The sequence below is a fragment of the Halomonas sp. 1513 genome, assembly GCA_001971685.1.
Classification (GTDB): Bacteria; Pseudomonadota; Gammaproteobacteria; order Pseudomonadales; family Halomonadaceae; genus Franzmannia.
The window spans coordinates 3,490,302-3,545,619 of the sequence record CP019326.1; the positions used below are offsets into that span (position 1 = coordinate 3,490,302).

Consider the following 55,318-nt stretch of genomic DNA (forward strand, 5'->3'; position numbering starts at 1 on the left):
TCCGGGTGCCATGATACGGTCAAGGAAACCCTTGAGCAGCGCGGGTACCGACCCCCACCAGGTGGGGTAGACGAATACCAGATGCTCTGCCCAAGCGACGAGATCGCGCGCATGTGAGAGGTCGGCTTCGAGGGGTTGGTCGTTGGGCGACTGCGTGTGCACGTGCGGATCGAACGCAAGTGTCGCGAGATCCAGGCGGTGCAGCTGCGTGCCCGCCGCCCGTGCGCCCTCGCAGTAGGCGTCCGCCAGGGCACCGCAAAGACTATCGCTGCGCGGGTGCCCCAGGATGACAAGCACTTTGATAGGCGACCGAGCCGGTTCTCCTTCGCCGGCCGCTGCGGCGTGCTTCCTGAACGTTGTCATACCCTATTTGTCACCGCATTGACTGTCAGAGGGGCGAGAGGACCATGCCTGTCATCGAACACGACGCTGAAATCGCCGCCAGCCCGGAGGAGGTGTTTGCGCTAGTCGCCAGAGTGGAAGCGTTTGCCGATTACAGCGACGCCATTGACACCATAGTTCGCCTGGATGAGCGCCGCTACCGCTGGCAGGTCCGTGTAGCCGGCCTGCCGCTGAGCTTCGACGTGGAGATCACGGAGTTCACGCCCCCCGAAGGCTTCGCCTGGCGCTCCGTGAGCGGTGTGCCCAACCACGGCGGCTTCCACTTGACCCCCATCGAGGGTGGCACCCGCATCCACCTCACTCTGGAATACCGCTTACCCTTTCCCCCGCTCGAGAAGGCTGTCAATCTCGCCGCCCAACCCATGCTGCGCGTGCTGAGTCGAGACATCATCGGCAAGGTGGAGGCACAGCTACAATCGAAACACGACGAACGAAAGCCGGGTGGCTGAAGAGCATGGAGGGATGAAGTGGCGCCCATCGCATCGGGAACACGGCAAGCTCGGAATGGACAGCGTCGATAAGGCCCGCGAGATGGCCCCGGGTTCTTCGCAAGCAAGGTCGGGCGCAGAACACCATCAACAACTACTTCCAGGTGGTTAAACGCGTGCTGAACCTTGTCTGCCGGGGATGGGGGGACTGGACTTCCCCCCTTGGGGGACAATATCCGCAAAAAATGGCGAAGAACGAACGGCACGTGTAGCTGACCATCGAGCAGGTGAGCCAGCCGCTGTTCGCACATGTGCGATGCGGGCCTGGACGATATCGGCTCCCGCCTGCCGAGCTTGAGCGGGGCCTTCTGCGACCAAACTGCGACCACGCACTAGAAAGAGGGAGGGTAGAAACACAAACAGCCGCTCGTAAGCGACTGTTTTCTAACTGGTACCGGCGGTCGGACTCGAACCGACAAGGGCTTGCACCCGGCGGATTTTGAATCCGAAACATATCTTTTTAAATCAAAAAGTTATGACAACACCCTTCCTTAAACCCAATACCCGCCCCAATACTTAAGCTGCACTTGGGCGATAATGGGTGATCCGGCATGATGCACCGTGTCCATACTGCGGTTTACCTTCTGCGGATTTTGCGGATTTGCGGATAAGGCGTAGCGACGGGGTTACCCAGCTGCGGATCATTTGCGGATGATTGCGGATAAAATAGCCACGGTAGGGGTGGGATGGAACGTCCCATCGGCACGGTACCCGTTGCAGGTTTGAGTAGGACGATATGGCACAGAACAAATGGGTTCTTCGGAACAAGCTGTCGGAGCTCTATGGCTACTCGCTCTCAGCGATCGACCATAAGCGTAAGGACGGCACATGGCCTGAGGGGCGCATCTGGCGGAAGGCCCCCGATGGCAGGATTTTCTACAACGTCGAGGCCTTGGACCGCTGGGTGGAGTCGGGACCAGGTCCCCGCTGAGCACATCGAAAACCAACACCAGCCACTTCCGTTCATAGCCGAGGCGAGGAGCGCCTGGAGCACCTACACAAAGGGCGGCACAGGCAGCTCGCCGGCAAGCCGACCCAATACCGGGAAATGACCAAGGCATTGCTACAGATCCAGAAAGCTCAAGTTGATAGTAGCCTCCTGTGGCACCGGGTCTACGCTACGCCCTCCCAGAGCCCTCAAAGCTGCCTCACGGAGTACGACCGGCCAACCGTCAGCGTTAACCCGATACGGAATGCCCATGGCTCTCAGATGATCGATCTGCTTGCGGCGCTGGGAGGCACCCGTGAGTTCTTTTAGCTCAGTCCGGCTCAACACAATCATGGCATGGCTCTCTCAACTGAATCGATATACTCAGGCGCGGGATAAAAGCGCCTCTGCCTCTTGATGCCCGTCCGGCCTTGGATCCCTTCTCTCAGGCCTCCAGCCTTCATACTCTCACCCCCCCCAGCACCATCTTGAGTAATACCGCCGGCACGCGCTGCAAGGCCATCCCGGCGGGAGATGGAAATGTTACTTCTCGTATTCAAGTTCGCTTGATTCTTTGTGGGCTCATCCCTATCCTTCAGCCACACGTAGCGTGAAACCATTGAACGACACGGCTGCGAAGCACGGAGAGAGATATGACGACAGCGCGAGACATTGCTAACTATCTGTTAGTTAAGGCGAATCAGGCTGAGGGTGAGGCAGCTGAGATCTCGAATCTGAAGCTGCAGAAGCTGCTCTACTATGTTCAGGGCTTTCATACCGTGCTTTTTGATCGCCCTGCATTCGATGACCGCATGGAAGCGTGGTTGCATGGCCCAGTACTCCCGTCTATCTACCGTGAGTTCCGCCAATACGGCAATGGGAACATCCCGGCGCCGCCTCCTGAGGTAGTCGACCAGATCGACGAAGATACTGCCGAGCTGGTTGATGAGGTATTTAATGTATATGCCAAGCACTCAGCGTGGCACCTGCGCAACCTGACCCACGAAGAGGATCCGTGGCTTAACAACTACGACGCTGAGACTGGCTCGCAGGAGATCACCACTGAGGATCTGGCAGAGTTTTTCCCCAGCTTGCTTGAGTGATGCAGCATGGCTAATAGTGGGAAGAAGCGCCGCATCAAGGACCGTAAGGCAAGAACCAAACAGGACTTGGCGCAGCGTCGCCCGGAGAGAAAGTCTACCAATCGAGAAACCCCTTGGTTCTGTTTCAACCAGTTGCAACGGGGTCATTGCATACAGGACTGTGAGCGTGAGCAGCAGGCAGCAGTAGCGGATACCTTGCGCCGACTGAGCCAACTCACCTGGGGTGAAATTTCCCAAGCGCACCGGCATGGGCTTGGCTACGAAAAGATTTCGCGTGATTCCTTAAAGGTGCCGATACCACCGCAAGTTACTGAAGATGCCCAACTGCTGTCATTCCGGTGTCATGCACATGCCCCAATGGTGGGTTATCGAGTTGACCGAGTGTTCCATGTTGTCTGGGTAGATCGAGCGTTCGACGTATACAACCATGGTTCCTGAACCCCGACGTCGCGGGGTTTTTCAGTCGTTCAGCGCTGAAGTGTCGAATTCTCGAGACCACCCGGCTAGCCAGTCAGCCAACTCCTCGGCGGTGTATTCGTGTGTTGCTACACCCTCGTAGATCGTAACCACCTCATGGCCCGGCGCGGTCAATTCCCATCCATTCAGCAAAAGAAACACATACACGCACTCCGCAGCTGTGCGCTTGTTGGCGTTTAAAAAGCAATGATTCTGAACAAGTCCCTCGCCAAGCACTGCAGCCAACGTGAATATGTCGTCGGTCTGTTCGTAATATCGGTGGGTACAGGGCCGTTGTTGAGCGCTTTCCAAAGCCCCTTGGTCAATGATGCCAAAGGGCTCCTCGGGAGTTAGCTCGAGCATGCGCCTGTTCGTGGTGACAATATCCGCCACCGGGAGGTAGCGAATGCCATCCGTATGGCTGTCACCGCAGGACGACAATCCGAATTAGACCTTGGCTAGGTCGCGGTAGGCTTCTTTGTAGCGAGCCAGGGAGCGCTCACGCGCTTTCTCCAACTGGGCTTGGTGATCGCCAAGGCACGGGCGGGCGCTGGCCACTTCACCCTCACGACGCGCGGGGATGACGAGACGCTCTTGCTGCCTAAGTGCTTGATTCATGGTGATCCCTCCTCTCTACGTTTCTGACGAAAACGCCCTTAGCCGCAAATGCGTTGCTAAGGACGTCGTCAGAAATCAATGAATAAAGCGTACGCGAGACCATGCGTGAATGCAATATGAGTACAGCTTCCGAAATGGTGCTACCGCAATTGCGCTGAAATCCGTTACGCAATTGGTACGTGGAACCTACAACAAAATTTGTAGGGCTTCACCTGGTGGGGCCTCCCTTCCAGCCGCGTCCGGTGTCGGCGGATGATAGCATCCGGATCGGTGCCAGTGCGGCGGGCAGGGTTGGTCACGATGGCTCTGCGCGGGCGGGTGACAATCACGAGGCACCTCCTTCCTTACGGTTCTGCCGGTCATAGATCTTGGCGTAGTCGATGCCAGTGCTCCCCGGGGTTCTCGCGACCGGCTTGCCGTTGGCCTTGGCGTATACCGACAGCGGGTTGAGTGCAGCGCTGACGCGCTGCTGGCGGGCGCGAGCTTCGGCCTCCTCGCGTAGACGTGCCGTCTTGGCTTCGGCCTCTTGGAGCGCGATGCGATTAAGCGCTTGCGCCCGGTAGGCGGCGCGTGCGGCAGAGTTGGCGAAGGGGCTTCTCTGGCTCTGGTGTTTCATGGTCACTCCTCCCGGCCGTGGGCGGTGATCGTGAGCCCGTTATGGAGCTCATCAGCGCGGGGATGGTGGTGAAGATAGGGAAGCTTAATTTCGATGACCGCACGTCCATAGCTGCTCTCCGGCTCGGCCTCCTCGAGGTCGGCATAGATTCGTCCCATACCGGCCAAGTGCTCCTCGAGCGCTTCCACCTGCTCGACCAGCTTGCCTTCTAGGTCGGCCAGTTCGGCATGTCGCACACGCCCCAGCGCCTGGCGATAGGCCCGACTCAGGGTTTCCAGGCGGCTGTCGGCTTGCTCCAGCTTGCGAGCCATGCCACGGCGCGCAGCGTCCTGGCTGCGGTGTTCAGCCTGCTTCTGCTCCAGCGACTTGCTGGCCTTGTCCGCTTCGGCCTTCGCGGCTTTCACTTCCTCTGCATTGGCCTCACCCATGGCCAACAGCGCTTCCGCTTCCTCGAAGCGCTCTTGTGCGGCCCGCTCAGCTTCGCGTGCAAGCGACAGCGGGCTGTCATCGGCGGTCATGTTGTTGAGAGCGGCAACCAGGCGCTCGCGATCCTTGGTGGCGGCGTCACGCTCCTTGAGCAGCGAGGCCAGGCTGGAGGCCGAGGCCTTGGGAGCCTTGGCCTCGAGATCTTCAAGGCGCTGATCTACCTCACCGCGGATCTGTTCCAGCCTGGCGACATCATCACGCCCTTTCTCCAGGGCAGCGAGGGCCTCGCGAAGCTTGGTCGCCAGGTCCTGTATGAAGGCGCGGCGCTCCTGGGACTGGTTGCGCCAGTCGAGGCTGTGCGTGGCGCGGCTTAGCAGTCCCAGCAGATGGGTGGCTGCGGCACCAGGATCGCCGTTCTCGCCCCGCAACACGGCGCGAACGTTCTGAGCGGACTCATCGCCGCGCATGGCTGCACGGTCCAGATCAGCTGGCATGAGGCTGCTATTCCAGGCCTGGCCACACAGGTAATTGATACGGCGCTGAGCGCCTTCCAGTCGCTGGTTGGCGTCTGCCATGCCGGTGATCTCGGCGCGCTCCTCCTGGAGATGGTCGAGTTGATCCAGCCAGGCGCTCCAGCTGTCTGCCGTGGCCGCCGCTTTACCTTTGATTGCTGCCATCATGTTGTGTTGCTCCTCTTCGATTGCCGGCGGCGCCGGCTGTGTGCCGTCACGCGTCGGCAGCGGCGTCTTCGTCGTCATCGACGATTGCTTGATACATCTGCTCGCGTAAGGCGTCGGTTACGAGCTGCACCATCTCGATGGCCTCAGGCGGTAGCCCGGCATCACGCTCGAGCATGTCAGCCAAGGAATCGAGACCACTCGCCACGGCCTTGGCCAGAGCAGCCATTTCCCGCTGAACCTCGCTGTCCGGTACCAGGCTGCGTAACTCGCGCTCGAGCTTTACCCGCTCGTTCTCGCTCTGGAACCAGGCCTTGCGGTCCTGGGGCAATAGGTCGTTGATGTCGAGCCCGTCGCCGGTGATGGCTCGGCGATCGGCTGTAAGCGCATCGACAACATCGGCGAGCCGGTATATCGGGTTACCACGCCGGGAACCTGCCGGCGGAATCGCCGCATCTTTGATCAACGTGGCCACCGTGCGCCTGTCGCGACCGATCGCTTCAGCGAGTCGGCTGATCGACCAGTGGTAGGCCTGCTCCCGTCCAATCACCTCGCCCATCGTCTGCTCAGCCGCACCCGCGGCGCTCCTCCATCACCTGTACATCAACGCGGCCGATCCTGGTGCCGCTATGCTCAGCTTGCACAGCTCGCATCTCCCACCGTTGCTGGGCTCGGGGCCACCTGCGGTGGAGCACCCAGGGAGCCCAAAAATTTGTCGAAATCCAGGGCTCAGCGTCCCCGTGGCCGGGGGGTGGGCGCCAGGAAGGACCCGCGATTTCTCAGCGGGAGCGTCGCCAGCAACTGAAGCCCATGGGGCGCGCGATCCATTCCGGGTCATTTCTTTATCAGCCGTTCGGCTTCATGCGCCATCCTTTGTATCAATCGATTTCCGGATGGAACCTGAAGGTCATCTTTCACGTCGGTGTATACTTGGCTCACGCTGGGCCCGTGGAGAATTTGCAAGCCGCCACTCCGGCCGAGGCCAGGCCCGTGCTTGGTGCGAATCGCGATCGCCTGCACGCCATTGGCGAAGGTGATGTAGAACGCCCCTGGCATACGCTTCTTTCCACCTGAGGGTTTAACCTGAACACCAATCCCGCCTCGCGCATACTTGCGGTTATCGTAGCGGGTCAGCAGCACCCCCCGGGAAGGAGTTTCGAGGCGCCCCATGGGGTTAGAAACGGTTGCCTTCCTGATGTTTAGTCGCTCTCTGACATAGCCGGCTTTCAGCTTCACCTGCTTGCGTATTTCCACTCCTGCTTCAGTCTTTGTAACGCTCAACGTGTGATTGATGGCACGGCTCATGGCGGTGCTAGAACCGTTTCTGATATGCGATAGCGCTCTCTCGACTTCTCGGATGGCGTTTACATCCATCTTTACTTTCATGCCCGTGTTCCTCTACCTGGTATCCAGAAAGTGGTGCTGGCCGGGGGGGGAATCCGGCACCAGCCGGCGGCCGCTGGTCATCATTCAGTTGGCCCCCCCTGGTCCGGGGTTATGGCCACCCTCTGACTCGGCCAGGGCCGATGCCAGCAAATGGTTAAACATCTGGAGCTCACGCTGGGCCGTGGCTTCTCTCATTACGTGGTGTTCCAGGTCGCGCGTATAGTCCATGGCCTGGTTTGCTAAGCGCGTCACCGCCTCCCCCCGGGTGTCTTCAGGTAGAGTGCGGGCGTGGTCGAGAATGGCGTCAGCGAAGGCCATGAACGGCGCCTGCAACTCGCTACGGGTAGCTTTTGAAAGCGCAGCGCCAGCTGCTCGAACCGTTCTGCAGCCCACACCTGGGCAGCGAGCGCCGAGGGCCCTCAGGTTGGCCAGGGCCAGGTTGAATTGGCGATGGTGATAGTCCCGCCGCTGGCGGGCAGCGGCGGATCTCTCGTCAAGCTCGCGGAACAGAATCGGCGTCATCAATGAATACCTCCCCCCTGGTTACGCTCAAGGGCTCGCTGGGCGTTCGCCTCCTTGGTCAAGGTGTCGAGGCGCAGCAGAGCGCCTAGCTCGTCCCTGCGGGCCTTCTGTGCCTTCGCCATAAGCTCGGTACACTGCTCGACGATGCGCATCATGCGGTCGCGTTCCGCCGCCCCTGGTGGGTGCTTTCGCGCCAGGTGAATCAGTGCATCAGTGAATTCATCGAACAGGGCACGCCGTTGATCGGCCTGTGCGGTGGCCAAGGCGTAGCCCGAGGCAGTTATCGCCGGATCGCCAAGTGAGCTGGCTTGATGTGCCATCTGGCCGAGCGCCTCGCGCACTTGCTCCAGCGACGCTCGGGCCTGGTTCAAGGCCACCCTGTTAATCGCTACCTTTACCGCCAGGGCTTGCAGGACAGGCGACAGCGTCGGATCGAGGCCGGGGATTACCCCCTTGCTGGCTGCTCTTTGCACCATATCAGGCACCCCCACCATTCAGCCCCAGCAGGAACTCCGCCCCTTCGGCGCTGGCCCTGAGCTGAACCTTCTCGATGATCTGCCACATCACCATTTCCAAGGCCGGCTCCAGGCCATCGCTGCTGATGTTGATAAGGCCGCCGCCGTTACGGATCGCATCAGTGCGAACTCGCATCTGCTCGATCTGCTCTCGAGTCAACTCGGCTTCGAGGCGCATGGCCTCATCACGCCGGGCACTCTCGCGCTGAATCTCACGCTCCAGCCCCAGCTCCTGCAGTCGCGAAATGTCGCCGGATCCCAGCACGCCATATAGCCCCTGGAGAACGTCACCCGTGTTATCGATGGTCGCGCTGATACTGTTGAACGCCGCCTCTACTCGAGCGGTGTCTGCTTCCAGTTGGGCGGTCTGCAGGCCGGCGGAGATCTCGAAGTTTTTAATGCGCTCGTTGCTCGCCAGTTCCTCCAATGAGAGCTCGTAATCCAACACCGCCTGCCGCGCCTTCAGAATGGCCTCCTGACCCTCGAGCACCTCGTTGGCCAGGTCCTGCTGCGCCTTGGCGCCGGTGTCGGCGCCGTTGCGCATGCTCTCGTAGTACGACGTCAGTTCATCGAACTGCGTCTGACTGATCAGGCCCTTGTCGAACGCGGCGCGCACCTCGGCATAGGCCGACTCAAGCTCGCCGATATTCGTGACCTGCTGGAACACGCCATCGTTGACCTGGCGCCAGGCGTTTTCCATCGGGCCAATTTCTTCGAGCACGCCGCGCAGGCCGTTGGCGGTACGCTCCTGCTCGTCGGCGAACGCGGCGCTGTTCTTGAAGGCCTCCTCCACCACGGCGTCGAAGTCGGTGTAGCGGGCCTCGACCTCCTGCATCGCCCGCGCCTCGCGCTCGCGCTCGCGCGCCTCGGCCTGCCGGTCGATCCCGAGGATGACGTCACTGGCCTCGCGGTTCATCCGCGCCATGCGTGTCGCCAGGTCCTCCTGGGCCTCGCCGGCGGCGACCCAGTCGCTGACAGCGAAATCCCACACCAAACGGCCATCGGCGATGGCGCGATTCTGCTCGCGCAGCTCGCGCGTCGCCTCGTCAACGTTGGCACCAAAGCCCATGATGTCGCGGCCGGCGGTGTATACCGCCGCACCGGTGATCGCTACGCCAGCGGCCAGACCAACCGGGCCGGTGAGCACGCCCACCAGGCCGGATACCAGCGGCGCGGCCTTGGCAATCACTCCGCTGCTACCCAGCACCGGCCGCACGATTCCGTTGAACGTGATCACGGCGCTGGCCAGGGTGTTTAGCGCCAGCGAGGCGCCGCCGATCGTACCCACAACCACCGCCCAGGCTGGGTCGAGCTCCAGGGCGAACTGCACCAGGTTGGCCATCTGCTCGAGGAACGGCCCCAGCGCGGTGATCGCGCCGGCCGTGTAACCGCTGAGCGTCTCGAATGCCAGGCCGATGGTCTCGATCACGCTGGCCAGGCCCTCAGCGCTGGAGAGGTTGGCACCGCCGAACAGCTCCGAGATGGCCTCGCGCACCATGTCGATGCCGTTGAAGAAGCTGGAGAAATCCGCACTCTCCAGCGCCTCGGGCAGGTTGCGGGCCACATCGCTGAGCGTCTGCTCGATGCCGCCCATCATGCTCTCGAGCTGATTGACGAAGCCCTCGAGCTGGCCATCGGTGATTGACGCGCCCACTGCATTGAAGATCTCGGCGATGGCAGCCTGAATCCCGGTGAACTCGTCCAGCAGCGGGTCGCCCACCGCGATCAGCGCGCCGGTCATGGCGTTCTGGATGCGCTGCGTGCCTTGCTCCACCGTGCCCGCCATGCGGGTGTAGGCCTCTTGCGCGGCGCCGGTGCGGTTTTCCTGGTTTTCCAGGGCCACGGCGAACTTGTCGGATGCCTCGCCGGTCAGCGTTAGCACGCCCTGGAGCGCCTGCACACTGCCGAACAGCGTCGCCATTTGCTCGGTGTTGCCGCCGGTGGCCTCCGCCACAATATCCATCATCCCGGCCAGTCCCTCGGACTCCAGGGCCGTGGCACCGAATTCGATATTCAATTCAGCGGCGAGATCCCGTGCCTGCTTCGCGGGGTTGATCATGTTGGAAATGGCGGATACAACCTGCGTTACCGCCTGCGACGTCGGCGTGCCGGTGGCCGTAATGGCAGACACTGCCGCCAGCAGTTCGCCAAACTCAATCCCAGCGTTGGCCGCCAGGCTGGTGGCCTGGGACATCGATGCCGACAGTTCAGGCAGGGTCGTGATGCCGTCGCGCACCGCTTGGAACAGGGCGTCGGCATAGTCGCCGGCTTCCTCGGCGCCAGCGCCATAGGCGTTCAGCGGACCCTCCAACGCTATCAGCGCGCTCTTGAGGTCCGACTTGCCGCCGATGGCGAGCATCTCGGCCTTGCGTACTACGTCCAGCGAGTCGGCATAATCCACGCCGGCAGAGATCGCCGAGTAGACCGCGCTGTTGATGTCGCCCAGCGACTGAGCACTCTCCCGGCCGTACTCGAGAATTTCCTGGCGGAAGCCGGCCAGGCTATCGGTCGGCTCGTCGATAAGCGTCGAGATCTCGCGGAACTGGCTATCGAAGTCGCCGGCCAGCTTGATCGCAAAGCCGGTCACCGCCACACCGGTGGCCAGCAGCGCCGTCTGGAACGCCAGTACGTTCTTGGTCAGATCCGCCATCGGCTCGGTGGCTTTCTGCACCGACCCCGCAACGCCGTCGATCTGGCGGGTGGCGCTGTCCACCCCCGCCCCCATCTGGTCGACGCCCTCGAAGATGATAGCGACGCTTTTTTCTAGATCGGCCATGTCGTAACTCTCTGTTCGTGTCTCGCCGCGGACGCACACAAAAGGCGCCTACTATGGGCGCCTCATTGCTGAGCCGAAGAACTCAATGCCTTGCGCTGTTCGATCAGCAGCAAGAGCCACCCGGCGGCTTCCACGTCGCCGCTATCTGCGCGGCGATCCAGCATCTGATAGAGCTCACGCTGGCGGCGGGCTGAAGGGATGATGTTGCGTGTACGAGGCTTTCGGCTGTTCGGTGTCATGATGGCACTGTCATTTTATCCAGTACCACATATGGTAGTCATATCCATATAAATGTCCATATATTGTTATAAATCTTGCGCGGGGTTGCCTTAGGCAGCCCCGCACCGATCTATGTCTTACCGGATCAGCGCCAGCAGACTGCGATTGGCTGCACAGCGCCCTCGGTTGGTCTTGCAGTGATCCTTGGGCTCTGCCTCGGCGGCCTCCTGCCAGGTAGCCACGTAGCGTCGGGCGGCACGTTCACGCGCTTTAGGGGGCAATGTTCGAAGCCTGACGCAGATGAAACGGCGGTCCTCGGGCACTAATGGGCATCGATCGGCTATCCAGTCGATCCAGTCAACACGGCCAGCCAGGCTGCCGCGTCGGGGTTGTTTGGGGATCCATACGCCCAGCAGCTTGGCCACCTCCTGTTGAGCCTCCTTGGCGTCTTTGGCCGTTTCGAAAGCGTCATCAATGGCAGCAGCCAGGATGGCGCGGGCATGCCGATCCATCGGCGCCAGCACGTCTCGCAGACGATTGGCCAAGGGCATACCAAGGTCACGACCGGCACCACTCACCAGAGCGGTAATGATCGCTTCAGTCTCGTAGGATGGCGCTGGCTCAGTAGGCTGCGGATTTTGCGGATTTGCGGATAAGCCCCCCGGCTGGGGATCGACACCTGCGGATGAACTGCGGATACCTGCGGATTCCGTCGGCGCTACCTGGCCAACTCCAGTTACCGCTGAGGCGTCGCTATCAGGTAAAAGCAGGTCTGTCGCCTGTCGTGCCTGGGTGGGTGGCTGCGCTGGGACCAGCGGGTCGTCGCCATCCCACAGGCGACGGCCAATTTCCATCAGATCGATCATGGCTCATGCCTCCCCTACCAAGCGCCAGCTCGCCGGCTGTCCGCGGGGACTACTGGTGGCGATCTGGAGATGACCGGTGTCGACCAGGAAGCCCAGCAGTGGCCTGGCTTTCTTGGCGCTGCGGTACTCACTTGGCAGGCGCTTGAAGTCCTGGGCATGTAGCACGCCACCGTGCTCCTTGATCCACTCCAACAGCTCTCGAGCCTGCAGCTCCTCAGTGTCCTGCCGTGCCTCTGCACTCCGGATCGCCATTGACTCCAGGTAATAGGCCACCAGCCTGCCAGCGCGCTCAATATGCGCCACGCAGGGGGCCTCATGGCCTTCCACCAGCGCCAGCACAGTAGCGATTCGCGCCGCGTTGTCGGCGGCCTTGCTGGCAAATGCCTGCACATCACGAAAGCGACCATCGGGCTGAACCTGCAGCTCGATAGCGTCGTGCAGACGCGCCCATGCTTCGTAAGCCTCGCCCTCAATACGCACGAGCCTGGGGGACAGTGAGCCGCTATCGTCGACCTCCAGTGGGGTGCGGATCAGGTCGGTGAGCACGGACCAGTAGCGGGCGATTGCTGGGTCATGGTGCGGCCCCTTATTGGGGTCGCGGCCTTTCAGCAGTCGCTGTCCCACTAGGCTTGGCTCTTGCACGATCAGGAAGCGTGCGAGGAAGCCCTGTCCTTGCAGCAGCGGGTCACCCAACACTTTGGCGGCGACCACCGGCTGCAGCATCAGGTGGGCAGAAAGGCGGCGGCCGGCCAAGACCCCAGACTCGCCCGCCGTGCCTCGAGTGCGAGTGATCGGGGCGCCATCCCACAGCTTGGAGACCATCGCCACGGTGCGTCCGCGTCCTTCTTCGCTCATCCCGTGACCACCGAAGAAGCCGACACCTTCATCGGAGAACAGCCCGGCGCTCGGGTGGTTGTTCTGCAGATGGCGATAGATGCCCTCGGCGGTAGGCTCGCCAAACGTCATGCTCGGCATGGTGGGCGCTTGCGGCTCCTCAGCATCTATGGCAGTCAACGTCTCTTGCAGATAAGCCGCCTCGCCCTCGCTCATCGCCTGCTTGCCCTTGGGCTTAGCGGCATTGACCAGGGAATCACGGCGCATTTCCCACACCTCACGCGCTGCTTTGTGGGCGGCCAGTTCCTCAGGGTGGTGCTGGCGCTTCTCGGCCTCCAGCTCGCGGATCGGTGACAGCGCCAGCGCATCCAGGCTCGACTTCCTCTCGCCGCTGCCGGCTACCGTCATGCAAAACAGCGATACCGGCCCCCGACCGATCTGGCCTCGAGCCACGTCTACTTGCCCCTGAATGGCCAAGGCGGCTGCAGCCAACACGGATTGGCCGGCCATGCCAGGCGGGGTCTGCACGTAGTAGGCCAAGCGCTCGGCCGCTTCACCTAATACCGGTCCCAGCGCATCAATCGGGTACTCTGGCGGCGCCTCGCGTTCAGCTAATGGTAGGGGCGCCAGCTCGATGCGGCTCCCTCGCTCGGGCGGTTGCTCGCTTTGGTGCTTCACAGCTGCCATCGTCATGCGGCACCCTCCTCGAGCTGTTGGCACCGCGCCAGGTCATTGAAGTCAGTACAGGTACAGCCAACGCACGGGAAGCGAGGCCATGTCAGATCAGCGCGGATCGACTGGGCGGCGGCGCGGCCGGCCGTCATGCCTGGATTGCCTTCGGTTCGGTGGTCGTTATCAGCGGCCACGGTGATGGCCACCTCGGTCGGTAAGCGCTGGCGCAATGCGTGACCTACCGTCGCAAGGTTGTTGGCGGTCATGGCCGCCACCACAGGACTTCCGGTCGCCTCTTGCAGTGTGGCGGCGGTTGCCCAGCCTTCGCATAGGTAGACGCGCTCAGCGCCAGCCAGACGGCCCAGCAGGGAAGCGGCACCTTTGAGCCGGGCGCGTGGCAGGAATCGCTTTCCGCCATCGGGGTGGATGCGCTGCAGATTGACCAGCGCGCCAGCGCAGAACAGCGGCACCAACAGCACGTCGCCTTGCTGGCGCAAGCCATGGTGCCGAACGCGCTTGCACTGCAGGTAGGGGTGGTTTGGGCTCGCCGGCTGAGCGGAGGACCAAAGGCGGCGGGCGCGATCGGCGGCTTCGGCGTGATCTCGCTGGCGCAGGGCCTCTCGTTCTCGCCGCGCGCGCTCGGCGGCTTTCCGGGCCCCCTCTGCGGCGGCGGAGTCATGCTCGCCGGCCAGAGTAACGGTCTGCTGTTCCCCCGTGTGCCAGTAGCCGAACACTGCCACTTCAGGTGTGGGGCAGACATACCAGCCGGCCAGGTTGCCGCGGCGCTTGTCGGGGGCATCGAAGCGGTGGACTTCACCATCAGCACAGATCGACAAACCCGTGACGCCACGAGCGGCCAGGGCCTCGACCAGCGCGGTGGTGATGCTGTGGTGATGGGTCGCCTCTGGCTGGCCTTTGTGACGATAGTCGGCTGCATGAGTCGTCATGGTTTCCCCCCTTTGCCAGCGCGGGCGGGATGCCCGGGGGACGCCTCGAGCATTTCCAGAATGACGCCATCCAGGTAATCGGCAGCCAGCCCAACGCAGCAGGCCAAGCCGTACTCGGTTACGTCGTCCATGCGCTCCTCATCGCGGCGATGGGCGTTGTCTTCCAGCAGTCCAGCGACTGCCCGTAAGGCAGCAGCGGCCTTGTCCACGTCAGGGATGAACGCCGCGGGGGCGGCCAACGGATCCTGGTGCTCTACAGGGGTGGTTTTCGCCTTTTGGTTCATGCCGAGCCCTCCAGAACAGCCAGCCGCCGCTCGAGCAGTTGGGTAAGGAAGCTGCGCAGCTTCTCTTGCTCCTGGTCAGTCAGCACCAACAGGCCGTAGTTGGTGGTTACCTGGCCGGCGCTCGCTGCCTGCTTACTCAGTGCGTAACGGGTGTGGTCGATAGCATCCCCCAGGTCGCGGGCGGCTAACTCCATCACGATCTCGCTGCAAGTCATGACGTGACCTCCCGGCTCTCACCTTGGGCGTCAGGCGTATTCACAAGCTCCTCATCTTCAACGATCGACTCAGCTAGCAAGGTCGCTTGGTTGGCCAGATGGCTCATGGCAGCAAGCATGGCGCCCTGTTCGTACTCACCGAGCACGGCTTTTTCACCCTCATTTGCTCGGCGCACCAGGTCGGCTTCAAGGATCCCTGTCATTCCATATATGGCGCCAACGATGTCCTTGATGCTCTCGGCGCGAGTGTTGGGGCGGGTCATTGGGCAACCTCCTGGCCAGCGCCAGCTAAGGGAGGCCCCTCTCTTTTGTCGTATGCCTCGGCGAGCCAGCGACGTTGGTTGCCAGTAACCTCATGGCGCTGCCGGGACCGCCTATCGGCGAGGTGTGCTTCGATCTCTTGCAGGCTCCAGCCATCAGCACTGAGAACCAGGGCTGCATAGGTGTCGGAGGTGACGTCCAGTGGACGTGCCGGAAGATTACGAGGATCGATCTGCTGCAGACGTGAGTTCATGACGCCACCTCCTGCTCGCTTCCGCGGGCTTCCAGGCGGCGGGCTTTCTCGATGTGGTGGTTGTAACGCTTTAGGCGGGTGCTGGCGCTGGTATCGCTGAACAGGGCAGCTCTGGCCATTGCCCGGTGAGCAGCGGCGCGCGCAGATGGGTTGCGAGTAGGGAACAGGCGGAATGACGCCATGGGTCTGACTCCTATGTGATCGGAGTCGTCCCCGGCTGCGGCCAAGCAGCTGATGGGGGCGACTGTACGCAGGTTGGCCGACCGGTCACATAGGAAACCGGCACACCCGGAGGTGTCCCGCGCACAGCCGCCATAGCACATGGCAGGCACAAAAAAAGCGCCCGACATGGTGGTGGCGCTTGTGCGCCTATGTAATTCCGACCGGCCAAGGTCGGCTGACGAATTTGCGCCAGCAGAAAGAGCATAGTCGGGCACAAGGGCAGCGGTCAACATCAGGCCACCTCCCCACGTCCGGCTTCCCAAGCCAGGAGATCAGCCAAGCGCCAGCGAGTGCAGTTGTCACCCAGCTTCACGGGCTGGGGGAATTTACCTTCGCGAGCCCAACGCCAAATGGTAGGCACGCTCACGCTTTCCCGCTTCGCCACTTGGGTAGCAGTCATGAAAACGGGAGCATCAGTGGGATGATCTGCCATAACACTTCACCTTGTCTTATGCGGTTGCAAGGTGGAGGTTGGCGGAATGGGAGGGCGGGGTATTGCTAGAATTTAGTGCGAAAATTGGAATGTTGTTTATTCTTCGTCGTCGACGCAGCCAATACGCTTCCCGGTGATCTCTTCGACAATCTCATGAGCTCTGCGACTACGCTTAGCCGAATCGCTATAGTAAGCTGCTTTCAGGGTACCTGGCTTGATTCCTAGCCTTTCACCGACTTCTTCAAATAGGCCGTCATCTATCGGCTTCCCCAAATCCCTACTAGCGAAGTAGACTTGCATCGCCGCCATAAGTTTGGAATGCCTGTGCTTATCCAGATACCCATCGATCACCAGTGGCGGTTTTGCTAACTCACCATCTTTGGCTTTTCTAGCCCGCACCAATGGCATCCCCTGCCCTTGGCCAAACCACTTTGCGCTGCCCTCCATGAAGTCATAGGCAGCACTACCCAACGTCGAAAGATGGTAACTATCAGGGACAGTGTCTGGGTCAGAAAGTGCAGCGATTGCTGACACCAGGTGACCCACATCTTCACCGTAGGCTGCCACAAACTCATCCTCTTGCTTGGCATTATCGGCTCTACTCAGCCTGAAGAGAGTGATAACGCCATCCAGCCCCATGGGGGTGTGCGCCGTGCCGCTCGCGCCTGCATAACTGAAAATTACGCCAGCGGCATCTTCTCTGGTCGCCCCATCCCACTCCACAACGCGCGTGCTCAGCTTGTCGCTACCCATATACTCAGCCAGCCGATCTAGCACGCTATCTAGATCGGACTGGATTGCTTTCAGCTCGTCGTCCATATCCTTCACCTCAGCAATAGGGCTATAGGCCAGGGATTATCCGCAGCTACCCGCAGCGCTTCCGCAAGTGGCCAGGTCAGCTCTGATGCACTTTTCCGCAAATCCGCAATATCCGCAGGCGGGCACTTCCAGAATCTTCACAGTTCATCCATCGCTTGCCGCCTCGCTGGCGCTTGCCCCTCGAATGGGGGCCACCTTACCGGTACCGATCGGCGAGGCCAGGAAAACGGCCCACTGCTTCATCAGCCTGGCACGCTTGGCCAGTAGATCGCCGCGGCGGTAGGCAGCCTCAGCTTGGTTACCAATGATGTGGGCAAGGGCCATCTCCGCCACGTCATGAGGGGTGGCGGTGCGCTCTGCCATCCAATCGCGAAATGTGGATCTCATACCGTGAACCGTGGCCCGTTCCTTCTCACCCATGGCAGCCAGCAGGTCAGTCATTGCCCTGTCGGCAAGCTTGCGCTCTTTACCTCGGGTGAAGACCATCCCTTCCTTTGCCTGGGGCAGCGAGCGCAACAGCTTCACGGCCGCTGGCGCCAGCGGCACACGATGCTCACGGCGGCCCTTCATTCGCTCTCCTGGAATGATCCAGACCTGATTTACCAGGTCGATCTCTTCCCAGCGGGCGCCCAGCACCTCGCCCGATCGGCAACCAGTCAGGATGGTGAAGGCAAGCGCCTTGGCCGGCATGTCGTCCCGATCTCGCAGCCTTGCCCAAAACTCCGGCATAGCGTCGATGGGCATGGCCCGGTGGTGAACCTTCTTCTTGATCTTGGCTGGCGCTGGCAGCACAGCATCCAGGTTGCCTTTCCAGGCGGCCGGGTTGGGGCCGGAACGGTGACCGTGGGCCGTTGCCCATCCCAGAACGGACTCGATGCGCTGACGCACGCGGGCGGCGGTGGTGGGCTTGCTCTCCCAGATGGGCTCGAGGCTTTGCTTAACGTGGACCAGCTCAATATCGGCCACGGACATGGAGCCAAGGATGGGCAAAGCATAGCTCTCCAGGCTCTGCCGCCACTGGTGGGCATGCTTGGGGTTACTAGCCTCGGCCTGCTTCACCTTGATCACAGCTTCTGCAGCTTGGGCAAACGTCAGGCGGCGTAGCTCAGCAGCCAGGAGCGCTTGTTTGGCTTCGCGGCGCTCTACCAGGGGATCAACGCCCCGGGCCAGCTTGGCGCGGAATGCATGACCCTTCTCACGAGCTATAGCCAATGTGGTATTGGGATAGCTACCAAGGCCAACATCACGATAGACGGCAAACGGCTTGCCATTAGCGGATTGGCGCTTCTCTCCGGTCGGATAGCGAAGAATCCATGACCGGCTGCCGGTCTGAGTCACACGCAAGAACAAGCCATCGACTCCACCCACGGCGTACCGGCCGGGGGTAGTCAGGCGCTTCACTTCAAGGGGAGAGAGTTCACGAGCTTTTCGTGGCATATCGGCTTGTCCCAATACCCGTCCCAATAAGGAACTGCACTTGGAAGATATGCCTTGATATTAGATGATGCAAGGGGCAACACCTAACCTATTGATTTATTGGTACCGGCGGTCGGACTCGAACCGACAAGGGCTTGCACCCGGCGGATTTTGAATCCGCTGCGTCTACCAATTCCGCCACGCCGGCAACGCGCGATGCATTATACGTGGGCCGCTTGGCAGGTCAATCGGGCGGCCTGACTTTGCGCGGTGAAACGGGTATCCTGTGCCGCTTGTCCAGGCGGTCGAGTCGGCGGCTGTGGGCAAGGTATCGATGCCACTATCACTGCGAGTCATGGCCTTCATGCTGCGTGCCGATTTCCATTACGACCTCCCCGAGGAGCTGATCGCTCGCTACCCCTCCGAGCAGCGCAGCGACTGTCGTCTGCTGTGCGTCGACGGTGCCAGCGGGGCGCTCAGCCACCGCCGCTTTCCCGACCTGCTCGAGCTGCTCGAGCCCGGCGACCTGCTGGTATTCAACGACACCCGGGTGATTCCGGCGCGCCTGCACGGCCACAAGGCCAGCGGCGGCAAGGTGGAGATGCTGCTGGAGCGCCCGCTGGACGCTCACCGCGGCCTGGCGCATATCCGCGCCAGCAAGTCGCCCAAGCCGGGCACCGAGCTGATCTTCGAGGGCGACGTGCGCGCGGTGGTCGAGGGCCGCCGCGAGGCGCTGTTCGAGCTGCGCTTCCTGGGCGAGACGCCAATGATCACGCTGCTCGAGCGCCACGGCCATATGCCGCTGCCGCCTTATATCACCCGCGAGGACGAGCTCGCCGACCGCGAACGCTACCAGACCGTCTATGCGCGCCGCGATGGCGCGGTGGCGGCGCCCACCGCGGGGCTGCACTTCGATGAGCCGCTGCTCGAAGCGCTGGCCGACAAGGGCGTGGAGAGCGCCTTCGTGACCCTGCACGTCGGCGCCGGCACCTTCCAGCCGGTGCGCGCCGACGATATCCGCGACCACCATATGCACAGCGAGTGGATCGAGGTCGACGAAGCCGCCTGCGCCAAGGTGCAGGCGGCCCGCGCCGCCGGCCGGCGGGTGATAGCGGTGGGCACCACCAGCGTGCGCTGCCTGGAGTCGGCGTGCCAGAAGAGCGGCAGCGGCGAGATCGCCCCCTATCGCGGCGAGACCGATATCTTCATCTACCCCGGCTATGAGTGGCTGTGCGTCGACGCCTTAATCACCAACTTCCACCTGCCGGAGTCGACGCTGCTGATGCTGGTATCGTCCTTTACCGGCTATGACACCATGATGGCCGCCTACCGCGAGGCGGTGGCCGAGCGCTACGCCTTCTTCAGCTACGGCGATGCCATGCTGTTGACGCGCCAGGCGCGTTGAGTCGCCGAGCCGCTCAGTGAGAAAACGAGATTTCCATGCGTAACCAATGCTTCATGAGCTTCGAGCAGCTGGCCAGTGACGGGCGCGCCCGCCGCGGCCGCCTGACCTTCCCGCGTGGCACGGTGGAGACGCCGGCCTTCATGCCGGTAGGCACCTACGGCACCGTCAAGGGCATGACCCCGGCCTCGGTGGAGGAGATCGGCGCCGAGATCATCCTCGGCAACACCTTCCACCTGTGGCTGCGCCCCGGCACCGAGGTGATCGAGGGCCACGGCGACCTGCACGACTTCTCCCAGTGGCACAAGCCGATCCTCACCGACTCCGGCGGTTTTCAGGTCTTCTCGCTGGGCGAGATGCGCAAGATCACCGAACAGGGCGTGCACTTCCGCTCGCCGGTGGACGGCGCGAAGGTGTTCATGGGCCCCGAAGAGTCGATGGCGGTGCAGCGTTCGCTGGGCTCAGACGTGGTGATGATCTTCGACGAGTGCACCCCCTATCCGGCCACCGAGCAGGAGGCCGAGGTCTCCATGCAGCGCTCGCTGCGCTGGGCGCAGCGCTCCCGCGACGCCCACGGCGATTCGCCCTCGGCGCTGTTCGGCATCATCCAGGGCGGCATGTACCCGGCGCTGCGCGAGGCCTCGCTCAAGGGCCTGCTCGAGATCGGCTTCGACGGCCTGGCCATCGGCGGCCTGTCGGTGGGCGAGCCCAAGGAGGAGATGATCAAGGTACTCGACTACCTGCCGACCTGGATGCCCGACGACACGCCGCGCTACCTGATGGGCGTGGGCAAGCCCGAGGACCTGGTCGAGGGGGTACGCCGCGGCGTGGACATGTTCGACTGCGTGATGCCGACCCGCAACGCCCGCAACGGCCACCTGTTCACCGCCGAGGGCACGGTCAAGATTCGCAACGCCAAGCATCGCCACGACACCCGCCCGCTAGAGGCCGACTGCGACTGCTATACCTGCCAGCACTTCTCGCGCGGCTACCTGCACCATCTCGACCGCTGCGGCGAGATGCTCGGCTCGATGCTCAATACCATCCACAACCTGCGCCACTACCAGCGACTGATGGCCGGTTTGCGCGGGGCTATCGAAGCGGGTACATTGGCGAACTTCGTGGAAATGTTCTATGCGCGACGCGGCCTGCCCGTGCCTCCGGCCCCCGAGCAGTGACGCGGCGCGCTAACCCTTGTCGTAACCTTTCGTTTCTCAGGAGATAACGTCTCATGCTGGACTTCTTCATCTCGCCGGCCTATGCCGAAGGCGGCGCCGCCGGTGGCGGTATGGCCCAGATCATCATGCTGGTCGGTTTCGTGGCCATCTTCTACTTCCTGCTGTGGCGCCCGCAGGCCAAGCGTGCCAAGCAGCACAAGCAGCTGGTCTCGAGCCTCTCCAAGGGCGATGAAGTGGTGATCGGCGGCGGCGTGCTCGGCCGCATCACCAAGGTCAGCGACGACAGCGAGTTCTTCACCATGGAAGTCGCCGAAGGCACCGAGATCAACGTTCAGAAGAACGCCGTGGCTGCCGTGCTGCCCAAGGGCACCCTCAAGTCCATCTGATTTGCGGGGCAGTGACTGCACGCCGCGTCCGAGCGAACCCTCGGGCGCGGCGTCTGTCGAAGCGCCGAACCCTTCTGGTATACGCCACGTCACTGCGTCAGCGTCGCCGTTAGTCAGCTACAAGGCAGGGCCTGCATGCTCAACCGATATCCCCTGTGGAAGTATCTGCTCATACTTCTCGTGCTCGTCGTGGGCCTGATCTATTCGCTGCCCAATCTGTTCCAGGCGGACCCCGCCGTACAGATCAGCAGCGCCCGCAGCGAAGCCCCGCTCAGCGAGCAACAGCTGGAACAGATCCAGTCCGCACTCGATGACGCCGGTATCCGCGTCAGCGCCACCGACGTTGCTGACGACGGCGTGCTGTTTCGCCTCGCCGACGCCGATGATCAGCTCGCCGCCCGCGATCTGATCGGCGATATGCTCGATGGCGATGACTACGTGATCGCCATCAATCTCGCCGAATCCACCCCCCAGTGGTTGCAGAGCCTGGCCGCCTCGCCGATGACCCTCGGCCTCGACCTGCGCGGCGGGGTGCACTTCCTGCTCGAGGTCGACATGGACGCCGCCGTGGAGCAGCGCCTCGAGGTCAACGCCAGCGCCATGCGCGAGATGCTGCGCGGCGAGCGGATTCGCTACCGCAATACCGAGATCGACGGCCGCGACCTGACGCTGACCTTCATCAACGATGAAGACCGCGACCGCGCGCGCACCCTGATCAGCCGCGAGTTCCCCGACTTCGACTACAGCAACCAGGGTGACGGCCGCGGCGCCAGCCTGGTGATGACCATGACCGACCAGGCGGTCAATGAGCTGCAGGACTACGCGGTCAACCAGAACCTGACCACCCTGCGCAACCGCGTCGACGAACTCGGCGTGGCCGAGCCGATGGTGCAGCGCCAGGGGCCGGATCGCATCGTGGTCGAGCTGCCCGGCGTGCAGGACACCGCCGCCGCCAAGCGCGTGGTGGGTGCCACCGCCAACCTCGAGTTCCGCCTCGAGGCGCGTTCCGACACGCCGGACAACGAGATCGAGACGTTCAGCTTCCGCAACGACGAGTCACGCACCGCCGACCTGATGCGCGACGTGATCATCACCGGCGACAGCGTCTCCAATGCCAACCGCAGCTTCGACGAGAACGGCCGCCCGCAGGTCAACATCAACCTCGACGGCACCGGCGGCACGCTGATGAACCGCGCCACGCGCACCAATATCGGCCGCAACATGGCGGTGCTGTTCATCGAGCACAACACCCGTACCACCACGGTGATCGAAGACGGCGAAGAGGTGGAGGTGCGCGAGCCCTACACCGAGCGCGGCCTGATCAGCCTGGCCACCATCCAGAGCGCGCTGGGCAACAGCTTCCGCATCACCGGGCTCGACTCGCCCACCGAGGCCGCCGACCTGGCCCTGCTGCTGCGCTCCGGCTCGCTGGCCGCGCCGATCTACTTCGTGCAGGAGCGCACCATCGGGCCGAGCCTTGGCCAGGACAACATCGACCGCGGGGTGACCTCGATCATGGTCGGCCTGGCACTGGTGGTGCTGTTCATGCTGGTGCGCTACAAGGTGTTCGGGGTGATCGCCAACATCGCCCTGACCATCAACCTGACCCTGCTGGTGGCGGCGATGTCGATGCTCGGCGCCACCCTGACGCTGCCCGGCATTGCCGGCATGGTCCTCACGCTGGGCATGGCGGTCGACGCCAACGTCTTGATATTCGAGCGAATACGCGAAGAGCTGCGCGGCGGCCTGTCGGTACAGCAGGCCATCCATGCCGGCTATGAGCGCGCCTTCACCTCGATCATCGATGCCAATATCACCACCCTGCTGGTGGCGGTGATCCTGTTCTCGATCGGCACCGGGCCGGTCAAGGGCTTCGCCGTCACCCTGTCACTGGGCATCATGACCTCGATGTTCACCGCCCTGCTGGTCACCCGCGCCATGGTCAATCTGACCTACGGCGGCAAGCCGGTGAAGAAGATCTCGATATGAGGAGCCTCGCGATGCGACAGTTCGATTTCATGGGCAAGCGCCGCCTGGCCTTCATCGTCTCAGCGATCCTGCTGCTGGTGTCGATCGGCTCGCTGGTGGTGCAGCAGCTCAACCTCGGCCTCGACTTCACCGGCGGCACGCTGGTCGAGGTGCGCTATGCCACGGCCCCAGCGCTGGACACGGTGCGCCAGGCCCTGGAAGGCGAAGGCTTCCGCGACGTCTCGGTGCAGACCTTCGGGGCCTCCAACGAGATCCTGATCCGCCTGCAGCAGGACTTCGACCCCGACGTCGGCCAGCAGGTGGTCAGCCTGCTGCGCGGCGACGGCGCCGAGGTCGAGCTGATCCGCGCCGAGTTCGTCGGCGCCCAGGTCGGCGAGCAGCTGCGCGACCAGAGCGGCATGGGCATGCTGGTGGCGCTCGGTATCGTGATGCTCTACGTGGCCTTCCGCTTCCAGTACAAGTTCGCCATCGGCGCGCTGCTGGCGCTGGTCCACGACGTGATCATCGTGGTCGGGATCTTCTCGCTGTTCCAGCTCGACTTCGACCTCACCGTGCTGGCCGCGCTGCTGGCGGTGATCGGCTACTCGCTGAACGATACCATCGTGGTCTACGACCGGATCCGCGAGACGATACGCAAGTCGCGAATCGACGATATGCCGGCGATCTTCAACGAAGCGATCAACATGACCCTGTCGCGCACGCTGGCGACGTCTGGTACCACCTTGCTGGTGCTGATGGCGCTGCTGCTGCTCGGCGGCGACATGATCCACTACTTCTCCATCGCCCTGATCATCGGCGTGATCGCGGGTACCTTCTCGTCGATCTACGTGGCCGCGGCCCTGCTGCTGCTGGTCAAGCTACAGCGCCAGGACCTGATCCCGGCCAAGAAGGAAGACCCCGAGGAAGAGGGCGAAGAGCAGCTGCCCTAGTTAGCGCCAAGCGCCGCAGGATGCTAACGACACTCTCACGAGTGCCCACAAAAAACCCCCGTCGGATTCAAAATCCGACGGGGGTTTTCGTTTGGTGCTAGGCGCTGGGCGCTTATGAAAAGTGCGGTGCCAGCTGCTGCACCAGCGCCTTGTAGAGGCGCGGGCTGGCGGCCATCAGCTGGCCTTCGGTGTCGACGCTGGGGCGGCCGTCGAGGCTGCCCATCAGCGCGCCGGCTTCCTTGAGCAGCAGCGACCCGACCAGCTTGTCCTGCTCCTCGAGGCCCAGCACGAAGGCGGCATCGGCACGGCCCGAGGCCAGTTCGGCGATATCCAGCAGGCCGCTGCCGGTGGCGCGCTGCACCTCGATCTGCGGGCCGAGCTGCTGAATCAGCGTCAGGTAGGCCGGCAGATGGCGCGGACGCAGCCAGCTCTCGGGCAGGCTCATGGCAACGCGCGCGCCGCCGATCGCCGAGGTCTTGGGCACGCGGATGCGCTTGCCGTTGTACTGGGCACCACGACCGCGGCTGGCCAGGTATTCGTCATCGCTGAACGGGCAGATCACCACGGCATGTTCGGGGCGCCCCTTGACCAGGCACACCAGCGACAGGGCGAAGCCGGCGCTGGCCACGCTGAGGTTGGAATAGCCGTGGAAGGGTTCGATCACCCACTGCACGTCGCGGCCTTCCCCTTCGCCTTCGCGATAAGGGGTGTAGCGGCCTGAGATTCCGTGCTGCGGGTAGCCGCGCGTCAACTGGCGGGCAATCAGGGTCTCGGCGTTGCGAGCGGTGTCTTCCAGCAGACGCTCGAGATTGTGTTCTTCGTGGGCGTTTTCGATACGCTCACGAATGCGCAGAAACTGTTCGGCGGCGCTGCGCGCAGCGCGCAACCCGAATTGGACCATCGGATGCATGATCGGGCCTTGAGGAGTCGGTAGCTGTTAAAGAACATGTTGCACGATCGAGCCGCGGTGAGGCTAGGCTGACGGGCGACGCCGCGCATGCTAGCAGAAAGCACCGCCGCGGGCCATCGCCAACGCCTCCCGACCTGCGCAGCGCGCCGTGCCCATGCTAGACTAGTCGGCCGCTATGCAGCGCCTCACGCACTCGCTCAACCATCGCCAAGGCTCCCCATGCTCGACTCCATCCGCATCGTGCTGATCGGCACCAGTCACCCCGGCAATATCGGCGGCACCGCGCGCGCCATGAAGAACATGGGGCTCGCCGATCTGGTGCTGGTGGCTCCGCGCAGCGAGCACCGCTCGGCAGAGGCTATTTCGCGCGCCTCCGGCGCCGATACCATCCTCGCCGCGGCGCGCCGCGTCGAGTCGCTGGAGGAAGCGGTGGGCGACTGCAGCCTGGTGGTGGGCGCCAGCGCCCGCTCGCGCACCCTGCCATGGCCAATGCTGACGCCGCGCCAGCTCGGCGAGCGCCTGCCCGGCGAGCTGGCCGGCGAAGGTGCTCGGGTAGCACTGGTCTTCGGCCGCGAGGACAGCGGCCTGACCAACGCCGAACTGCAGCGCTGCCACGCCCACGTGCATATCCCCTCCAACCCCGATTTCAGCTCGCTCAATCTGGTCACCGCGGTGCAGGTGCTGGCCTACGAGTGTCGCCTGGCATGGCTCGCCGCCGAGCACGGCGAGGCGCCGGAGGTCATCGAGCAGGACCAGCCGTTCGGCGTGGCCTGGGACAACCCGCCCGCCCAGCACGCCGATCTCGAGCGCTTCTTCGAGCACCTCGAGCGGGTACTGATCGACGTCGACTTCCACGATCCGGCCAAGCCGCGCCACCTGATGGCGCGGCTACGGCGCCTGTATCTGCGCGCCCGACCCGACCAGATGGAAGTCAATATCCTGCGCGGCATGCTCAGCGCGGTGGAGAAGCGCTGTAGCGAGCCCCCGCGAGGCTAGCCCGCGCTGCCTTGCAGGGGGCCGACCCCAGCCCAATAATGAACTCAGCCGCCAACGGCCGCGCCTGCGCGACCGGCCACCGTCATTCAAGGATTGCCGCATGTTTGCCCGACTGCGTGAAGACATCAACAGCGTATTCGCCCGCGATCCCGCGGCGCGCAACTTCCTCGAGGTACTCACCAACTACCCCGGCCTGCACGCCCTGCTGCTGCACCGCTGCGGCCACTGGCTGTGGCAGAAGAACCTCAAGTGGCTGGCGCGCACCCTATCGACCTTCTCGCGCTGGCTGACCGGCATCGAGATCCACCCCGGCGCGACCATCGGCCGGCGCTTCTTCATCGACCACGGCATGGGTGTGGTGATCGGCGAGACCGCCCTGGTCGGTGACGATGTCACCCTCTACCAAGGTGTCACCCTGGGCGGCACCAGTTGGAACAAGGGCAAGCGTCACCCGACGCTGGGCGACGGCGTGATCGTCGGCGCCGGCGCCAAGATCCTCGGCCCCTTCACCGTCGGCGCCGGCGCCAAGGTGGGCTCCAACGCGGTGGTCACCAAGGAGGTCCCGGCCGGTGCCACGGTGGTCGGCATCCCCGGCAAGATCGTCAAGCGCGCCGACCCCGATGTCGAGGCCGTGCTCGACGTCGACCCGGCGCGCCGCGAGGCGATCTGCCAGAAGTTTGGCTTCGATGCCTACGGCGTCAGCCAGGACATGCCCGACCCGGTGGCGCGCTCGATGCAGGCCATGCTCGACCATATGCACGCCGTCGACGAGCGCATCGAGCAGATGTGCGGCACGCTGCGCAAGCTCGACGCCAGCTATCGCGATGGCCGCCTGCCGGAACTGCGCGACGAGGACTTCGCCGAGATACTCGACGATGTCGACAGCTGCTGCCCGCCCCGCGACGAGCAGCCGCCTCGCGAAGGCGGTGGCGATAGCCGCTGAGCCAGCCCGACGGCTAAAGTTGACCGGGGCGCTGGGTTTTTCCCATAATGGCGTTTTGCGATCCGCCATCAGGCAGCGATGACCCTATGCGCTTGACCACCAAAGGACGCTACGCCGTCACCGCCATGCTCGACCTGGCCCTCAATGCCGGGCAAGGGCCGACGTGCCTGGCCGAGATCTCCAAGCGCCAGGAGATCTCGCTGTCCTACCTAGAGCAGCTGTTCGCCCGCCTGCGCCGCGCGCAGCTGGTCAAGAGCGTGCGCGGCCCAGGCGGCGGCTACCAACTGGCTCAGCCGCCGGCCGATATCTCGGTGGCGCGGGTCATCGATGCGGTCAACGAGTCGGTGGATGCCACCCGCTGTCAGGGCCTGTCCGACTGCCAGCGCGGCGATGTCTGCCTGACCCACCACCTGTGGTGCGAGCTGTCACAGGAGATCCACGGCTTTCTCGACGGCATCACCCTCGGCACCCTGGTCGAGCGCCACGAGGTGCAGCATATCGCCGCGCGCCAGCGGCGTCGCACCGACGATGCCACCATTGCGGTGTCGCCCTCTTGAACGCCAGGTCATCGCGCCCCGCTACCGTTACCAGTGAAGTCATCGCCACATGAACACGCCGGTCTATCTCGATTACGCCGCCACCACCCCGGTCGACCCCCGCGTCGCCGAGGTCATGGCGCGCCACCTCACCCAGGACGGCACCTTCGCCAACCCCGCCTCGCGCAGCCATATGCTCGGCTGGCTGGCGGAGCAAGCGGTGGAGGGCGCGCGCCGCCAGGTCGCCGACCTGTTGAACGCCGACCCCCGCGAAATCGTCTGGACCAGCGGCGCCACCGAGGCCGACAATCTGGCGCTGATCGGCTTCATGCGCGCCAACCGCGCCCGCGGCCGCCATCTGGTGACCTCGCGCATCGAACACAAGGCAATCGTCGACACCGCCAAGGCACTCGAGGCCGAAGGCTTCGAGGTGACCTGGCTCGACCCGCAGCCCGACGGGCGCATCTCGCCCACCCAGCTGGCCGAGGCGCTGCGTGACGACACCGTGCTGGTGTCGCTGATGGCGGTCAACAACGAGCTCGGGGTGATCCACGACCTGGCAGCGCTGGCCGAGGTCATCCATGCCCGCGGCGCAGCCTTCCACGTCGACGCCGCCCAGGCCGCCGGCAAGCTGCCGCTGGACGTTGCCGCCATGGGCATCGACCTGCTGTCGCTGTCGGCGCACAAGCTCTACGGCCCCAAGGGCATCGGTGCGCTCTACGTGCGGCGCAGCCCGGATATACGCCTCGAGGCGCTGATCCACGGCGGCGGCCACGAGCGCGGCATGCGTTCGGGCACGCTGGCCACCCACCAGATCGTCGGCATGGGCGAGGCCTTCGCCCTGGCCGCCGCCGAAGGCGAGGCCGACCAGCGCCATATCACCGAGCTGCGCGACCGCTTCCTGGCCGGCCTGGCCGACCTCGACGGCGTGCATTTCAATAGCGCCGTCGAGGTGGCGGTGCCCAACATCGTCAACCTGGCCTTCGACGGCGTCGACGGCGAGTCGCTGCTGATGGCGCTCCGCCATCTGGCGATCTCCACCGGCTCGGCCTGCAACTCGGCGAGCGTCGAGCCGTCTTACGTGTTGAAGGGCATCGGCGTGCCGCGCGCCCGGGCACTGGCCTCGCTGCGCTTCAGCTTCGGCCGCTTCACCCGGCGCGAGGATGTCGACACCGCCATCGACGAGCTGCGCCACGCCATCACCGCGCTGCGCCGCTGAGCGGCGAGTCGCCGACGACTTATTACTACGCCCTTTATGCTAGAGTGGCTGCCAACGGGCAGCGTTTCTCAAGGAGGCAACATCATGGCCCATCTTTCGATCACTACCGCCGCCGCCGAGCAAATCCAGCAGGTGCTGGACGAGCGTGGTCAGGGCCTTGGCCTGCGCGTCACGGTCAAGCCCAGCGGCTGCTCGGGCTACAGCTACGTGCTCGACTTCGCCGACGAGGCCGCCGCCAACGACGTGGCCTTCGAAGAGCACGGCGCCCGCGTGTTCGTCGCCCCGGAGGCCCTGGAGATGCTCGACGGCAGCGAAGTCGACTACGTCTCGGAAGGGCTCAACCGCTTCTTTCGCTTCAACAATCCCAACGTCAAGGATCAGTGTGGCTGCGGCGAGAGCTTTACCGTATAAGGCGCCTGCGGCGCGATGATTGTTCGATGCCGCTGGAAGGCGCTATAATACGCGGCCAATCGGCACCGGCACCGCCGACTCGTGCGCCGATCCTGACTCACGTCGCGCCGCCCGAGGCCCCATGCTCGCCATGGTTGCCCGGGCGGCGCGCTGTCATCCGCGATGACCCGACTTCATTCCACGGTTTCACCCTGCCCAACGGAGACACGTCCCATGGCTACCGAACGCACCCTTTCCATCATCAAGCCCGATGCCGTCGCCAAGAACGCCATCGGCGAGATCATCGCGCGCTTCGAGAAGGCCGGCCTGAAGGTCGTTGCCGCCAAGATGCTGCAGCTCGACGAGGCCAAGGCCGGCGGTTTCTACGCCGAGCACAAGGAGCGTCCCTTCTTCGGTGACCTGGTCGGCTTCATGACCTCCGGTCCGGTGGTGGTGCAGGTGCTCGAAGGCGACGATGCCATCGCCAAGAACCGCGAACTGATGGGCGCCACCAACCCCAAGGAAGCCGCCGCCGGCACCATCCGCGCCGACTTCGCCCAGTCCATCGACGCCAATGCCGTGCACGGCTCCGACTCCGCCGCTTCGGCCGAGCGTGAAATCGCCTACTTCTTTGGTGCCGACGAGCTCTGCCCGCGCTAAGGCAAGCTGACACGCCCTCCCGCAGGGGCGCCCCGCGCCCCTGCTCAAACGACCCGCTGACCGCCCATGACTGCCACTACCGCTCCCCAACGCACCAATCTGCTGGGCCTGTCTCGTGAGCAGATGGAGGCCTTCTTTCTCTCCATCGGCGAGAAGAAGTTTCGTGCCGCCCAGGTCATGAAGTGGATTCACCACGAAGGCTGCGACGACTTCGAGGCGATGACCAACCTGTCCAAGGCGCTGCGCGCACGGCTGGCCGAGGTCGCCGAGATTCGCGGGCCGGGCGTCGTCTACGAAGGCACCTCCAGCGATGGCACCCGCAAATGGGTACTCGAGGTGGAGGACGGCAGCTACGTCGAGACCGTGCTGATCCCCGCCGACAACGGCTCGCGCCGCACCCTGTGCGTGTCGTCCCAGGTCGGCTGCTCGCTGGACTGCAGCTTTTGCTCTACCGGCAAGCAGGGCTTTCAGCGCAACCTCACCGCCGCCGAGATCATCGGCCAGGTGTGGGTCGCCAGCCGCAGCGCCGGGCCTCAGAAAGACACCGCCCAGCGCGCCGTGACCAACGTGGTGATGATGGGCATGGGCGAGCCGCTGATGAACTACGACAACGTGGTGCCGGCGATGAAGCTGATGCTCGACGACAGCGCCTACGGCCTCTCCAAGCGCCGCGTCACGCTGTCCACCTCGGGCGTGGTGCCGATGCTCGACAAGCTGGGTGACGACATCGACGTGAGCCTGGCGATCTCGCTGCATGCCGCCACCGACGAGCTGCGCAGCGAACTAGTGCCGATCAACCGCAAGTACAACATCCGCGCCCTGCTCGACGCCTGCCATCGCTACCTGGCCAAGTGCGACAGCGCCCGCGTGGTGACCATCGAATACACCCTGATCAAGGACGTCAACGACCAGCAGCAGCACGCCACCCAGCTGGCCGAACTGCTGCGCGAGCTGCCGTGCAAGATCAACCTGATCCCGTTCAACCCGTTCCCCCACTCGGGGTATGAGAAGCCGTCGCGCAACCAGGTGATGCGCTTCCAGCAGTGGCTCTACGAGCTCGGCTACAACGCGCCGGTTCGCACCACGCGCGGTGACGACATCGACGCCGCCTGCGGTCAGCTGGTGGGACGCGTCAAGGATCGCACCAAGCGCCATGCGCGCTACATTCAATCGATTCAGCTCGACGCCGACTGAGGCGGGTGGCGACCTTGACTTCAACCGGACACAGCGCTTTGATGGGTAGGTTTTTCAAGCTGTTGTTGCATCTTGCTGCGCCGGTTCAGCTGCCTGATGCCGCCTCCATCTCATGCACCGAGAGGACTCGATGATTCGTCGTCACGCCTTGTCTGGATGCCGCCCGCTACGGCCATTGCTGATTGGCCTGTTAGGCGCTGCCTGGCTGGCCGGCTGCACCAGCCAGGCGGTGCAGCCGGAGAGCGGCACCAACCCGGCCGAGGCCTATACCCAGCTGGGCATGGCGTATCTCGAACGCGACAACCTGCCGCGCGCCCAGGGCGCCTTGAACCGCGCCCTGGCAGTGGCCCCCAACGACGCCGAGACGCTCCAGGCGCTGGCCATGGTCTATCAGCGCCAGGGCGAGAGTCAGCTCGCCGACGAACACTTCCAGCGTGCCCTATCCGCCGACGCCGGCTATACCCGGGCACGCAACAACTACGCGGCCTTCCTGTATGATCAAGGCCGCTTGAGAGAGGCCTGCGCCGAGCTAGAGCAGGCCACCCAGGACACCCAATACGACAACCGCGCCCAGCTGTTTGCCAACCTGGGCCAGTGCCAGCGGGAAATGGGCGATCTCGACGCAGCGGTCGCCAGCCTCGAGCGCGCTCAAGCCATCGACTCGCGCAGTGCGCGCAGCTATTTCACGCTAGCCGACATCGAACATGCCCGGGGCAATCACGGCAGGGCCTGGGAGCAGCTGCAATCGTTCATGCGCCTGGCCGGCGCCACGCCGGCGAGTCTCGAACTGGCCCGCGACATCGCCGATGCCCGCGGCGACGTCGAGAACCGGCGTTTCTTTACCGAGCAGCTCAATGCCCTGGGCAATGCGCCCTGATCACCGAATCTTGACGAAGGATGCTCAGCCATGAGCGACATTCACGATAACGACGTAGCGGACTTTGCCACCCAATCGTCACCCGGCGACCTGCTCAAGCGCGAACGCGAACGCCAGGGCATGCCGCTCGACGAGGTAGCCACCGCCCTCAACCTGCGCCCCGCGGTGGTGCGCGGCCTGGAGGGCGACAATTACGACGAGGTACCGGTAGCCGCCTATCGCCGCGGCTACCTGCGCGCCTACTCGCGGCTGCTCGGCATCGACGACAAGCCGATCATCGCCGCCTACAACAACCGCTTCGGCAGCGCCGAGACCGAGCGCAAGGTGACCCCGGTACACGTCACCAAGCCGCCCTCCAAGCTCGGCGCCTGGCTGTTCAAGCTGGTCACCCTGCTGGTGATCCTGGCCCTGCTCGCCCTCACCCTGCTGTGGTGGCAGAGTCGCGAGGGCACCGACCTATTGGGCATGGGCGGCGGTGAACCGGTGGCCGTGGATACCCTCGACGGCACCACCATTACCGAGGGCGAAGAGGACCCCAGCGTCGACAGCGAGCCGCTGCCGCCGCTGCCAGACGACGAGAGCGATCTGGGCCTGGTCGACGACGCTCCGCTCGATGGCCCCACCGGCGTTGACCCGCTGCTCCCCGAAGAGCCGCTGCTCGACGCCCCCGCCGATGAACCGACCGCCGAGCCGTTGGTCGAAGATCCGGCACTGGCCGAGGCCCCCGGCGACATGGATGCCGCTGACGATGCCGCGAGCGACGACGAACCGGCCGTGGGCGATCTGGCCGAGGCGGCCAGCGCCGAGGTCGAGGAAGCCGATGCCGCAGACGACGCCGGCGCCGCCGACCCGGGCGTGCTGCAGCTGACCTTCAACGAGCAGTCGTGGACCGAGATCTTCGACGCCGGCAACCAGCGCGTGTTCGTCGGCCTGCAGGAGCCCGGCACCCAGGCCACCGTCGAGGGCGAACCGCCCTTCCGTCTCACCGTGGGCAATGCCACCGGGGTCGAACTGCGCTATCTCGGCGAGCAGGTCGACCTGGTCGGCTATGCCGGCAGTAACAACGTTGCCCGCTTCACTCTGGGAGAATGACCTAGTCACCATGCACGCTCAGTCTCCAATCAAACGCCGCCAGTCGCGCCAGATTCACGTCGGCGCAGTCCCGGTGGGCGGCGGCGCACCGATCTCGGTGCAGAGCATGACCAACACCGACACCCTCGACGTGGCCGCCACGGTGGCGCAGATCCGCCAGCTGGAGGCCGCCGGCGCCGATATCGTGCGCGTCTCGGTCCCCGACATGGACGCCGCCGAGGCCTTCGGCAAGATCAAACGCGAAGTAGCGGTACCGCTGGTCGCCGACATCCACTTCGACTACAAGATCGCCCTGCGCGTCGCCGAACTGGGCGTCGACTGCCTACGCATCAACCCCGGCAATATCGGCCGCGAGGAGCGGGTGCGGGCGGTGGTCTCGGCGGCCCGCGACAACGGCATCCCGATCCGCATCGGCGTCAACGCCGGCTCGCTGGAGAAGGACCTGCAGAAGAAGTACGGCGAACCGACCCCGGCGGCATTGGTCGAGTCGGCGATGCGCCATATCGACCACCTCGAGCGCCTCGACTTTCCCGACTTCAAGGTCAGCGTCAAGGCCTCCGACGTGTTCATGGCGGTGGCCGCCTACCGCGACCTCGCCGGCCGCATCGAGCAGCCGCTGCACCTCGGCATCACCGAAGCCGGCGGCCTCCGCTCGGGCACCGTCAAGTCATCGATCGGCCTGGGCATGCTGCTGATGGACGGCATCGGCGACACCATCCGCGTGTCGCTGGCCGCCGACCCGGTCGAGGAGATCAAGGTCGGCTTCGACATGCTCAAGAGCCTGCGGCTGCGCAGCAAGGGCATCAACTTCATCGCCTGCCCCAGCTGCTCGCGCCAGAACTTCGACGTGATCGGTACCATGAACGCCCTCGAGGAGCGCCTCGAAGACGTCATGACGCCGCTCGACGTGTCGGTGATCGGCTGCGTGGTCAACGGCCCCGGCGAGGCCAAGGAAGTCGATGTCGGCCTGACCGGCGGCAGCCCCGCCAACCTGGTATATATCGACGGCAAACCCGCCAGCAAGCTGCGTAACGACCACCTGGTCGACGACCTCGAGCGTCTGATCCGGGAACGCGTACGCCTCAAAGAGCAGGCCGAACAGGACGTGATCGCACGGGACCTCTGAATGCCCTGCGATGAGTAAGGAGCAAGCGTTGAGCGACAAGAAGATCCAGGCCATTCGTGGCATGAATGACCTGCTGCCTGACCAGTCGCCGTACTGGCAGTATTTCGAGGCCCAGGTGCAGACCCTGATGCAGCGCTACGGCTATGCCGAGGTGCGCATGCCGATCGTCGAGCAGACCGCACTGTTCGCACGCTCCATCGGCGAGGTCACCGACATCGTCGAGAAGGAGATGTACACTTTCGACGACCGCAACGGCGACAGCCTCACCCTGCGCCCGGAAGGCACCGCCAGCTGCGTGCGCGCCGCCATGCAGCACGGCCTGCTGCACAATCAGACCCAGCGGCTCTGGTACCAGGGCCCGATGTTTCGCCACGAGCGCCCGCAGAAGGGACGCTATCGGCAGTTTCATCAGGTCGGTGTAGAGACCTTCGGCCTCGAAGGGCCTGACATCGATGCCGAGCTGATCCTGCTCTCGGCACGGCTGTGGAAGCAGCTCGGCCTGCTCGAACATGTCACCCTGGAGCTCAATTCGCTGGGCTCGCTCGAGGCCCGCGCCGCCTATCGCGAGACCCTGGTGGCCTACTTCGAGCAGCACCTCGAGCTACTCGACAATGACTCCCTGCGGCGCCTGACCAGCAACCCGCTGCGCATCCTCGACTCGAAGAACCCCGACATGGCCGCGATGCTCGACGCCGCACCGCAGCTGATGGATCACCTCGACGCCGAGTCCCGCCAGCACTTCGCCGCGCTTACCGCGATCCTCGATGCCGCCGGCATCGGCTATGTGATCAACCCGCGGCTGGTGCGCGGCCTCGACTACTACTCGCGCACGGTGTTCGAGTGGACCACCACGGCGCTCGGCAGCCAGGGTACGGTGTGCGCCGGCGGTCGCTACGACGGGCTGGTCGAGCAGTTGGGCGGCAAGCCGACCCCGGCGGTGGGCTTTGCCATGGGCATCGAGCGGCTGATCCTGCTGCTCGAGACTCTCGATCTGGTGCCCGCCGAGGCCACCCCGGCGCTCGATCTCTACCTGCTGGGGATGGATGCCGACGCTTCGCGCCAGGCCCTGCTGCTCGGCGAGACCCTGCGCGACGCGCTGCCTGGCCTACGCATCCAGGTGCACTGCGGCGGTGGCAGCTTCAAGAGCCAGATCAAGAAGGCCGACAAGAGCGGTGCGCAACTGGCGCTGCTGCTGGGCGAGGATGAACTCGCCGAGGGCACCGTGACCGTGAAATTCCTGCGCGACGATCGCCAACAGTGCAGCCTGCCGCGCGACGGCCTGGCCGCGGCGCTGTGCGAACTGCTGAGCGTCGCTTGACCGCCCGCCGCGCACGAGCGCGGCGGCACGCATTCCGAATCAGAGGAGACCGCCCGTGGCGGAGCTGAGAAGCGAAGAAGAACAGCTTGATGCCATCAAGGCCTGGTGGAAGCAGAATGGCACCTCGCTGATTGCCGGGGTGGTGATCGCCATCTCCGGCGTACTGGGCTGGAACGCCTGGCAGAACTATCAGGAGAACCAGGCCGAGGCCGCCTCGCTGCGCTATCAGCAGCTGCTCAGCCTGGCCGCCGACCCCGAGCTCGACGAAGGCGGTCGGGCCGAGGCGCGCGGGCTGATCGACGAGATCACCGACAACCATGGCCGCACCCTCTACGCCGACTTGGCACAGCTGATCGAGGCGCGACTGGCAGTGGCCGAGGGCGACCTGGCGGCGGCGCGTGCCGCGCTCGGCGACGTCGTCGACGGCAATGCACGCGACTATATCCAGGCCCTGGCGCGGCTGCGCCTGGCACGGGTACAGATCGCCGACGGCAACCCCGAGGCGGCCCTCGATGTCCTCGGCAGCGGCATTCCCGACTCGCTGTCGGCGCAGCGCGAGGACATTCGCGGCGACGCCTTCGTGGCCCTGGAGCGCGACGACGACGCCCGCAACGCCTACCGCCAGGCCATGGCACTGGCCGTGGAACACGGCCAGTCGCTGTACGGCGTACAACTCAAGCTCGACAACCTCGGCGCGGAGGATGCCACCCTATGAAACCGACTCTCGTGATCGCCGCCGCGGCGCTGGCCCTGCTGGCCGGCTGTGCCGGCAAGGTGGAGCCGCAGTATCCGCCCAAGGACCTGACCAGCTTCGATGAGCAGGCCAACCTGAACACCGCCTGGAGCCAGCGCGTCGGCCGCGGCCTGGGCCGGGCCACCTATCCCATCGCGCCGTCCCGCGAAGACGGCGTGATCTATGCCGCCGACGAGCGTGGCCAGGTCTACGCCATGGACGCCGAGAGCGGCGACACGGTGTGGCGCACGGATCTCGACACCCCGGTCTCCAGCGGTCTCAACGCGATTGGCGGCCAGATCTACCTGGGTACCCGCAACGGCGAAGTGCTGGCGCTGAGCCAGAGCGATGGCGAGGTCGTGTGGCGCACCCGGGTCTCCAGCGAAGTGCTTGCCGCCCCCCAGGCCAACCAGCAGCTGCTCGTGGTGCAGAGCGTCGACGGCAACGTCACCGCCCTGGACCGCAGCAGCGGCAATGAAGTCTGGGTGCACTCCAGCTCCCAGCCTGCGCTGACCCTGCGCGGCACCGGCACGCCGCAGGTCATCGACCCGGTGACCTTCGTCGGCTTTGCCAACGGCCGCCTGGCGACCCTCGACAACCGCAGCGGCCAGCCGCTGATGGAGATGCGCGTCGCCGTGCCCCAGGGCCGCACCGAGGTCGACCGTCTGGTGGACCTCGACGGTCAGCCGCTGCTGACCCCCGACGGGCGTCTCTACGTGACCAGCTACAACGGCCGCCTGCTGGCCATGGAGGCCACCTCAGGCGAAATCCTGTGGGAGCGCGAGCACTCCAGCTACCTCTCGCCGCTGCTGGTAGGGGATACCCTCTACACGGTCAATGAAGCCAGCCACATCCTCGCCCTCGACGCCCTCTCCGGCCGTCTGCTGTGGCGCTCCGAAGACTTCGAGGGCCGCTGGATCACCGCCCCGGCGCTGGCCGACAACAAGCTGGTATTTGGCGATTTCGAGGGCTATGTGCACCTCCTCGACCGCAACGACGGCGACGTCGTCGGCCGTACCCGGGTCAACCGCTCGGGCATCAGCCTGCGCCCGCTCACCGACGGCCGCTGGGTCTACGCCCTGGCCAATGACGGGCGCCTAGAAGCCCTGCAGATTCGCGAGACACAATGAACCCAGTCATCGCTCTGGTCGGCCGGCCCAATGTCGGCAAGTCCACGCTGTTCAACCGCCTGACCCGCTCGCGGGACGCTCTGGTGGCCGATTTCCCGGGCCTCACCCGCGACCGCAAGTACGGTAACGGCGCGCTCGGCGACAAGACCTACACGGTCATCGACACCGGCGGCATCAGCGGCGACGAGGACGGCATCGACGCGGCCATGGCCGAGCAGTCGCTGCTGGCCATCGACGAGGCCGACATCGTGCTGTTCATGGTCGACGCCCGCGCCGGCCTGATCGCCGCCGACGAGGCGATCGCCAACCACCTGCGGGTCAACCAGAAGAAGACCTGGCTGGTGGTCAACAAGACCGACGGCCTCGAAGAGCACTCGGCGATGGCCGACTTCTGGCAGCTGGGAATCGGCGATCCGCACCCCATCGCCGCCGCCCACGGCCGCAACGTCACCACCTTGATCGACGAAGTGCTGGCGCCGTTTCCCGAGCGCGAGGCCAACGCCGCTCCGGCGGATATCAGCAACGGTGTCCGCATCGGCGTGATCGGCCGCCCCAACGTCGGCAAGTCGACCCTGGTCAATCGTCTGCTCGGCGAGGAGCGGGTGGTGGTCTTCGATGAGGCCGGCACCACCCGCGACGCCATCGAGATCCCCTTCGAGCGCCGCGGCAAGCCCTATGTGCTGGTGGATACCGCCGGCGTCAGGCGGCGCAAGAACGTCAGCCAGATCGCCGAGAAATTCTCGATCATCAAGACCCTCGAGGCGATCAAGGAGTGTCACGTCGCGATCATGGTGCTCGACGCCCGCGGCGGCCTGGTCGAACAGGACCTGCATTTGCTCGACTACGTGCTGAGCAGCGGCCGGGCGCTGGTACTGGCGGTCAACAAGTGGGACGGCCTGGAGGCCGAGGCCAAGGACAAGATGCGCGCCGAGATCAAGCGCCGCCTGGGCTTCGCCGACTACGCCGAGCTGCACTTCATCTCGGCGCTGCACGGCACCGCGGTGGGCGACCTCTACCCCTCCATCGACCGCGCCTTCGCCTCGGCCAACAGCCACTGGTCGACCAATCGCCTCACCAGCATCCTCCAGGATGCGGTCGGCGAGCACCAGCCGCCACTCGTCCACGGCCGCCGCATCAAGCTGCGCATGGCCCACCAGGGCGGCAGCAATCCGCCGATCATCGTGGTCCACGGCAACCAGACCGAGTCACTGCCGGATGCCTACAAGCGCTACCTGACCAACACCTTCCGCAAGGTGCTCAAGGTACGCGGCACGCCGATCCGCTTCGAGTTCCGCTCGGGCAAGAACCCCTTCGACAGCAACGCCGGGGCCAGCGACCGCGAGAAAGCCAAGAAGCGCGAGCTGGGCCGCACCAAGGAAGCGCGCAAGAACCGCCGCTGACGGTTGCTGGTCATGTTCGATTGCCGAGGGGCGCCTATTCAGGCGCCCCTCGACGTTTGTCACGACGCAGGCACCACCCGTATCAGCGCCCCGTCGGCGTGATCGGTGAGCAGGTAGAGATAGCCGTCGGGGCCGACACGCACGTCGCGGATACGCGCCTCGAGCTCCTCGAACAGTACCTGCTGGTCGACCACCCGACCCTGCTCGCGAATCAGCCGGCGCACCTGCTGACCGGCCAGCGCCGAGACGAACAGGTCGCCCTGCCAGTCGGGGAAGGCGTCACCGCGGTAGAGCGCCATGCCCGACGGGGCGATCGACGGCGTCCAGTGCAGCAGCGGCGGCGTGAACGCCGGCAGTTCGCGGAACGGCGTGATCCGCGCGCCGGTGTAGTCGACGCCGTGGGTGGTCAGCGGCCAGCCGTAGTTGGCGCCGGGCTGAATGCGGTTGAGCTCATCGCCGCCACGGGGGCCGTGCTCGTTGATCAGCAGCTCGTCGCGCTCGACATCGAAGACGATACCCTGCACGTTGCGATGGCCGATGCTGTAGAGCTCGGGGCGGGCGCTGTCGTCACCCAGAAAGGGATTATCGTCGGGCACCCGCCCGTCGAGGGTCAGCCGCACCAGGCTGCCCAGGTGGTTGGCAGCGTTCTGCGCCTGCTCGCGATAGTCGAAACCATCGCCGAGGGTCAACACCAGGGTGTCGTCGCCCAGCAGTGCCAGACGGCCACCGTAGTGCGCCGCGCCGCGCTTGGCGGGGGAGGCACAGAACAGCACCTCGCCGCCGCTGAGCCCCTCGCCGTTGAAGCGCGCCCGACCCAGGCAGGTGTTGTTGGCGGTGATATCGCCGTAGGCGTAGCTCAGATACAGCAAGCCGCTGTCGGCGAAGTCCGGCGCCAGCATCACCTCGAACAGCCCCGCCTGGGCCTCGGCGAACACCTCTGGCACACCGCTCAGCGGCGCTTCGCGCAGCGTGCCGTCAGCCTCGATCACGCGCAGCCGCCCCGGCCGCTCGGTGACCAGCATGCCGCCATCGGGCAGGAACGCCAGCGACCAGGGGTGCTCGAGGCCTTCGGCCACGGTCTCGAGGCGATAGTCGGCGTGGGCCAACCCTGCCAGCAGCGGCGCGGCAAGCCATAGACTCAAGCGTTTCATGACGTCCTCCCGGCACGGCAGCAGGCATATACCAGGCCACCCAGGGCAGCACCGCCGAGCATCGCCAGCGTCCCCGAGAGACTCCGCGTTGCGGCAATCAGGGTCGGCATCGGCGCCAGGGCGTCGGCGACCAGCAGCGCCAGCCACAGGCCCAGCGCGGCGGCCAGGGGGTACAGCAAGACGGGCGGCAGCGCTAGCCAGCGCCGGCTCAGCGCCGCCAACGGTATCGATGCGGCCAGCGACAGCACCACCATGCCAGCATACAGCGGGGCGAAGCCAAGCAGATCCTGCAGGCTGGTCGTCAGCCGCGTGCTCAGGCTGATCTCGGCACCTAATGCCGCGAGTGCCGCCAGATTGAACTGGGTCTGGATCAGCGACCCGCTAAGGGTCGTCACCAGCAGGGCCAGGACGAAGCCCATCAGCCGTATTTTCCACTTTTCTATCATCGGCATTCCTTGGCAAAGCAACGGCGGTGGCGGCGTGCGCGAAATTGCTTGGCAGCCAGCTACACTGGCCCTAGAATGCGCGCGCCCCGCGACCGCTCCCGGGAGCATACCCGGCCATTATTCCATGCCCAGGAGTCCGTGATCATGTCGATTGTTGCCCTTCGTCTGCGCCGCCGTTGGCGCCTGCTGCTGCCCACCGGCCTGGCGCTGCTGCTCGCCGGCTGCCTGGCGATGCCCCAGACCAGCCTGTTCGCGATGCGCCTGGCGGTCACCTCGCTGGGCGTGGAGGACGTGCGCATCGGCCCCTACGCCATCCGTGCCGGCCTCGACACCTCCGATATCACCTCGCTGATCGCCTCCAGTCTCGGCACCGGTAGCCTTCCGGTACAGGCGACCCTGGCCATGGGCCTGGGGCTACCGCGGGGCATGCCGCCGGTGGAGCTCAACGGCTTCCGCTGGACCCTCGACGTGCCCGACGCCGAGCCAATCAGCGGCAACTACGACGAGCGCGTGGCGCTGACGCCGGGCGACGACGCCGACCTGCGCCTGCCGGTGAGCTTCGACGTGCTCGGCGACCGCCAGCGCTTCGCGCCGATGGTGCAGCTGGCCAGCCAGCTGGCCAACCGCGGCGAGCTGCCGCCGGGCAGCGAGCTTGCCATCACCCCCGGCGGCGTCCGCGGGCTAGGGGTCACGCTACCGCCGGGCCTGTGGATGCCGACGGTGCGCTTTAGCGTCAATCCGGACGGCAGCCTGACGCCCGCTTCCTAAGGCTAGCGCTTCGCGTCCAGGCGCTGCTCACCGATCCACTGGCAGGCGAACTGCCAGGCGGCGCGGCCGCTGCGGCCGCCGCGCAGGGTGGCGAAACGGATCGCCGCCTCGCGGGCCTCGGCATGCCAGTCCTCGCCGCTGCCGAGCCGCGTCACCCAGTGCTCGCAGACCTCGAGGTAGGTGGCCTGGTTGAAGGGGTAAAACGCCAGCCACAGGCCGAAGCGATCCGACAGCGAGATCTTCTCCTCCACCGCATCGCCGTGGTGCAGCTCATCGCCCACCAGGTGGCTCTCCTGGTTGTCGGACAGCGACTCGGGGAGCAGATGGCGGCGATTGGAGGTGGCGTAGAGCAGCACGTTGTCGGGCGGCCCGGTCAAGGTGCCATCGAGCACGCTCTTGAGCGCCTTGTAGGCGTCGTCGTTGGCCTCGAACGACAGGTCATCGCAGTAGACCACGAAGCGCTGGGGCTGGTCGCGCAGCTGCTGGACCAGGCCCGGCAGACCGGCCAGATCGTGCCGGTCGACCTGGATCAGGCGCAGGCCTTCGCCGGCCAGGGTATTGAGCAGCGCACGCACCATCGATGACTTGCCGCTGCCCCGTGAGCCCCACAGCAGGGCGTGGTTGGCCGGCAGGCCCTGCAGGAAGGCGCGGCTGTTGGCGAGCAGCGCGCGTTTCTGGCGCTCGACGCCGAGCAGGTCATCGAGGGTCGCGGCATCGCGAACCGGCACCGGCAGGAGTTGTCCACCCAGTGGGTGGCGTTGCCACAGCGCCGCCACGTCACGCGACCAGTCGATCCGCGGTGGTGCAGGCGGCAAGAAGGCTTCGACGCGGTCGAGCAGCTTGGCGAGTCGCGCGGACAGCTCGGCATCCATTGACGGTGTCTCCCTCTGGTTGACCTTGATGGGCATCCGGGTATCTTGTGGCAGGTCAGTGGCTTTCGTCCACTGCCCACGGACGAATTACGAGGACGCTAGATCATGCGCTGGATCCCCCGACTCGCCATTGGCGCGCTGTGCGTATCGCTGGCCGCCTGCGCCAGCTCTCCCACCGGACGGCAGCAGTTCACCCTCTATTCGGAGGAGCAACTCAACCAGATGGGGCAGCAGGCCTTCGAACAGTATCAGGAGGACCTGACGGTGGTCGGCGGTGCCCATGCCCGCTACGCCGAGTGCATCGCCGATGCGCTAGTGGCCGAGCTGTCGGGTCGCGACCGCGACTACAACTGGCAGATCCGCGTCTTCGAGGACGACTCGGCCAACGCCTTCGCCCTGCCCGGCGGCTACATGGGCATCCACACCGGGCTGCTCGACATCGCCACCGACCAGGATCAGGTCGCCGCGGTCGTCGGCCACGAGATGGGCCACGTGATGGCCAACCACGCCAACGAGCGGGTCTCGACCCAGTCGGCGACCCAGGTCGGCATGTCGGTGCTCTCTTCGGTGGCCGGCCTGCAGGGCCCCCAGGGCGAGCAGATGCTCGGCCTGCTCGGCGCCGGCGCCCAGTACGGCATCCTGCTGCCCTTCTCGCGTCGCCACGAGAGCGAGGCCGACGTGATCGGCCTGCGGCTGATGGCCGAGGCCGGCTTCGACCCGCGCGCCAGCGTGACGCTGTGGGAGAACATGCAGGCCGCCAGCGGCGGTCAGCCGCCGGTGTGGATGTCCACCCACCCCAGCCAGGGCCAGCGGATGGCCGGCCTCGAGGCCAACATGGACGACGCCATGGCGCGCTACGAGCAGGCGCGCAGCGCCGGACGTCAACCCAACTGCCAGCGCCCTGGCTAAGACGCTCCCGACCCGATGCTACGACTTGGACTACTGCTACTGATCGTGCCCGTCATCGTACTGATGGGCGTGTATTTCTGGGAACTCGGCGACGTGCGCGAGTGCACCCTCTCGGGCGGCTACTGGGACTACCTGGACGGCGTATGCCGCGACACCCCACAGCCGTTCGTCTCCTGGCTGGAGCGCTACCCGCTGCTGGTCAACGGCGGCATGCTGCTGTCGGTACTCGGCCTGGTGCTGTGCATGGTGGGGTTCTACGTCAAGCAGCGCTGAGCCCCCATCCCCGACGCCCCGCAAGCCCAGCTGCGGGGCGCCGGCCTTAGCACACGGGGTCGACCTCCTCCTCATACAGGTAGCAGGCCACGCTGTGCTCGCGGGCAATCAGCCGCCGCTTTGGCGAGGCCTGGGCGGTGAACGCCACGCCGAGACTCGCGTCCCGGACCTCGACCTGGGCCGCCTGCCATAGCGACGGATGCTTGGCCGAGAGAATCGTTTCGAGCTCCTCGCGCGCCGCCGCCGCATCACTGCCTTCCGCCAACGCCAGCTGGGCGGCAAGACCCGTCACGCTGGCGTTGCCCAGGTGACGTATCTCACCACCGCGAATCCGCCATTCGCTGAGCGCCGTGGCCACGTCACGCCCCTCCCAGCCGCAGTGGGCCATGGCCTTGGGGCAGCGGGTGTGAAAATGGCAGCCGTTGGGCGGCTCCACGGCGCTGGGAATTTCGCCGGCGCTCTCCAGCGGCGGCTTGACCACCGCCGGGTCCGGCTCGGGGCTGGCGTCGAGCAGCAGCTGGGTATAGGGGTGCTTGCGTTCGCGGATCAGGGTATCAGTGGGCCCCACCTCGACGATCTCGCCGAGGTACATGATCGCGGTGCGGTCGGCGACATAGCGAATGGTCGGTAGATCGTGGCTGACGTAGACGAAGGAGATGCCCAGCTCGTTGCGGAAGCGCCGCATCAGGTTGAGCACCCCGGCACGGATCGATACATCGAGCATCGACACCGGCTCGTCAGCGACCATGAAGCGCGGCTCGAGGATGATCCCGCGGGCGATCGCCACCCGCTGCCGTTGGCCCCCAGAGAGCTCGTGGGGGAAGCGGTCCTGGTAGGCGCTGGCCGGCTTGAGCCCGGCGCGCTCCAGCGACTCGACCACGCGCTGCTCCAGCGCCTCGCCCTCGGCCAGGCGGTGGATGATCAGCGGCTCGGCGACGATATCGTGAATGGTGAAGCGCGGATTGAGGGTCTGATAGGGATCCTGGAAGATCATCTGCGCGCTGCGCCGGAAGGCCTTGAGCGCCGGCCCCTTGAGCGCCGCAATGTTGACGCCGTCGAAGCGGATCTCGCCGGCGGTGACATCCTGCAGGCGCACCAGCATCTCGCCGGTGGTGGTCTTGCCCGAGCCCGACTCGCCGGCCAGTCCCAGGATTTCGCCCTCGCGCAGGTCGAAGTCGATAGCGTCGACGGCGTGGACCTTGCGCTCCTTGTGCTTGCCGCGCAGGCCATCGAGGAAGCCCTGCTCCACCGGGAAGTACTTCTTGAGCCCCTCGACCTCGAGAATCGGCGTCTCGCTCATGCGCCGCTCGAGGCTGCCCGCCCCCTGGACCTGCTCGCCGAGGCGCTCACCGGCGATCTGCCAGGTGGCGTTCTGGGCCGCCCGCTGGCGGAAATCCACCGCCTGCTCGGGGTAGTGGCAGGCCGCATGACGCCCGTCACCGACCTCGGCCAGCGCCGGCGTTTCACGGGTGCAGCGCTGGGTGGCAAAGGGGCAGCGCTCGGCGAAACGACAGCCCGACGGCGGGTCGAGCAGGTCCGGCGGGCTGCCGGGAATCGAGATCAGCTCGCGCTGGGCCCCCTCGAGGGTCGGGAAGGCGTTGGTCAGGCCCATGGTGTAGGGGTGGAAGGGGCTGGCGAAGACCTCGCGCACCGGCCCGGTCTCCATGATCTGGCCGCCGTACATCACCGCTACTCGGTCGCAGGTCTGCACCACCACCGAGATGTCGTGGGTGATGAACATCAGCGCCAGGCCGCGTTCGCGACGCAGCTTGGTCAGCCGCGACAGGATCTGCGCCTGGGTCACCACGTCCAGCGCCGTGGTCGGCTCGTCGGCGACGATCAGCTGCGGATCCAGTGCCAGCGCCATGGCGATCACCGCGCGCTGCTTCATGCCGCCGCTCATCTCGTGGGGATAGGCGGAGAGCCGCCCGGGATCGATGCCGACGTCGCGGAACAGCTGCTCGGCGTGGGCCCAGGCGGCCTTGCGCTCGATCTTGCGGTGCGCGCTCATCGCCTCGAGGATCTGGTCGCCGACGGTATAGACCGGATCCAGGGCGTTCATCGCCGCCTGGGAGATCCAGGCGATCTCGTCCCAGCGCACGCGACGCATGGCCTCGGGTTCGAGGCCGAGCAGATCGCGGCCGGCGAAATCGATGCGCCCCCGCGGCACCTGGCCGTTGGGCGGCAGCAGCCGCAGCATGGCCTTGGCCGCGGTGGTCTTGCCGCAGCCGGACTCGCCCACCAGCCCCAGCGCCTCGCCGGGCTTGAGGGCGAAGCTTACGCCGTCCACGGCCTGCACCGGGCCGGCGCCGGTCTGGTAGTGAATGGCCAGGTCATCGACGGTCAGTAAGGGAGATGTGCTCATCGACGTGCCCTCAGTCGCGGATTGGCCACCAGCTCGAGTGAGCGGGAGATGAAGAACACGGAGAGCACCGTGATCATGATCAGCAGTCCCGGCGGCAGGTTCCACCACCAGGCCTCGCGCCAGGCCCCGGAGAGCCGCGCGTTGTGCAGGATGCCGCCCCACGAGATCGACTGCGGCGGCCCCAGGCCGAGGAACGACAGCGTCGCCTCGGCGATGATCGACACCCCGACGATGATGGCCAGCTCGAGGAATACCAGCGGCATCACGTTGGGGAAGATATGCAGGTACATGATGCGCAGGTCCGACGCCCCGGCGACCCGCGCCGCCTTGACGAAGGGCCGCTCGCGCAGGCTCAGCACCTGGGAGCGGATCAGCCGCGCCACGGTGCGCCAGGTGAGCAGCGACACGGCGAGAATGACGATGAACAGGCTGGGCTCGAACAGCAGCACCAGGATCAGCGCGAAGGGCTCGAAGGGAATCCCGTACATCACATCCACGGTGCGCATCAGCACGGTCTCGGTGCGGCCGCGGAAGTAGCCGGCCACCAGCCCCACGTTGGCGCCGATCAGCACCACCAGGGCGGCGCCCAGGAAGCCCACCAGCAGGGCGATCTGCGAGCCGTGAACGTTCTGGCTGTAGAGATCGCGGCCGAGATGGTCGGTGCCGAACCAGTGTTCACCGGAGGGCGGCGCCAGGCGGTTGACGAAGCGGTCCGAGCCCAGCGCAAAGTAGTGGCTCTCGGTGACCATCAGCGCCCGCAGGTGACGCTCCTCGTCGCTGGGCACCAGCTGCCAGTTGCCGCCCGGCTCACGTTCGAAGACGATGCCGCTGCGCCCCACCGCAAAGGCGTGGCCCTCGTCGGTGATCCAGCCGGCGCGCATGGCCCGGGAGTCCGGGGCATCCTGGCTCTGCCAGCTGGCCTCGGCGTCATCCCGCACCAGCAGGGTGCCGCGCTCACCGACGATCAGGCCGGCGCCGCTGTCGGCGATATGGATATGGTTGAGCTCGCGGTTGCCGGGCAGCCGCTCCAGGGTCAGGCTATCGTCGTCAGGATCGAGGCGCAGCGCCAGCCCGCGGTCGCCCACCAGCCAGGCGCTGCCGTCGGTGTCCAGCGCCACGCCGTTGAGGTCGAAGCCGCGGCCCACCGGGCTCTCCAGCGACGTCACCTCGCCGCTGGTCAGGTCGAGCTGCCAGACGGTCTCGCCGCCGCCCACCAGCAGCGCGGTGTCGGCGTCGCGCCAGGCAATGCCGTTGACGTTCAGCGGCTCGGGCATGGCGAAGGTCTGCCAGCTGTCGTCGGGGGTCCACAGCGCCACCGTGCCCTGGGCGCCGGCCACCAGGGTGGCGCCGTCCTCGCGGATATTGACCGCATTCAGTGTCGCGGTAAGTGGCGTGTCGAGGCGCGACCAGTCGCCCCCCGCATAGCGCCACACCACGCCGTCGCGGCCCACCGCCATGCCCAGCCCATCGCGGTAGTCGGCGGCATTCAGGGTCGCCTCGCCCAGCGGCGGCGAGGCCTGCCAGCGCACCTGGCCATCGCCAACGCTGCGGGTGAACAGCGAGCCCTCCTCGCGCTCGTTGACCGCCAGCGGCGCATGGGTAGAGAGCACCGGCGCGAACAGCGCCATGGCGATGATCGACAGCAGCACCGCCAGCCCCACCAGCGCCAGCCGGTCGCCGAGGATCGCCCTGATCGGCTCCTGGGCGCTTTTCATCAGTCGTGATCGGTTCATTTGAAGCTCACCCTCGGGTCCAGCATGGTGTAAAGGATGTCGACCAGCAGGTTGAGGGTAATGACGAAGGCCGCCATCACCAGGAAGCTGGCCTGGGCGAGGGGGAAGTCGGAGGTGCGCACCGAGTTGAGGATTTCACGCCCCAGCCCCGGCCACGAGAACACCACCTCGACCACCACCTGGCCGCCGGCGGCCAGGCCGATGGTGACCGCCAGCTGGGTGACCACCGGCAGCAGCGCGTTGCGCGCGGCGTGGGCATAGAGGATGCGGCGTTCCGGCAGCCCCTTGGCACGCGCCATCTCGATAAAGTCCTCGCCATACACCTCGAGCATGGTGTTGCGCATGATCAGCAGCGGCGAGCCGAGGTAGTAGAGCGCCACCACCAGCGCCGGCAGGATCAGGTGGTGCAGGAAGTCGAGGGTGAATATCTTGTCGAGAAACCCCGAGGCATCGTAGGGCAGCGTGCGCATGCCGCTGGTGGGCAGCCAGCCGAGCCCGATGCCGAAGATCAGGATGGCGATCATGCCGGTCCAGAACATCGGCGCCGAGCGAAACATCAGGCCGACGAAGATGCCGCTGGTGTCGGCGCGACTGCCGCGCCGCCACGACAGCCAGGCGCCCAGCGGTGCGCCCACCCCATACGCCAGCACGATGGCCGGCAGCATCAGGATCATGGTGTTACCGAGCCGCTCCCAGATGATGTCCGCCACCGGCGCGCGGTAGTGGAAGGAGTAGCCGAAATCGCCCTGGACGATATTCGCCAGGTAGATGAAATACTGCTCCCAGATCGGCCGGTCGAGGCCAAAGCTGGCACGAATACGCTCGCGCTCCTCAGGGTTCAACCCCTCGGTGATCAGCGCGGCGGTGGGGTCGGGTAGCCCCAGGCGAAACAGGAAGAACAGCAGGGTGGCGATGATGAACAGCGCCATGAAGCCGTGCAGCACACGGCGTATCAGGTAGCTTCTGCGTGACGACATGACGGACTCGCTGTGAACGGCCGTCCACCCCGCGCGGCCTTGTGGGCCTCGCGGGGTGGCGGCAAGCACCTATGAAAAAGCGGCTTGGCGATGCGCTCAGCGCATCAGGCGACCGTCCTCGTCCCAGGTGTAGCCGGCCTCTTCCAGCTCGGCACGGGCGGCGTCCATATCGAAATCGAAGCGCTCGATAAATGCCTCGTGCCAGAAGGTATTGACCGGCGCGATCACGCTGGAGCCCACTTCGCCGCGACCGTCGAGCAGCACGTTGACCATCCGCTCGCGATCGCTGGCCATGGTCAGCGCACGGCGTACGGCACGATCATCGAAGGGTGCGCGGCGCAGGTTGTAGGTCATGTGGAAGTAGCCAAAGTCGGGCACGTTGACCACGGTGAGGTGATCTTCGCTCTCGGCCAGGCTGATCTGACCCGGCTCCATGCGCCAGGCGGTGACATCGATCTCGCCGGTCTGCAGGCCGGTGTAGACGCCCTCCATGTCGGCATAGATGATGAACTCGACGCCGTCGACGGCGATCTCGTCGGCATGGAAGTGGTCGTCGAACTTGCTGATGGCCATGAACTCGCCGCGGTCGAAGCGCTCGTGCTGGAAGGGCCCGGAGCCCACGGTGGGCACCTCGTCGGGGCTCAGCGTCGAGGCATCGTCGATCTGCGACCAGATATGCTCGGGCAGGATCGGGATCTGCGACAGCGAGATGCTGGCAAACGACGCCGAGGGCTCGCTGAGATGGAAGTGCACGGTGCGTTCGTCGACCGCCTCGGCGTTGTCCAGCGCCGCCAGGTAGGAGTTGAAGTAGCTGTAGTCCTGGTCGAGGTAGTAGTTCCAGGTGAAGGCCACGTCGTCAGCGGTGACCGCTTCACCATCGTGGAAGGTCATGCCCTCACGCAGGGTCACCGCCACGGTGGTGTCGTCGACCTGCTCGACTGCCTCGGCGGCCCAGGGCAGCGGCTCGACATCGGCCGACAGGCGCACCAGGCGATCGTAGTAGAGGCGCATCCACTTCCAGCCCCATACCGAGGTGGAGGCCAGCGGGTTGAGGTTGTCGGGCTCCTGAGGGCCGCCGATGCGCAGGGTGCTGCGCTCGCCCACCGGGGTCGCCTCCATCGGGCCCCACTCGCTGTACAGGCCCTCGCCGGCCATCGGCTCGAAGCCGTCGAAGGCCTCATGGTTGTAGGCCACCACCTCGTCGCGGTGGAACAGCACCACCAGCGGCGCATCCGGCTTGTAGAGTTCCTGCATCTCCATCACCAGCCGCTGCCGCTCGTCCTGGTCGAACGCCTGCGACTGCTGGTCGAACAGCGCATCGAACTCGGGATTGTCGTAGCCGCCGGGGTTGTTGCCGCCGGGGTTGGCCTGGCGTGAGTCGAGGGTGCTGAGGAAGAACTGCGGATCGAGGCGATCCGTGCGGCCGCTCCAGCCAAGGATGGTAGCGTCGAAGTCCTGCTGGTCGTAGAACCGCTCCAGGGCGGTGCTGAACTCGGTGGGCTGGACGTTGACCTCGAAGCCCAGCTCCTCCCAGCGCTCGGCGATCATGAAGGCCGCCTCGTAGCGGATCGGGTCGTAGGACTCGGTGGTGGTCATCAGATCGATCGATGCCACCGGCTCCTGGGCCAGCGCCTGAGCGCTGATGGAGGCCGCGGCCAGGCCCATGGCGCTCGCCAGGAGCGTTCTGTTGAAACGCGTCACTGCCATATTTTTCACTGTTATCTGCCTCGTTGTGCGTTGTTATTCGGAGATTAGGCGTCTTTACAACAAAGACTTCTGGCCAGGCTAGGAAAGCTCGCCACTGGCGTCAAACGCTCGATTAAACGCAACGGCCATGGCAAAAACGACGACGCCCCGCCGGACCAGGCCCGGCGGGGCGCACGACTGACACAGTGAGCGCTAGAGCCGGCGACGCAGCTCGGCGAGTACCGGGGCGGTGTCGGGGCGCTGACCGCGCCACAGGCGATAGGACTCGGCGGCCTGCCCGACCAGCATGCCCAGGCCGTCGATAGTGCGCGCTCCGCGCGCGGCGGCCCAGCGCAGGAATACCGTGGGCTCGGCGGCGTACATCATGTCGTAGGCGGTGGCGCCCTCGGCAAACAGGGCATCGGGCAGCGGCGGCAGGTCGCCGGCGAGGCTCGCGCTGGTGCCGTTGATGACCACGTCATAGGGGGCGTCGACGGCCTCGAAGCCGCCGCCGCTGATCGCCCCCAGGTCGGCGAAGTCGGCGGCCAGCGCTGCGGCCTTCTCGGCGGTGCGGTTGGCCACCAGAACGCTGGCCGGCTGGGCCGCCAGCAGCGGCTCGAGCACGCCGCGTACCGCGCCGCCGGCGCCCAGCACCAGCACTCGGGCTCCGGCCAGCGCCACGCCGTGGTCGTGGATATCGCCGACCAGCCCCACGCCGTCGGTGGTGTCGCCGTGGGTGACGCCCTCCGCTCCCAGCACCAGGGTATTGACCGCCCCGGCGCGACGGGCGCGCTCGCTGAGGCTGTCGCACAGCCGGTAGGCCTGCTCCTTAAAGGGCACCGTCACGTTGGCACCGCACCCGCCCTCGCGGGTAAAGCGCTGCCAGGCGCCGACGAAATCGTCCAGCGGCGCTTCGATGGCGGTGTAGTCGATATCGTCACCCAGCTCGGCGGCAAAGGCGGCGTGAATCGCCGGCGACTTGGAGTGCGCCACCGGGTTGCCGAATACGCAGTAGCGGTCTGTCATGAGAGTTCCTCTTCCCCCAGCCAGTCGCGGGGGCGCAAATAGTCTCGATATAGCGCCTCCTCGGGGCTGCCGGGTTCCGGCGTATAGCCGTACTCCCAGGCCGCCAGCGGCGGCAGCGACATCAGGATCGACTCGGTGCGCCCGCCGCTCTGCAGGCCGAACAGCGTGCCGCGATCCCAGACCAGGTTGAACTCCACGTAGCGCCCGCGGCGATAGAGCTGGAAGTCTCGCTGCTGCTGGGTGTAGTCATCGCCGCGACGGCGCTGGACGATGGGCAGGTAGGCGTCGAGGAAGCTGTCGCCCACGGCGCGCTGGAAGGCGAAGCAGGCGGCGAAGTCACCTTCGTTGAGATCGTCGAAGAACAGCCCGCCAACGCCGCGGGTCTCGTCGCGGTGCTTGAGGTAGAAGTAGTCGTCGCACCACGCCTTGTAGCGCGGGTAGACCGCGTCGCCGAACGGCGCGCAGGCATCGCGGGCCACGCGGTGCCAGTGGCGCACGTCGTCGAGCACCGGGTAGAAGGGCGTCAGGTCGTAGCCGCCGCCAAACCACCATACCGGCGCCTCGCCACTCTTCTCGGCGATGAAGAAGCGCACGTTGCCGTGGCTGGTGGGCACATGGGGGTTCTCCGGGTGCAGCACCCAGGAGACGCCCACGGCGTGAAAGCTGCGCCCGGTCAGCTCGGGGCGCGCCGCGGTGGCCGAGGGCGGCAGTTGCGCCCCGTAGACATGCGAGAAGTTGACGCCGCCCTTCTCGAACACGGCGCCGCTCTCGATCACCCGTGAGCGGCCACCGCCGCCCTCTTCGCGTGTCCAGCTGTCTTCACGGAAGTCGGCGCGGCCGTCTTCGTCGGAGAGAGCCCGGCACAGCCGGTCCTGCAGATCGAGCAGGTAGTGCTTGACCTCGTCGAGATGCGCGTGGGCCACGCTACCTCCCTGGAATCATGGTTGGAAAAGTCGTTATCGTCAGCCGCGCAGCACCCGACCGCTGACCAGATCGCGAATGGTACTGGGCGCCTCGCGCCCGCCCAGCTCGCCCTCGACGAGGCCGGCCAGGTCGGCACCGAAATAGGCCTCGACCTGCTCCGCCGAGCGCGCCTCGGGCTCGCCTGCCGGGTTGGCCGAGGTCGACACGATGGGGCCACCGAAGGCCGCGCACAGCTCGCGCACCAGCGGATGATCGCTGACCCTGAGCGCCACGCAAGCGTGGCCGCCGCGCACCAGCGGGTGGCTGTGGCCGTTGTCCGGCACCAGCCAGGTGTTGGGTCCCGGCCAGCTGCTCACCAGCGGCGCATGCAATTCTGGCGGCAAGCCGTCGAGCCAGGGGGCGAACTGGGCAATCTCACCGGCTATCAGAATCAACCCCTTGGCCGGATCGCGCTGCTTGAGTCGCAGCAGGGCGGTCAGCGCCTCACCGCTGGCGGGGTCGCAGCCCAGCCCCCAGACCGCCTCGGTGGGGTAGGCCACCAGCTCGCCGCGGGCCAGTGCCGTGGCGGCAGAGGCTACCGACAGGCGCGGCGTCGCGCGTTCAGACATGACAGGACTCCTGGCCGAGATGATGGGACGCAGAGTCTACCATGGCCGGCCGAAACGATGATAAACCCTAGCGCGGCAGGCGGATCCAGCCGCCGACGGCCTGGGTGGCGAGCCCTTCCAGCTCGAGTTCGAGCAGTCTCAGCTGGCAGTCGCTGACGTCGTGGCCGCTCAGCGCCACCAGCGCATCGAGCGGCGTCGGGCGGTCACTGAGCCAGGCCAGTAGCGGATCCTGCTCGCCGGCAGCGGCAAGCGCTGGCAGCGCCTGGCTGGGGGCCGCCCAGTGCCCCAGCTCGGCGAGGATATCCTCGACACAGGTGGCCATGGCCGCGCCGTCGCGGATCAGGGCGAGACAGCCACGCGCCTGGGGATTGTGGATCGAGCCGGGCACCGCGAATACCTCGCGGTTCTGTTCGACGGCCAGCCGTGCGCTGACCAGCGAGCCGCTCTTCTCTGCCGCCTCGACCACCAGCACGCCCTGCGACAGGCCGGTGACGATACGGTTGCGGCGTGGAAAGAAGGCCGGATGGGCTGCCGTGCCCGGGGGATGCTCGGCGAGCAGCAGCCCGCCTTCGTCACGTAGGCGGGCATACAGCTGGCGATGGCGCTGGGGGTAGATCACATCCACCCCACAGCCGAGCACCGCCACGCTGCGACCGCCGGCCTCCAGCGCGGCCTGCTGGGCAGCACCGTCGATGCCCAGCGCCATGCCGCTGATCACGACCCAGCCCCGCTCGGCGAGCTCACGTCCGAAGCGCTGGGCGTTGTGCAGGCCGTCGCGGCTCGGCCGCCGCGAGCCAACGATCGCCAGGCCCGGCGGCGCCAAGGCGGTCAGATCACCGCTGGCCCACAGCACCGGCGGCGGGTCGGGTATCTGCGCCAGCAGCGCGGGCCAGTGGTCGTGGGCAGGGGTCAGCAGGTGATGGTGGTCGGCCGCGGCGTCCCAGCTCAGCGCCGCCTCGAGCTGGGCCTGCAGTGGACTGCGGGCGGGATGCTGGAGCCACAGTCGCAGGTGGCTGCGCGCCGGCTCGGGCATCGCCGCCAGCCAGCCGTCGGGCCACGCCGGCGCGGCCGCAGTAAGCTGCGCCAGGCGCCGCGGGCCTAGCCCGGGCAGCGCCGCCAGTATCAGCCACTCCCTGGCCGTCATGCGCTCTCCTCCGTGTATCGGCGCCGTTAGCGCTGCGCTAGTGTGGCGCTGCTGTCGGGGTTGAAGATCCGATCGCCCACCGCCAGGCTGCGGCTGGCGCGCATCACCAGCGCATAGCTCATCCGCTCGTAGCTCTTGAACACCATCACCAGGCCGGCCTCTTCGCCGGGCAGACGCAGCGACTCGTTGGTCACCGGGTCGGTGACCAGCTCACCGCGCTGCTCGACGCTCAGCACGTGACCCGGGGTCAGGCCATCGCGGCGACCGCGGTCCAGCGCCACCACCTCCAGCCGGCCGATGAACTGGACGCCGCCGGGCACCGCCAGCAGCCGCCCGTCCACGGCCCGCTCGGGGGCCCGCGGCAGAAACTCGGTGAGCAGCTCGCCGCGCTCCAGCGGCAGCACCAGATCGCCGTTGCGCACTTCCTGGTTGGCACTCAGCACGTCGAGGGTGGCAATATCGCCCTCGCTGCGCAGCCAGCGTGCCTGGCCCACGCCGACCAGTTCGAGTCCCAGGAACTCGCCGGTGACGCTATCTTCGTAGGTCTCACCGAGGCGGTAGATGCCCAGCCGGCCGTGATCTTCCAGATCGCCGCGGGCGTAGATCCGATCCCCGGCGCCGCTGATCAGGCGGCGGTCGTCGCCGCCCACCACGTAGGCCTGCTCGTCGGCCAGCGCCGGGTCGTCGAGCACGCGGTAGTCGGTAAGGAAGTTCTCGACCCGCTCCAGCGGCAGCGGCGGCACCGCCTCGCGGCGCGGCGTGCGCCGCACTTCCGGCGATAGCCGGACTTCGCCGCGCCCGCGCTCCAGGCCGAGCCGCGGCTGGCCGTCCCGGTAGTAGAGGTAGACCGTATCGCCGGGGTAGATGAGGTGTGGATTGCGGATCTGCGGATTGACTTCCCACACCTCGGGCCACTGCCAGGGATGGCGCAGGAAGCGCCCCGAGATATCCCATAGGGTGTCGCCGCGCACTACCGTATAGCGATCCGGTGCATCGCCGCGCAGGCCTGCGTCGCTGAGCCCTTGCCCCATGGCCGGCAGGGCCAGCAGCATCGCCAACAGCGCCCAGCCCGCGAGCCAGCCATACCGCGCCCCCCGCCTCGCCTTGCTCATCTTCATGCTCTCGCTTCCCCCTGGTACCGTCCCGTTCAACGGGTTTATCGCTATTATCGATGGCGCATCGCACAACCGGCGGTTTCACTGCACGCAGCCGCCCTCTACAATATGGCCATATCCCTTGATAACAGCATAACGGTGATTTCAACGCCATGGCCAAGTTACCCATCCTCGAATATCCCGACGAGCGCCTGCGCACCAAGGCCGCACCGGTGGCCAGCGTCGACGACGAGGTACGCCAGCTGGTCGACGACATGCTCGAGACCATGTACCACGCGCGCGGCATCGGCCTGGCGGCGACCCAGGTCGACGTGCATCGCCGCGTCATCGTGATGGACGTCAGCGACGACCAGAGCCAGCCGCGGGTCCTGATCAATCCCGAGTACACGCCTCTCGGCGACGAGCGCGAACCGCTGCAGGAAGGCTGCCTGTCGATTCCCGAGTACTACGCCGAGGTCCCCCGCGCCCTGCGCGTCAAGCTCAAGGCGCTTGACCGCGACGGCCAGCCGTTTGAACTCGAGGCCGACGGCCTGCTGGCGCACTGCATTCAGCACGAATA

Annotated in this window: 60 protein-coding genes and 1 tRNA gene (2 of these 61 only partly in view); 27 read left to right on the forward strand and 34 right to left on the reverse strand. The window is 65.6% G+C overall.

All coding sequences use genetic code 11. The annotated features are described in order from the left end of the window. Positions 1 to 303 carry the 5' portion of an NAD(P)H dehydrogenase gene (locus BWR19_15835; protein APX95067.1) on the reverse strand. Its footprint begins 1,215 nt before the window's first position, so the window shows 303 of its 1,518 coding nt (coding positions 1-303); the start codon lies at positions 301 to 303; its stop codon lies off the left edge, out of view. 104 nt (positions 304 to 407) lie between these two features. Here BWR19_15835 and BWR19_15840 point away from each other — a divergent pair, with 104 nt between their 5' ends. Together BWR19_15840 and BWR19_15845 are read left to right on the forward strand one after the other, a co-directional pair. Beyond that, a complete protein-coding gene (locus BWR19_15840) occupies positions 408 to 851 on the forward strand; it encodes a cyclase (GenBank protein APX94286.1) in 444 nt (147 codons plus the stop codon). 775 nt (positions 852 to 1,626) lie between these two features. Then, complete coding sequence (locus BWR19_15845; GenBank protein ID APX94287.1) at positions 1,627 to 1,821, forward strand: excisionase; 195 nt, start codon at positions 1,627 to 1,629, stop codon at positions 1,819 to 1,821. Between the two features lie 132 nt (positions 1,822 to 1,953). On the opposite strand, the gene BWR19_15850 is transcribed toward BWR19_15845, so the two are convergent. Next, a complete protein-coding gene (locus tag BWR19_15850) occupies positions 1,954 to 2,172 on the reverse strand; it encodes a hypothetical protein (protein APX94288.1) in 219 nt (72 codons plus the stop codon). Positions 2,173 to 2,471: 299 nt separating this feature from the next. Between BWR19_15850 and BWR19_15855 the strand changes: the two genes are divergently transcribed. Beyond that, positions 2,472 to 2,921: a hypothetical protein gene (locus BWR19_15855; protein APX94289.1), complete on the forward strand. Its 450-nt coding sequence runs from the start codon at positions 2,472 to 2,474 to the stop codon at positions 2,919 to 2,921. A gap of 6 nt (positions 2,922 to 2,927) precedes the next feature. Further along, the gene (locus BWR19_15860; protein APX94290.1) at positions 2,928 to 3,359 is read left to right on the forward strand and encodes a hypothetical protein; all 432 of its coding nucleotides are present in this window, start codon (positions 2,928 to 2,930) and stop codon (positions 3,357 to 3,359) included. 21 nt (positions 3,360 to 3,380) lie between these two features. Here the strand turns inward: BWR19_15860 and BWR19_15865 are convergent, their stop codons facing one another. The 19 genes from BWR19_15865 to BWR19_15955 all read right to left on the reverse strand — a co-directional run bounded on the left by BWR19_15865 (position 3,381) and on the right by BWR19_15955 (position 18,562). Further along, positions 3,381 to 3,818, reverse strand: coding sequence for an N-acetylglucosamine-6-phosphate deacetylase (locus tag BWR19_15865; GenBank protein APX94291.1), 438 nt, complete (start codon positions 3,816 to 3,818; stop codon positions 3,381 to 3,383). 502 nt (positions 3,819 to 4,320) lie between these two features. Then, positions 4,321 to 4,611, reverse strand: coding sequence for a hypothetical protein (locus BWR19_15870; protein ID APX94292.1), 291 nt, complete (start codon positions 4,609 to 4,611; stop codon positions 4,321 to 4,323). Positions 4,612 to 4,613: 2 nt separating this feature from the next. Beyond that, positions 4,614 to 5,717 (reverse strand): hypothetical protein, encoded by a 1,104-nt coding sequence (locus BWR19_15875; protein APX94293.1) that lies wholly within the window; start codon positions 5,715 to 5,717, stop codon positions 4,614 to 4,616. A gap of 46 nt (positions 5,718 to 5,763) precedes the next feature. Continuing rightward, positions 5,764 to 6,273 carry a terminase small subunit gene (locus BWR19_15880; protein ID APX94294.1) on the reverse strand — a complete coding sequence of 170 codons (510 nt, stop codon included), beginning with the start codon at positions 6,271 to 6,273 and terminating at the stop codon, positions 5,764 to 5,766. 275 nt (positions 6,274 to 6,548) lie between these two features. After that, positions 6,549 to 7,100 (reverse strand): hypothetical protein, encoded by a 552-nt coding sequence (locus BWR19_15885; protein APX94295.1) that lies wholly within the window; start codon positions 7,098 to 7,100, stop codon positions 6,549 to 6,551. Positions 7,101 to 7,184: 84 nt separating this feature from the next. Next, the gene (locus BWR19_15890) at positions 7,185 to 7,622 is read right to left on the reverse strand and encodes a hypothetical protein (protein APX94296.1); all 438 of its coding nucleotides are present in this window, start codon (positions 7,620 to 7,622) and stop codon (positions 7,185 to 7,187) included. After that, positions 7,622 to 8,098 carry a hypothetical protein gene (locus tag BWR19_15895; GenBank protein ID APX94297.1) on the reverse strand — a complete coding sequence of 159 codons (477 nt, stop codon included), beginning with the start codon at positions 8,096 to 8,098 and terminating at the stop codon, positions 7,622 to 7,624. The genes BWR19_15890 and BWR19_15895 overlap by 1 nt, the downstream gene beginning before the upstream one ends. Position 8,099: 1 nt before the next feature. After that, positions 8,100 to 10,913, reverse strand: coding sequence for a phage tail tape measure protein (locus BWR19_15900; GenBank protein APX94298.1), 2,814 nt, complete (start codon positions 10,911 to 10,913; stop codon positions 8,100 to 8,102). A gap of 356 nt (positions 10,914 to 11,269) precedes the next feature. Then, entirely contained in the window at positions 11,270 to 11,683 is a 414-nt protein-coding gene (locus BWR19_15905; GenBank protein APX94299.1) for a hypothetical protein, read from the reverse strand. A gap of 318 nt (positions 11,684 to 12,001) precedes the next feature. After that, positions 12,002 to 13,525, reverse strand: coding sequence for a hypothetical protein (locus tag BWR19_15910; protein APX94300.1), 1,524 nt, complete (start codon positions 13,523 to 13,525; stop codon positions 12,002 to 12,004). Further along, positions 13,522 to 14,388, reverse strand: a complete 867-nt coding sequence (locus BWR19_15915) for a hypothetical protein (protein APX95068.1) — start codon at positions 14,386 to 14,388, stop codon at positions 13,522 to 13,524. Before BWR19_15915 ends, BWR19_15910 begins: the two co-directional genes overlap by 4 nt. A 59-nt stretch (positions 14,389 to 14,447) precedes the next feature. Beyond that, a complete protein-coding gene (locus BWR19_15920; GenBank protein ID APX94301.1) occupies positions 14,448 to 14,735 on the reverse strand; it encodes a hypothetical protein in 288 nt (95 codons plus the stop codon). Further along, positions 14,732 to 14,950: a hypothetical protein gene (locus BWR19_15925; protein ID APX94302.1), complete on the reverse strand. Its 219-nt coding sequence runs from the start codon at positions 14,948 to 14,950 to the stop codon at positions 14,732 to 14,734. Before BWR19_15925 ends, BWR19_15920 begins: the two co-directional genes overlap by 4 nt. Then, a complete protein-coding gene (locus BWR19_15930; protein ID APX94303.1) occupies positions 14,947 to 15,213 on the reverse strand; it encodes a hypothetical protein in 267 nt (88 codons plus the stop codon). Before BWR19_15930 ends, BWR19_15925 begins: the two co-directional genes overlap by 4 nt. Before the next feature lie 247 nt (positions 15,214 to 15,460). Further along, entirely contained in the window at positions 15,461 to 15,646 is a 186-nt protein-coding gene (locus BWR19_15935) for a hypothetical protein (GenBank protein ID APX94304.1), read from the reverse strand. Between the two features lie 272 nt (positions 15,647 to 15,918). After that, positions 15,919 to 16,119: a hypothetical protein gene (locus BWR19_15940; GenBank protein ID APX94305.1), complete on the reverse strand. Its 201-nt coding sequence runs from the start codon at positions 16,117 to 16,119 to the stop codon at positions 15,919 to 15,921. 96 nt (positions 16,120 to 16,215) lie between these two features. Beyond that, positions 16,216 to 16,938: a hypothetical protein gene (locus BWR19_15945; protein APX94306.1), complete on the reverse strand. Its 723-nt coding sequence runs from the start codon at positions 16,936 to 16,938 to the stop codon at positions 16,216 to 16,218. A gap of 144 nt (positions 16,939 to 17,082) precedes the next feature. Next, the gene (locus BWR19_15950) at positions 17,083 to 18,375 is read right to left on the reverse strand and encodes an integrase (GenBank protein APX94307.1); all 1,293 of its coding nucleotides are present in this window, start codon (positions 18,373 to 18,375) and stop codon (positions 17,083 to 17,085) included. Between the two features lie 100 nt (positions 18,376 to 18,475). After that, positions 18,476 to 18,562, reverse strand: a tRNA-Leu gene (locus BWR19_15955). Between the two features lie 156 nt (positions 18,563 to 18,718). On the opposite strand from BWR19_15955, the gene BWR19_15960 reads away from it, so the two are divergent. From BWR19_15960 to BWR19_15980, 5 genes are all read left to right on the forward strand, one after another. Next, the gene (locus BWR19_15960) at positions 18,719 to 19,759 is read left to right on the forward strand and encodes a tRNA preQ1(34) S-adenosylmethionine ribosyltransferase-isomerase QueA (protein APX95069.1); all 1,041 of its coding nucleotides are present in this window, start codon (positions 18,719 to 18,721) and stop codon (positions 19,757 to 19,759) included. Between the two features lie 35 nt (positions 19,760 to 19,794). Then, on the forward strand, positions 19,795 to 20,934 hold the full coding sequence (locus BWR19_15965) for a tRNA guanosine(34) transglycosylase Tgt (protein ID APX94308.1): 1,140 nt from the start codon (positions 19,795 to 19,797) through the stop codon (positions 20,932 to 20,934). A gap of 53 nt (positions 20,935 to 20,987) precedes the next feature. Next, positions 20,988 to 21,320 (forward strand): preprotein translocase subunit YajC, encoded by a 333-nt coding sequence (locus BWR19_15970; GenBank protein APX94309.1) that lies wholly within the window; start codon positions 20,988 to 20,990, stop codon positions 21,318 to 21,320. A gap of 135 nt (positions 21,321 to 21,455) precedes the next feature. Continuing rightward, entirely contained in the window at positions 21,456 to 23,309 is a 1,854-nt protein-coding gene (locus tag BWR19_15975; GenBank protein APX94310.1) for a protein-export membrane protein SecD, read from the forward strand. Continuing rightward, complete coding sequence (locus BWR19_15980) at positions 23,306 to 24,238, forward strand: protein-export membrane protein SecF (protein ID APX94311.1); 933 nt, start codon at positions 23,306 to 23,308, stop codon at positions 24,236 to 24,238. Before BWR19_15975 ends, BWR19_15980 begins: the two co-directional genes overlap by 4 nt. 112 nt (positions 24,239 to 24,350) lie before the next feature. On the opposite strand, the gene BWR19_15985 is transcribed toward BWR19_15980, so the two are convergent. Further along, positions 24,351 to 25,148, reverse strand: a complete 798-nt coding sequence (locus BWR19_15985) for an inositol monophosphatase (protein APX94312.1) — start codon at positions 25,146 to 25,148, stop codon at positions 24,351 to 24,353. Positions 25,149 to 25,367: 219 nt separating this feature from the next. Here BWR19_15985 and BWR19_15990 point away from each other — a divergent pair, with 219 nt between their 5' ends. The 14 genes from BWR19_15990 to BWR19_16055 all read left to right on the forward strand — a co-directional run bounded on the left by BWR19_15990 (position 25,368) and on the right by BWR19_16055 (position 38,762). After that, entirely contained in the window at positions 25,368 to 26,144 is a 777-nt protein-coding gene (locus tag BWR19_15990) for a tRNA (cytosine(32)/uridine(32)-2'-O)-methyltransferase TrmJ (GenBank protein APX94313.1), read from the forward strand. A 100-nt stretch (positions 26,145 to 26,244) separates the two neighbouring features. Beyond that, positions 26,245 to 27,087 carry a serine O-acetyltransferase gene (locus BWR19_15995; GenBank protein ID APX94314.1) on the forward strand — a complete coding sequence of 281 codons (843 nt, stop codon included), beginning with the start codon at positions 26,245 to 26,247 and terminating at the stop codon, positions 27,085 to 27,087. Positions 27,088 to 27,173: 86 nt separating this feature from the next. Further along, positions 27,174 to 27,644 (forward strand): Fe-S cluster assembly transcriptional regulator IscR, encoded by a 471-nt coding sequence (locus BWR19_16000; protein ID APX94315.1) that lies wholly within the window; start codon positions 27,174 to 27,176, stop codon positions 27,642 to 27,644. 49 nt (positions 27,645 to 27,693) lie between these two features. Beyond that, positions 27,694 to 28,842 carry an IscS subfamily cysteine desulfurase gene (locus BWR19_16005; GenBank protein APX94316.1) on the forward strand — a complete coding sequence of 383 codons (1,149 nt, stop codon included), beginning with the start codon at positions 27,694 to 27,696 and terminating at the stop codon, positions 28,840 to 28,842. Between the two features lie 84 nt (positions 28,843 to 28,926). Further along, positions 28,927 to 29,253 carry an iron-sulfur cluster assembly protein IscA gene (locus BWR19_16010; GenBank protein ID APX94317.1) on the forward strand — a complete coding sequence of 109 codons (327 nt, stop codon included), beginning with the start codon at positions 28,927 to 28,929 and terminating at the stop codon, positions 29,251 to 29,253. Between the two features lie 213 nt (positions 29,254 to 29,466). Next, complete coding sequence (locus BWR19_16015) at positions 29,467 to 29,892, forward strand: nucleoside-diphosphate kinase (protein APX94318.1); 426 nt, start codon at positions 29,467 to 29,469, stop codon at positions 29,890 to 29,892. Between the two features lie 66 nt (positions 29,893 to 29,958). Next, entirely contained in the window at positions 29,959 to 31,086 is a 1,128-nt protein-coding gene (locus tag BWR19_16020) for a 23S rRNA (adenine(2503)-C(2))-methyltransferase (protein APX94319.1), read from the forward strand. A gap of 130 nt (positions 31,087 to 31,216) precedes the next feature. Next, entirely contained in the window at positions 31,217 to 31,963 is a 747-nt protein-coding gene (locus tag BWR19_16025) for a type IV pilus biogenesis/stability protein PilW (GenBank protein APX94320.1), read from the forward strand. A gap of 30 nt (positions 31,964 to 31,993) precedes the next feature. Next, complete coding sequence (locus BWR19_16030; protein APX94321.1) at positions 31,994 to 33,055, forward strand: hypothetical protein; 1,062 nt, start codon at positions 31,994 to 31,996, stop codon at positions 33,053 to 33,055. A gap of 10 nt (positions 33,056 to 33,065) precedes the next feature. After that, on the forward strand, positions 33,066 to 34,181 hold the full coding sequence (locus tag BWR19_16035; GenBank protein APX94322.1) for a 4-hydroxy-3-methylbut-2-en-1-yl diphosphate synthase: 1,116 nt from the start codon (positions 33,066 to 33,068) through the stop codon (positions 34,179 to 34,181). A gap of 10 nt (positions 34,182 to 34,191) precedes the next feature. After that, positions 34,192 to 35,499: a histidine--tRNA ligase gene (locus BWR19_16040; protein APX94323.1), complete on the forward strand. Its 1,308-nt coding sequence runs from the start codon at positions 34,192 to 34,194 to the stop codon at positions 35,497 to 35,499. Between the two features lie 55 nt (positions 35,500 to 35,554). Continuing rightward, entirely contained in the window at positions 35,555 to 36,214 is a 660-nt protein-coding gene (locus BWR19_16045; protein APX94324.1) for a hypothetical protein, read from the forward strand. Further along, positions 36,211 to 37,362: an outer membrane protein assembly factor BamB gene (locus BWR19_16050; GenBank protein APX94325.1), complete on the forward strand. Its 1,152-nt coding sequence runs from the start codon at positions 36,211 to 36,213 to the stop codon at positions 37,360 to 37,362. Before BWR19_16045 ends, BWR19_16050 begins: the two co-directional genes overlap by 4 nt. Next, entirely contained in the window at positions 37,359 to 38,762 is a 1,404-nt protein-coding gene (locus BWR19_16055; protein ID APX94326.1) for a ribosome biogenesis GTPase Der, read from the forward strand. Before BWR19_16050 ends, BWR19_16055 begins: the two co-directional genes overlap by 4 nt. A gap of 59 nt (positions 38,763 to 38,821) precedes the next feature. Here the strand turns inward: BWR19_16055 and BWR19_16060 are convergent, their stop codons facing one another. Both BWR19_16060 and BWR19_16065 read right to left on the reverse strand, forming a co-directional pair. Further along, positions 38,822 to 39,913, reverse strand: a complete 1,092-nt coding sequence (locus tag BWR19_16060; GenBank protein ID APX94327.1) for a glucose dehydrogenase — start codon at positions 39,911 to 39,913, stop codon at positions 38,822 to 38,824. Beyond that, positions 39,910 to 40,359: a hypothetical protein gene (locus tag BWR19_16065; GenBank protein APX94328.1), complete on the reverse strand. Its 450-nt coding sequence runs from the start codon at positions 40,357 to 40,359 to the stop codon at positions 39,910 to 39,912. Before BWR19_16065 ends, BWR19_16060 begins: the two co-directional genes overlap by 4 nt. A 144-nt stretch (positions 40,360 to 40,503) precedes the next feature. Between BWR19_16065 and BWR19_16070 the strand changes: the two genes are divergently transcribed. Then, positions 40,504 to 41,127 carry a hypothetical protein gene (locus tag BWR19_16070; GenBank protein ID APX94329.1) on the forward strand — a complete coding sequence of 208 codons (624 nt, stop codon included), beginning with the start codon at positions 40,504 to 40,506 and terminating at the stop codon, positions 41,125 to 41,127. 2 nt (positions 41,128 to 41,129) lie between these two features. On the opposite strand, the gene BWR19_16075 is transcribed toward BWR19_16070, so the two are convergent. Further along, positions 41,130 to 41,999, reverse strand: a complete 870-nt coding sequence (locus BWR19_16075; GenBank protein APX94330.1) for an AAA family ATPase — start codon at positions 41,997 to 41,999, stop codon at positions 41,130 to 41,132. A 105-nt stretch (positions 42,000 to 42,104) separates the two neighbouring features. On the opposite strand from BWR19_16075, the gene BWR19_16080 reads away from it, so the two are divergent. Together BWR19_16080 and BWR19_16085 are read left to right on the forward strand one after the other, a co-directional pair. Beyond that, entirely contained in the window at positions 42,105 to 42,908 is an 804-nt protein-coding gene (locus BWR19_16080) for a peptidase (protein APX94331.1), read from the forward strand. Positions 42,909 to 42,923: 15 nt separating this feature from the next. Further along, positions 42,924 to 43,181, forward strand: a complete 258-nt coding sequence (locus BWR19_16085; GenBank protein APX94332.1) for a hypothetical protein — start codon at positions 42,924 to 42,926, stop codon at positions 43,179 to 43,181. Between the two features lie 46 nt (positions 43,182 to 43,227). Here BWR19_16085 and BWR19_16090 read toward each other — a convergent pair whose 3' ends face one another. The 9 genes from BWR19_16090 to BWR19_16130 all read right to left on the reverse strand — a co-directional run bounded on the left by BWR19_16090 (position 43,228) and on the right by BWR19_16130 (position 54,756). Continuing rightward, positions 43,228 to 45,546, reverse strand: coding sequence for a glutathione ABC transporter ATP-binding protein (locus BWR19_16090; protein APX94333.1), 2,319 nt, complete (start codon positions 45,544 to 45,546; stop codon positions 43,228 to 43,230). Next, the gene (locus BWR19_16095) at positions 45,543 to 47,279 is read right to left on the reverse strand and encodes an ABC transporter permease (GenBank protein APX94334.1); all 1,737 of its coding nucleotides are present in this window, start codon (positions 47,277 to 47,279) and stop codon (positions 45,543 to 45,545) included. Before BWR19_16095 ends, BWR19_16090 begins: the two co-directional genes overlap by 4 nt. After that, complete coding sequence (locus BWR19_16100) at positions 47,276 to 48,256, reverse strand: peptide ABC transporter permease (GenBank protein APX94335.1); 981 nt, start codon at positions 48,254 to 48,256, stop codon at positions 47,276 to 47,278. The genes BWR19_16095 and BWR19_16100 overlap by 4 nt, the downstream gene beginning before the upstream one ends. A 96-nt stretch (positions 48,257 to 48,352) precedes the next feature. Further along, positions 48,353 to 49,963, reverse strand: a complete 1,611-nt coding sequence (locus tag BWR19_16105) for an ABC transporter substrate-binding protein (protein ID APX94336.1) — start codon at positions 49,961 to 49,963, stop codon at positions 48,353 to 48,355. Positions 49,964 to 50,155: 192 nt separating this feature from the next. After that, positions 50,156 to 50,968, reverse strand: coding sequence for a shikimate dehydrogenase (locus BWR19_16110; GenBank protein ID APX94337.1), 813 nt, complete (start codon positions 50,966 to 50,968; stop codon positions 50,156 to 50,158). Beyond that, positions 50,965 to 51,891 carry a coproporphyrinogen III oxidase gene (locus BWR19_16115; GenBank protein APX94338.1) on the reverse strand — a complete coding sequence of 309 codons (927 nt, stop codon included), beginning with the start codon at positions 51,889 to 51,891 and terminating at the stop codon, positions 50,965 to 50,967. Before BWR19_16115 ends, BWR19_16110 begins: the two co-directional genes overlap by 4 nt. A 39-nt stretch (positions 51,892 to 51,930) precedes the next feature. Further along, entirely contained in the window at positions 51,931 to 52,500 is a 570-nt protein-coding gene (locus tag BWR19_16120; GenBank protein APX94339.1) for a tRNA threonylcarbamoyladenosine biosynthesis protein RimN, read from the reverse strand. 67 nt (positions 52,501 to 52,567) lie between these two features. Continuing rightward, a complete protein-coding gene (locus BWR19_16125; protein ID APX94340.1) occupies positions 52,568 to 53,644 on the reverse strand; it encodes a DNA protecting protein DprA in 1,077 nt (358 codons plus the stop codon). A 26-nt stretch (positions 53,645 to 53,670) separates the two neighbouring features. Next, positions 53,671 to 54,756, reverse strand: coding sequence for a peptidoglycan-binding protein (locus tag BWR19_16130; GenBank protein ID APX95070.1), 1,086 nt, complete (start codon positions 54,754 to 54,756; stop codon positions 53,671 to 53,673). Between the two features lie 155 nt (positions 54,757 to 54,911). Between BWR19_16130 and BWR19_16135 the strand changes: the two genes are divergently transcribed. Further along, a protein-coding gene (locus BWR19_16135) for a peptide deformylase (GenBank protein APX94341.1) crosses the window boundary here: on the forward strand, positions 54,912 to 55,318 show its 5' portion. 106 nt of this gene lie beyond the right edge of the window; the window shows 407 of its 513 coding nt (coding positions 1-407); its start codon is at positions 54,912 to 54,914; its stop codon lies beyond the right edge, outside the window.

Bases quoted from the DNA above. Each gene is read 5' to 3' on its own strand.
- BWR19_15840 (APX94286.1), top strand. From the start codon at position 408: ATGCCTGTCATCGAACACGACGCTGAAATCGCCGCCAGCCCGGAGGAG.
- BWR19_15845 (APX94287.1), top strand. From the start codon at position 1,627: ATGGCACAGAACAAATGGGTTCTTCGGAACAAGCTGTCGGAGCTCTAT.
- BWR19_15850 (APX94288.1), bottom strand. From the start codon at position 2,172: ATGATTGTGTTGAGCCGGACTGAGCTAAAAGAACTCACGGGTGCCTCC.
- BWR19_15855 (APX94289.1), top strand. From the start codon at position 2,472: ATGACGACAGCGCGAGACATTGCTAACTATCTGTTAGTTAAGGCGAAT.
- BWR19_15860 (APX94290.1), top strand. From the start codon at position 2,928: ATGGCTAATAGTGGGAAGAAGCGCCGCATCAAGGACCGTAAGGCAAGA.
- BWR19_15870 (APX94292.1), bottom strand. From the start codon at position 4,611: ATGAAACACCAGAGCCAGAGAAGCCCCTTCGCCAACTCTGCCGCACGC.
- BWR19_15875 (APX94293.1), bottom strand. From the start codon at position 5,717: ATGATGGCAGCAATCAAAGGTAAAGCGGCGGCCACGGCAGACAGCTGG.
- BWR19_15880 (APX94294.1), bottom strand. From the start codon at position 6,273: ATGGGCGAGGTGATTGGACGGGAGCAGGCCTACCACTGGTCGATCAGC.
- BWR19_15885 (APX94295.1), bottom strand. From the start codon at position 7,100: ATGAAAGTAAAGATGGATGTAAACGCCATCCGAGAAGTCGAGAGAGCG.
- BWR19_15890 (APX94296.1), bottom strand. From the start codon at position 7,622: ATGACGCCGATTCTGTTCCGCGAGCTTGACGAGAGATCCGCCGCTGCC.
- BWR19_15895 (APX94297.1), bottom strand. From the start codon at position 8,098: ATGGTGCAAAGAGCAGCCAGCAAGGGGGTAATCCCCGGCCTCGATCCG.
- BWR19_15900 (APX94298.1), bottom strand. From the start codon at position 10,913: ATGGCCGATCTAGAAAAAAGCGTCGCTATCATCTTCGAGGGCGTCGAC.
- BWR19_15905 (APX94299.1), bottom strand. From the start codon at position 11,683: ATGCCCTTGGCCAATCGTCTGCGAGACGTGCTGGCGCCGATGGATCGG.
- BWR19_15910 (APX94300.1), bottom strand. From the start codon at position 13,525: ATGACGATGGCAGCTGTGAAGCACCAAAGCGAGCAACCGCCCGAGCGA.
- BWR19_15920 (APX94301.1), bottom strand. From the start codon at position 14,735: ATGAACCAAAAGGCGAAAACCACCCCTGTAGAGCACCAGGATCCGTTG.
- BWR19_15925 (APX94302.1), bottom strand. From the start codon at position 14,950: ATGACTTGCAGCGAGATCGTGATGGAGTTAGCCGCCCGCGACCTGGGG.
- BWR19_15930 (APX94303.1), bottom strand. From the start codon at position 15,213: ATGACCCGCCCCAACACTCGCGCCGAGAGCATCAAGGACATCGTTGGC.
- BWR19_15935 (APX94304.1), bottom strand. From the start codon at position 15,646: ATGGCGTCATTCCGCCTGTTCCCTACTCGCAACCCATCTGCGCGCGCC.
- BWR19_15940 (APX94305.1), bottom strand. From the start codon at position 16,119: ATGGCAGATCATCCCACTGATGCTCCCGTTTTCATGACTGCTACCCAA.
- BWR19_15945 (APX94306.1), bottom strand. From the start codon at position 16,938: ATGGACGACGAGCTGAAAGCAATCCAGTCCGATCTAGATAGCGTGCTA.
- BWR19_15950 (APX94307.1), bottom strand. From the start codon at position 18,375: ATGCCACGAAAAGCTCGTGAACTCTCTCCCCTTGAAGTGAAGCGCCTG.
- BWR19_15960 (APX95069.1), top strand. From the start codon at position 18,719: ATGCTGCGTGCCGATTTCCATTACGACCTCCCCGAGGAGCTGATCGCT.
- BWR19_15965 (APX94308.1), top strand. From the start codon at position 19,795: ATGCGTAACCAATGCTTCATGAGCTTCGAGCAGCTGGCCAGTGACGGG.
- BWR19_15970 (APX94309.1), top strand. From the start codon at position 20,988: ATGCTGGACTTCTTCATCTCGCCGGCCTATGCCGAAGGCGGCGCCGCC.
- BWR19_15975 (APX94310.1), top strand. From the start codon at position 21,456: ATGCTCAACCGATATCCCCTGTGGAAGTATCTGCTCATACTTCTCGTG.
- BWR19_15980 (APX94311.1), top strand. From the start codon at position 23,306: ATGAGGAGCCTCGCGATGCGACAGTTCGATTTCATGGGCAAGCGCCGC.
- BWR19_15985 (APX94312.1), bottom strand. From the start codon at position 25,148: ATGCATCCGATGGTCCAATTCGGGTTGCGCGCTGCGCGCAGCGCCGCC.
- BWR19_15990 (APX94313.1), top strand. From the start codon at position 25,368: ATGCTCGACTCCATCCGCATCGTGCTGATCGGCACCAGTCACCCCGGC.
- BWR19_15995 (APX94314.1), top strand. From the start codon at position 26,245: ATGTTTGCCCGACTGCGTGAAGACATCAACAGCGTATTCGCCCGCGAT.
- BWR19_16000 (APX94315.1), top strand. From the start codon at position 27,174: ATGCGCTTGACCACCAAAGGACGCTACGCCGTCACCGCCATGCTCGAC.
- BWR19_16005 (APX94316.1), top strand. From the start codon at position 27,694: ATGAACACGCCGGTCTATCTCGATTACGCCGCCACCACCCCGGTCGAC.
- BWR19_16010 (APX94317.1), top strand. From the start codon at position 28,927: ATGGCCCATCTTTCGATCACTACCGCCGCCGCCGAGCAAATCCAGCAG.
- BWR19_16015 (APX94318.1), top strand. From the start codon at position 29,467: ATGGCTACCGAACGCACCCTTTCCATCATCAAGCCCGATGCCGTCGCC.
- BWR19_16020 (APX94319.1), top strand. From the start codon at position 29,959: ATGACTGCCACTACCGCTCCCCAACGCACCAATCTGCTGGGCCTGTCT.
- BWR19_16025 (APX94320.1), top strand. From the start codon at position 31,217: ATGATTCGTCGTCACGCCTTGTCTGGATGCCGCCCGCTACGGCCATTG.
- BWR19_16030 (APX94321.1), top strand. From the start codon at position 31,994: ATGAGCGACATTCACGATAACGACGTAGCGGACTTTGCCACCCAATCG.
- BWR19_16035 (APX94322.1), top strand. From the start codon at position 33,066: ATGCACGCTCAGTCTCCAATCAAACGCCGCCAGTCGCGCCAGATTCAC.
- BWR19_16040 (APX94323.1), top strand. From the start codon at position 34,192: ATGAGTAAGGAGCAAGCGTTGAGCGACAAGAAGATCCAGGCCATTCGT.
- BWR19_16050 (APX94325.1), top strand. From the start codon at position 36,211: ATGAAACCGACTCTCGTGATCGCCGCCGCGGCGCTGGCCCTGCTGGCC.
- BWR19_16055 (APX94326.1), top strand. From the start codon at position 37,359: ATGAACCCAGTCATCGCTCTGGTCGGCCGGCCCAATGTCGGCAAGTCC.
- BWR19_16060 (APX94327.1), bottom strand. From the start codon at position 39,913: ATGAAACGCTTGAGTCTATGGCTTGCCGCGCCGCTGCTGGCAGGGTTG.
- BWR19_16065 (APX94328.1), bottom strand. From the start codon at position 40,359: ATGATAGAAAAGTGGAAAATACGGCTGATGGGCTTCGTCCTGGCCCTG.
- BWR19_16070 (APX94329.1), top strand. From the start codon at position 40,504: ATGTCGATTGTTGCCCTTCGTCTGCGCCGCCGTTGGCGCCTGCTGCTG.
- BWR19_16075 (APX94330.1), bottom strand. From the start codon at position 41,999: ATGGATGCCGAGCTGTCCGCGCGACTCGCCAAGCTGCTCGACCGCGTC.
- BWR19_16080 (APX94331.1), top strand. From the start codon at position 42,105: ATGCGCTGGATCCCCCGACTCGCCATTGGCGCGCTGTGCGTATCGCTG.
- BWR19_16085 (APX94332.1), top strand. From the start codon at position 42,924: ATGCTACGACTTGGACTACTGCTACTGATCGTGCCCGTCATCGTACTG.
- BWR19_16090 (APX94333.1), bottom strand. From the start codon at position 45,546: ATGAGCACATCTCCCTTACTGACCGTCGATGACCTGGCCATTCACTAC.
- BWR19_16095 (APX94334.1), bottom strand. From the start codon at position 47,279: ATGAACCGATCACGACTGATGAAAAGCGCCCAGGAGCCGATCAGGGCG.
- BWR19_16100 (APX94335.1), bottom strand. From the start codon at position 48,256: ATGTCGTCACGCAGAAGCTACCTGATACGCCGTGTGCTGCACGGCTTC.
- BWR19_16105 (APX94336.1), bottom strand. From the start codon at position 49,963: ATGGCAGTGACGCGTTTCAACAGAACGCTCCTGGCGAGCGCCATGGGC.
- BWR19_16110 (APX94337.1), bottom strand. From the start codon at position 50,968: ATGACAGACCGCTACTGCGTATTCGGCAACCCGGTGGCGCACTCCAAG.
- BWR19_16120 (APX94339.1), bottom strand. From the start codon at position 52,500: ATGTCTGAACGCGCGACGCCGCGCCTGTCGGTAGCCTCTGCCGCCACG.
- BWR19_16125 (APX94340.1), bottom strand. From the start codon at position 53,644: ATGACGGCCAGGGAGTGGCTGATACTGGCGGCGCTGCCCGGGCTAGGC.
- BWR19_16130 (APX95070.1), bottom strand. From the start codon at position 54,756: ATGAGCAAGGCGAGGCGGGGGGCGCGGTATGGCTGGCTCGCGGGCTGG.